The following is a 57,170-nucleotide window of genomic DNA, read 5'->3' on the forward strand; positions in this document are numbered from 1 at the left end:
CCCCTCACCTCACGCCCCTCGCCTCACGCCCCTCCGCGCACCTTTCCCGCGCGCAACGTGCAACGCGCACTATTCATGGTACACTACCGATTGTCACGCACCCGGCTCACATTGCAGGAGAGAAAGCACATTATGCGTGCCGTTCGTTTCGCCTCTTTTGGGGAACCCACCGATGTTCTGACGGTCGAAACCATTCCCGCCCCGCAACCGGGTCCTGGTCAGGTGCTGGTGCGGGTGCAGGCTCGCCCGATCAATCCCTCCGACCTGTTTGTCATTCGCGGGTTGTACGGTACGTTACCGCGACTGCCCGCCGTTCCCGGCTTCGAAGGCGTCGGCGTGATCGTCGGCGTCGGCGAAGGGGTGACCGACCGCACCATCGGGGAACGGGTCATTCCGATGGGCGCGGCGGGACTCTGGCAGGAGTATGTGGTCGTTCCCGCCGCCAGAACCATTCCGGTTCCCGCTTCAATCGGCGACCAGCAGGCTGCGACAGCGCTGGTCAATCCGGCGACCGCCTGGCTGATGCTCACTGAGACGCTACGGGTTGAACCCGGTGAGTGGGTGCTGCAAAACGCCGCCAATTCCGTCGTCGGGCGGCACGTCATCCGGCTGGGGCGACGCCTTGGCTTCCGCACGATCAACGTCGTGCGACGGCGTGAGGTTATCGATGACCTGCGCGCCCTGGGAGCAGATGAACTGATCTGCGAGCAAGACGAGAATGTGGTTGCACGGGTGCATGCTCTCACAGGCGGAAAAGGGGTGCGCTACGCGCTCGACTCGGTCGGCGGCGCAAGCGGGTCGCGTCTGGCAGCATCGCTCGGCGCCGGTGGGACGATGCTCGTCTATGGCGCCATTGCCGGCGAGCCGCTTACCCTCCATCCGGGAATGCTGCTGTTCCGCAGCGCCTCGATCCGCGGTTGGTGGCTGTCGCACTGGTTTCAGACCGCCACGCCAGACCAGGTGCAGACCCTCTTCACTACGCTGTTCGGGTTGATCGCCGATAGCACGCTGGAAACGCTCATTGCAGCCGAGTATGACCTCGCCGATGTGCGAGAAGCGGTCATTGCCGCTGAACAAAGGACCCGTCCTGGAAAAGTGCTGCTGGTGGGGTAGTTCGCAGGCGACGGCAGTGCATACAAAATGGCCGTTTGATCGTATAATGTCGGGGAATACAGCGCACAGAGGCGCAGGAGGGATGCGGCAACCGCATCCCTCTTGATGTCTGACGGTATTTGCCTGCGGAGAAGCGCCAGGTACGCGCTTCCGTACATATCACAGGTTTCAGGAGAACAATTGCATGCGCATCGCAACACTCAGCGTTCATAGCAGCCCCCTCGCACGCCTGGGAGGCAAGGAGGCGGGAGGAATGAACGTCTATGTTCGTGAATTGAGCCGCGAGTTTGGACGGCGTGGCATCCTGGTCGACATCTTCACCCGCGCTCAGGAACGCAACACGCCGCCGGTTGTCCAGATCGACCGGGGGGTGCGGTTGATCTCTGTGCGCGCCGGTCCTCCCGCGCCATACGATAAGAATCGTCTGCTGGACTATCTTCCGGAGTTCGTTGGCCGGGTGCGCTGTTTTGCCGATAGCGAGGACCTGCATTACGACATCATCCACAGCCACTACTGGGTCTCCGGCGAAGCGGCGCTGGCGCTGCGTCGCAGTTGGGGCGCACCCATTGTTCACATGTTCCACACCCTTGGCGCAGTGAAGAATCAGGTGGCGCGCGGCACAGAGGAACATGAGACCGGACGACGGGTTGCCGTCGAGGGACGCATTCTGCGCGAGGCCGACGCGATCGTGGCGGCGACGCCGCTCGACCGGGCGCAGATAGTCTGGCACTATAGCGCCGATATGGCGAAGATCAGGGTGGCGCCGGCTGGGGTCGATCTACGCCGCTTTCAGCCACGCGATCTGTCGGCGGCGCGTGCAGCGCTCGATCTGCCGCCGCCGCCGCACTGTGTCATCCTGCTGGTGGCGCGCATCGAGCCGCTCAAAGGCATCGACACGCTGATCGAAGCCAGCGCGCTCTTGCTGCAACGCCGCCCTGAATGGCGCGGCGCACTGACGACGCTGATCGTCGGCGGTGGGAGTGAAGAGGAACGCGCGTCCTGGAATGTCGAGCAACGCCGCCTCGACACGATCCGTCGGCGGCTCGGCGTGGCTGATGTCGTCCACTTCGCCGGAGCGCAACCGCAGGATCGTCTGCCACTGTACTACGCCGCCGCCGATGTCGTCACCATGCCATCGCACTATGAGTCGTTCGGGATGGCGGCGCTCGAAGCGCTGGCGTGCGGCACACCGGTTATCGCTACGAATGCAGGAGGTCCGGCATTCATTGTCGAAGATGGCGTTAGCGGGTTGTTGACCTCGCCGGGCAACCCGACGATGCTGGCAAACCATCTCGAGCGCCTGTTGCAGAACAACGCGGAACGCGCCGCGATGGGCGCAGCCGCGCGCGAACGCGCATTGCAGTTCGACTGGGAACACGTCGCCTGCGATATTCTTAGCATCTACCGCGATCTCCTCCAGCCGTGCAGCGTCCGGGCGCGGGTCGGGTAAGGCGGGAACTCGCCTCTCGCGCGCGCTCGGCGGCAACGCGCACCAGTGCAGCGTCCGGGCGCGGGTCGGGTAAGGCGGGAACGTTGCTGTTGAACATAGAACGTGGCACAGGGTGACAGATGGCAGGTGCGAAGGTTAAGGCAACTCCTGACCCCTGGCCTGCTTCTCGGTTCTCAGTTCTCGGTTCTCAGTTCTCGGTTCTCAGTTCTCAGTTCTCAGTTCTCAGTTCTCAGTTCTCAGTTCTCAGTTCTCAGTTCTCAGTTCTCGGTTCTCAGTTCTCGGTTCTCAGTTCTCACATCTGGTAGAATGCAACTCGTGTATTCTCAACCTCGTTCCCGCCGTCGGCGGCGTCATCACGCACAGCGCACCATAACACCGGTCGCGCGCATTGTGGCAATCGCGGCAGGTGCGCTGCTCATCGTGCTCGGCACATGCAGCGCGCCGCTCGTGACCCGCAGGTTTCAGCAGGCAGCCGCACCGTCGCCAACCACGCTTGCTGCAGCGGTCGTCGCACCCGAGTCTACGACTGCCGCTCCTGCAACGCCGCGGCCGACGCCGACACCACAGCCATCGGCGTCTCCGGCGCCTCCGCCAACGCCGACGCTGATGCCGGGGGAGGGTCCTGGCGCACCGCCGCTCAGTCCGCTGGGGCGCGAGATCGATGCGTACCTGACCGGCCTTGCGAACAGTGGGCAATTCCAGGGAGCGGCGCTCGTCGCGCAGAATGGCGAGGTGGTGATTGCAAAGGGGTACGGCAATGCTGATGACAACGCGCCCAATACGGTGCGGACGCGCTTCCGTCTGGCGTCGATCACCAAACAGTTCACTGCTGCCGCTATTCTTGCCTTGCAGCAGGACGGCAAACTGAGCGTTGACGACGCCATCTGCGCCTACCTCGAACCCTGCCCCGACGCCTGGAAGCCGCTGACGATCCGCCACCTGCTGACCCACACCTCCGGCCTGGTCGACTACACCGCTTTCGCCGATTTCGAGCCAACCGAAATGAACCCGACAACGCCGCAGGAACTGGTCGAGCGATTCCGTGGCTTTCCGCTCAGTTTCGCGCCCGGCACGCTCTACCACTACTGCAACTCGAATTATGTGCTGCTCGGATTGATCATCGAGCGTGTGTCGGGCATGGAGTACGCCGATTATCTGGAGGAACGCTTCTTCGCCCCACTTGGAATGACCGACACGGGATACGATACCAACCGCAGCGCGATCGTCGGCGGCGCGCAGGGATATGTCGTGCCCGGCAAGAAATCCGGTTTCCTCGACGCTTCGACGCTCTACGCAGCCGGCGGACTGTACTCAACGGTCAGTGATCTCTTCCGCTGGGATCGGGCGCTCGCCACCGAAGAGGCGCTATCGCGCGCTCAACTGGATCAGATGTTCCTCCCGGCATTGCGCAATTATGGTTTTGGCTGGAAGATCGAAACCATCGACGGGCGGCGGCGTATCAGCCATCCCGGCAACATGACCGGCGTCGCCACATTCTTTGCCCGCTACCCCGATGACCACACGACGATTATTGTGCTGGCGAATATGGAATATGCCAACGTCGAGGGAATCGCCAACTACATCGCATCACGCATGTTTGCTGCGCCGACAACCGCAACCCCGACACCCGCCCGGTGACTGTCACCCCTGGCTTGCCCACTCCGGCGGCGGCGATTGGATGACGAGCGTTGCGCCGCTACGCGGGTGCGGCAGTTCAAGCCTCCCGGCGTGCAGGTGATGGTGCTGCGTTGCATCGCCGTGCCAGGCGGATGGTCCGCCATATTTGACATCGCCGATCAGCGGATGCCCCAGAAAAGCGAGGTGCAGACGGATCTGATGAGAACGTCCCGTGAGGGGCATGGCGCACACCAGCGCCGCATCGTCCATTCGCCGCACGACCTTCAACCAGGTGCGCATGGCTTTGACCGTTCCGCCCTGCGGCAGCACGCGCCCGATCTCTTCGCGCGGAAAAACGCGGAAGAGGCCGCCACGTCCACGTCCGTGACCGGTTTCGATCTCGATCTTGTCGAAGGCGGGTCGCCCGGCGCAGAGCGCCAGATAGGTTTTCTGCACCGTTCCTTCGTGAAAGGCGCGTTGGAGCGCTGCATTGACATCGGGCGCCTTCGAGAGCAACAGGACGCCGGATGTGTCCCGGTCGAGACGATGCGCCAGGTGCAACGGCGGCGCCGACCCGTCGCGCGCCTCCAGGAAACGCGCCAGCGCCACGCGCAGATGCCCCTCCGCATCCCATGGCGTCGCCTCCACATACGTGTCCGTGGGCTTATCGAGTGCAATCAGGTCATCATCTTCGTACAGGATCATTCCTGGCGTCACGACCGGATCGCGGTAGACGCCATCGGGCGGGCGCTGCACAACGACCGTGGCATCGGCAGGCAGCGGCATCTCCGGATCGCGCACACGCCTGCCATTCACCCACACGCTGCCGCGCGCGATCAACCACGCCGCCTTCGCCGCATCGCCGAGTGCAGCAGTGAGTGCGTCGCGCAACGATGCTCCAGGAATTGCGGGTATGGTCTCGTGCATGCGTCGTATTGTAGCGCATGGACACAGCGTGTGGGCGCACCGACGCGGGCGTGGCGCCGTGGGCGCGGCGCTGCCGCGCCCCTACCTGTAACCTTCACACCTGTCACCTGCAACCCTCTTCCCCAACCGGCAAGAAAGTGTTATACTGACACCAAATCGGTTGACTCTACCGCGACATCGAAAGGGAAGTTCTATGCGCCCCTTCAACTCGATCTACACCCACGGCTTTATCCGTGCTGCCGTCTGCATTCCATCCCTGCGCGTCGCCGATCCGGTCTACAATGCCGGCCGCACGCTTGCCCTCGCAGAACGCGCCAGCGCCGCCAATGCCGCCATTGCCCTTTTTCCCGAACTCGGTCTTTCGGCGTATACCTGCGACGACCTGTTCCAGCAAGATGCGCTGCTCGAAGGTGTATTGAACGCTCTGACGCGCCTGATCGACGCCAGCCGCGCTCTGACGCCGGTGCTGCTAGTTGGTGCACCGTTGCGCGTTGACGGCGGGTTGTACAACTGTGCTGTCGTCATGTATCACGGGCGCGTCCTGGGAGTCGTGCCGAAGAGTTATATCCCCAACTACCGGGAATTTTACGAAAAACGACAGTTCAGCGCCGCGCGCGACGCGATCCGGCGCACGATGACGCTGGCAGGCGCTTCTGTTCCCTTTGGCAACGACCTGATCTTCACTGCGGAGAATGTCCCCGGTTTCGCGCTGCACGTCGAAATCTGCGAGGATGTATGGGTCCCCGCGCCGCCAAGCACGTTCGCCGCCCTGGCAGGCGCGACGATCCTTGCCAATCTTTCCGCCAGCAACATCACTATCGGCAAAGCCGACTACCGGCGCACGCTGTGCGCGGCTCAGTCCGGCGTCTGCCTGGCGGCCTACCTCTACTCTGCCGCAGGTCCCGGCGAGTCGACCACCGACCTGGCGTGGGATGGTCATGCGCTGATCTACGAACTTGGCGAACTGCTGGCGGAAAGTGAGCGCTTTGCCCAGGATGAGCAGATCATCACCGCCGATATCGATGTCGAGCGGATCGTGCAGGAACGGATGCGCACCACCAGTTTCGCCGACTCGGCCGGCGATCACCGCGAACGCCTGCACGCTATGCGGCATATTCCTTTCACATTTGAGGTTTCTACTGGCGATGTGCCACTCCGACGCGCCATCGCCCGCTTTCCCTACGTACCCGGCGATCCGGCGCGTCGTGACGAACGGTGCTACGAAGCGTACAACATCCAGGTCCACGGCCTGATGAAGCGTCTGGTCAGCGCCGGCATCGAAAAGGTCGTGATCGGCGTGTCCGGCGGACTGGACTCAACCCAGGCGTTGATCGTTGCGGCGCGCACCATGGACCGGCTCGACCTCCCGCGCACGAATATTCTCGCCTATACCATGCCGGGCTTTGCCACCAGCGACATCACGCTGACCAATGCGCGCAGATTGATGCATGCGCTCGGCGTCAGCGTCGGCGAAATCGACATTCGACCATCGTGCATGCAAATGCTGCACGACATTGGGCATCCCTTTGCGCGCGGCGAACCGGTGTACGACGTCACCTTCGAGAATGTGCAGGCAGGCGACCGCACATCGCATCTCTTCCGCCTGGCGAACCTGCACGGCGCGCTCGTTGTCGGCACCGGCGACCTGAGCGAACTGGCGCTCGGCTGGGCGACGTATGGCGTCGGCGATCACATGTCGCACTACAACGTCAACGCATCCGTGCCAAAGACCCTTATTCAGCACCTCATCCGCTGGGTCGCCGATTCGGGGCAGTTCGACGCTGCGACGAGCGCCATCCTCCGTTCGATCCTCAGCACCGAGATTTCACCCGAACTGGTGCCGCCCGACGGCGCTGATCGTTCGCGTCCTGCGCAGAGCACACAGGCGATCATTGGTCCCTATGAGTTGCAGGACTTCAACCTTTTTTACATCACACGCTACGGCTTTCGTCCGAGCAAGGTCGCTTTTCTTGCGTGGAACGCCTGGAGCGACGCAGCCTGCGGTGAATGGCCCACCGGACTTCCGGGCGACGAGCGTCGTCAGTACGATCTGGCAACGATCCGGCGCTGGCTCGAAGTTTTTCTCTGGCGTTTCTTCAAAACCAGTCAGTTCAAACGTTCAGCGCTGCCGAACGCTCCTAAAGTCGGCTCCGGCGGCTCGCTCTCGCCGCGCGGCGACTGGCGTGCGCCAAGCGATGCCGAGGCGGATGTGTGGCTCGCAGAGTTGCGCAGGAACGTTCCAGACCGCCTTCCTGCGGAAACGCATGGCATCGCACCTATCAGCGAGAACGAGCCATCATCAACGACTTCAGGATAGAGGAGAATCATCTATGACAGAAGAAGCCAGCCTCCCCGCCCTTCGTTTCGGCATCATCGGCAGTGCCGCAGGAATCGCTGAAACGCACGTGAAAGCGCTTACCCAACTTCCCGGCGCCACAATTGTCGGCATGGCAGATATTGCCATCGAGCGCGGCGAGGCGCGCGCTGCCGAAGCCGGTTGTCCCTTCTTCGCCAATCACCGCGCGATGCTCGACGCTATTCGCCCCGATGTCGCCGTGATCTGCACGCCACACCCGTTCCATGCCGCGCTGGCAATCGATTGTCTGGAAGCCGGCGCGCATGTACTGGTCGAGAAGCCGCTAGCGGTCAGCGTCTCCGAAGCAGACGCCATGATCGCCGCCGCTGATCGCGCCGGGCGAATCCTCGCGGTCTGTTTTCAGCAACGATTTCGCCCGGTCGTTGAGTATTCCCGCGCGCTGATCGAGGCTGGCGACATCGGCGACATCATGCGCGTTCTGTGCGTCGAACCCTGGTTTCGCACACAGTTCTACTATGACTCGGCAGCCTGGCGCGGCACATGGCGCGGCGAAGGCGGCGGCGTGCTTATGAACCAGGGTCCGCATCCGCTTGATCTCCTCTGCCATCTGACCGGACTGCCGGCAAAGGTCTGGGGATGGGTGCGCACGCTGGGGCACGCCATCGAGTGCGAAGATGTCGCACAGGCGTTGCTGGAATATTCCAACGGCGCACTCGGCTACATCTACTTCAGCACGGTCGAAGCCGGCGCGCCGCAGCGCACCGAAATAGTCGGCGACCACGGCGCGCTGGAACTGACCACGGATTACCTGACCATCCGCCGTTTCGCCACGCCATTGAGCGAGTACCGCGCAACCGTGCGGGAGATGTGGAGTCAGCCGCAGGTTCGAACCGAAACGCTTCACCTCCCCGGCCATGGCGGCGGTCATCTGGCGGTTTACCACGATCTGGCGGCTGCCATCGCGGAAGGTCGTCGCCCGCGTTGCGATGCGCGCGAGGCGCGTATGTCGCTCGAACTCGCCAATGCAGTGATCTACTCAGGCATCACCGGGCAGGCGGTCACGCTGCCGCTCGACCGCCAGGCGTATGATGCGCTGCTCGATGACCTGCGATCGGAAAGGAAAAGACTGTGAGCGATGCCGAGGTTCGTTTTGGCATCATCGGCGCCGGAGTTGCCGGACGCTATCACGCGCAGGCGATTGCGCAGACGCCCGGCGCCCGGCTGGTCGCCGTCTGCGCGAGTCGGACTGAACGCGCCATACCACTGGCAGAAGCCTTCGGCGCCGGTGTCGAACCCGATGTTGATGCACTGCTGGCGCGCAATGACATTGATGCGGTCTGCATCTGCACGCCAAGCGGGCAGCATGCTGCGCAGGGCATTGCCGCAGCGCAGGCAGGCAAACATGTGCTGGTCGAGAAGCCAATCGCCACCACGCTGGCTGACGCCGATGCGCTCATCGACGCCTGCCGCGCGGCTGGCGTCCATCTCGGCGTTGCGCTTCAGCGCCGCACCGACCCGGATTTCTGCGCGGTGCGCGATGCAATCGCGGCAGGCGCGTTGGGTCGGCTGGCGCTTGGCATCATTACCGTCCCCTACCTGCGCACCCAGGAATACTACGATTCGGCGGATTGGCGCGGCACATGGGCGCTCGACGGCGGCGGCGTCCTGATGAACCAGGGCATTCATCTGGTCGATCTCCTTCTCTGGCTCATGGGCAATGATGTTGTTGAGGCGCAGGCATACACCACAACGCTGGCGCGCGCTATCGAAGTCGAAGATTGCGTCAGCGCCGCGTTGCGCTTTGCCAGCGGCGCGTTGGGCGCTATCGCCGCTACGACAGTGGTTGCGCCAGGCTTCCCCCATCGCGTCGAGGTCTATGGCACACACGGCGGGGTGCAGATTGAGGGCGAGGCGATTGTGCGGTGGGACACAACAATCGAAACGACCGCTGTTGCACCACGAGCAGGCGGCGGCGCAGGACGTCAGGCAGCCGGCGCGGGCGCGCATCCGACCGGTATCAGCGCCATCGGGCATACCCGCATCATGCACGACTTCGCCGCAGCAATCCGCGACCGGCGCGCGCCGCTGGTCGCCGGCGAGGAAGCGCGCCGCGCGCTGGCCGTCGTGCTGGCGATCTACGAGTCGGCGCGCACCGGACGACCGGCGCGCCCGTCGTAGCAGAGGAGCGCCCCCCTGTGGGCGCCCGCGCAGGGCAGAAGGTAGGAGCGCCCCCCTGTGAACCCCCGCAACAGTGTAGATTTCAAGGAGCCAACCCATGCGTTTTGGTGTCTGTACTACGCCCGATCAGATCGAAATTGTCGCTGCAGCCGGGTTCGATTTCTGCGAACTGCCGGCGCACGCTGTGATGCCGTTCGATGGCGATGCTACGGCAGCGCCAGCACTGCGCGCCATCGCCGCCGCACCCATTCATCCCGAATCCTTCAATGTTCTGGTACCCGGCGACATACCGCTCTGTGGACCGCACGCAGACCTGGAGGTTCTACGTTCCTACCTGCGTCGCGCCTTCGGTCGAATGGCGTCGCTCAGCGCCGCTGTCGCCGTGCTCGGAAGCGGCGCCGCTCGCCGCATCCCCGATGGATGGCCGCGCGATCGGGCGCTCGATCAGATTGCCACTGCGGTGGCGCTTGCCGGTGAAGAAGCCGGACGCTGCGGCATCACCCTGGCGCTCGAACATCTGAACCAGCAGGACTGCAATGTGCTCAACACCGTTGACGAGTGCGCCGCCTTTATCCGCGAACGCGGTCTGCACGATGTGCGACTGCTGGCGGACCTCTACCACATCGAGAGCGAACACGAACCACTCGACGCCGTAGCAAACGCTATGCCACAGGTGGCGCATGTCCATGTGGCTGGCGGCGGGCGACAATCGCCCGATACGCTGGGGTGCGACTATGCCGGATTCATGCGCGTCCTGCGCGCCGCCGGGTACGACGCACGCATTTCAGCGGAGTGCAACTGGCAAAACCTGGCAGCGCAGGCGCCAGTCGCGCTGGCATTCATGAAAGCACAGTGGCAGGGAGAAATACAATGACTTTCGAACGTTTTCTTCTGAGCGCCTTTGGCGACGAAATCGCCGATGATCTTGCCGTGCAACTCGATCTTCTCCGATCCGAAGGCGTTCTGGCGATTGAACTGCGCGGCGTCTGGGGCAGGAACGTACTCGATCTAGATACTGAGGATCTGCGCCGCGTTCGTGAACTGCTCGATGCGAACGGCTTCGTTGTTTCGGCAATCGGCAGCCCCATCGGGAAATCGCCCGTCGCAGCGCCGCGTTCTTTCGAACTGGAGCGGCTCGAACGCGCCATTGTCACTGCCAAAGCGCTTGGTACGCACCTCATCCGGATATTCTCTTTCTACCTACCTGCTGGTGAAGCGCATATCCATCGCAATGAGGTGATAGAGCGCGTGACAGCGTTGACGCATCGCGCAGATGCGTCTGGAATAACGCTGATCCACGAAAACGAAAAAGGCATCTATGGTGATACGGCAGAACGCTGTCACGACCTGCTTACCACGATCAAATCGCCTGCACTGCGTGCCGCTTTCGATCCAGCCAATTTCATTCAGTGCGGCGTCCATCCCATGCGCGACGCCTGGCCGCTCCTCGCCGATTTCGTCGCTCATATCCACGTCAAAGACGCCGTTTTCACCGATGGAAGCGTGCGTCCTGCAGGCGAGGGAGATGGCGATATTCGGGCGCTGCTGGAAGCCCTGCAGTTGCGCGAGTATCGGGGGTATCTGACAATCGAACCGCACATTCAGGCCATTGATGCGTTGGGCAGACTGAGCGGAGCGGAAGGCATGCGCGTCGCTATCCGCGCCCTGCGCAGATTGATGGAAGATGACCCTCGCTCTGACCCCCTTCCAACGCCTCTACAATCAACCCCTGGCCCGTGAGATACGTCAGCCAGATGGCATCGCCAATGTGAGGAAAGAACAGATCACGGAAGAGTTCACCCGCCAGAATGAGGTCGGAGAGAAAGAAGAGCGCGCTGCCGAGTGCAAGTGAGAGATAGCGTGGATCACGCATCGCCAGCGCCGCGCTCATACCGCTCATCGAGGCGAGGAGCAGCGCATAAGCCAGCGCCGCATAGTTCAACACGCCCGCTTTTGCCGGGTTGCGCGCCGCGCCATACCAGCCAATCGCCCCGATGAGCCAGCTCGCCAGCAACGGAATAGCCGCCGATGTCAGCGCACCCCGTCGCGCCAGATGTGCTGCGGTTGCGCCGATATAGCACCCGTGCCCGGCGCCAAACGCGAGCATGCCGAATATGACGTACTCCGGCAGCGGGATGACCCGTGCCATGATCAGATCTCCCAGGAACCCGCATCCCATCCCGGCTGCTGTCAGAGCCGCAGGCCGGCGCAGCGCAGGATCGGCGTTGCGCCACAACAACAGCGCGGCAGACCACACCAGCAACGACGAGAGCATCCGCAACGGCAGCGGAATACGGTTGCGCGCGTCGCCGCGGTTGCCAATCGCCAGGCCCGCCAGCATCACCAGCGCCGCCAGCGCCAGGAGCGCGTATGCCAGTGTGCGAAATTGGGGCGGTTTCATGCTGTCATCCTTCAGACCTTCACACCTGTGGATTCACCACAGAGACACAGAGGACGCAGAGGAACCTGCCTGCAATCTGCGCTTCCCTACCAAGATCCTCGATCCTGTCTGGGCGCGCCCCTACCATTTGCCCGCGTTCAACGTTCAACGGCGCCCGCGCGCGGGCGCGGCACCGCCGCTTGTGGGCGCGGTACGCCGCGCCCCTACTGTTCAACGCGACACGACGTTGCGGTGCAACGTCGCTACTGGCAACGTGAAACGTTTCACCTTCAACCTGCAACCTTCGCACATGATATGATACCATTGAAATCGTTCCCTCCCTATCAGAAGGACACAACCATGCCAGACGTCATCATTCCCGCGCCCGATGGCGCGTTGAACGCCTATCTCGCCACGCCGGACGGCGCGGGTCCCTGGCCCGGCGTCGTTGTCATTCACGACGCGCTTGGCATGCGCAGCGACACGCGCCGCCAGGCGGAGTGGCTGGCGAGCGAAGGGTTCCTCGCAGCGGCCCCCGATCTCTTCGATGGCGGTACGGTGATCACCTGTTTGCGCTCGATCATCCGCGACTATCTGACGTGGCAGGGGATGATGTTCCGCCACATCGCCGCAACCCGCGATTGGCTGGCGCAGCGCAGCGATTGCATCGGCAAGATTGGGGTGATCGGCTTCTGCATGGGCGGCGGATTTGCGTTACTGCTGGCGCCAGGCGACGGATTTGCCGCATCGAGCGTCAACTACGGCGTCTTGCCGAATGATCTCGAACGGGTTCTTGCCGGCGCCTGCCCGATTGTCGCCAGCTACGGCGCAAAGGACGTGACGCTGCGCGGCGCGGCTGGACGCCTCGAGCGCGCCCTGACGTCACTCGGCGTGGATCACGACGTGAAAGAGTATCCTGATGCCGGGCACGCCTTCCTCAACAACCACGATCCGCGCGAGGCGCCTGCGCTGCTGCGCGTGGCGTGGCGCGTGACGCAGATGGGCTACCACGAACCCTCAGCGCGCGACGCGCAGCAACGGATCGTCGCCTTCTTCAACCGGCATCTGCGGTGAATGGCCCTGCCGCCGATCCCGCCCCACCATGCATGATGTGGGCGGGTCTCAGACCCGCCCCGACGCGCATGTGGACGATTGCCCCACGGCGCGGCCTGGACGGGCGGGTCTGAGACCCGCCCCGACGTGCATGCGGATGATTGCCCCACGGCGGGTCTCTGACCGCCCCTTGGACGGACGGGTCTGAGACCCGCCCCGACGCGCATGCGGATGATCGATTCTGCGATCATCTCGAAACCATTTTGTTACGTTCTGGTTATGCCCGCTGCATATACTCTCAGATAAAAATAACACATTATCAGGTACCACGTTGTTACCTTTCACACAAACATCGGTCACATCTTCGAGAAAGGGTTAAGGACCATGCGCCGTCATCCAATTCTGCGGCTCACGCCGCTTCTCACCGTGCTTGTGAGCGCTATTACCATCGGTCGTTTTCTGCTTGGAACGATCGCCTTTGCCGCCGGTGATCCCTTGCCGGTCGCTACAGTCGCCGGCGCGAGCGGTCTGATCGGCGAACCGGTGACTCTGACCGTCACCTTCGATAATGCCAGCACCGGAAGCGGCGATCAGACCGGTTACGGTCCGTATATCGACCTGTTTCTCGACACCACCGGTCCCGACGGCGCCCCGTCGTTCGACGGACTGGTTACGACCGGCATGAGCGCGACCTACCTGGGGCAGCCGCTGCCGGGACTGGAGTTGATCACGATTAGCGGACCAACCTACGTCCATCCGCTGACCGGGCAGACGCTGAGTGTGCCGGGCTATGGCACGCGCTTCCAGAACGGTGATACGATTGCGGTCCTGACCCTGCCGTTCGGCAGTTTCACGAATACGCAGCCGCCCGCACCCGTCACTGTAACGCTGCGCACCAGCAACCTGGCAGACCTTGGCACGCCGCTGCCGGTCACCGCTATTGCCGGGTTCCGCTACGGCGCCGACCCGCTCGACAACCCCGGCGCCGACCCGCCGATCCGCCAGACGACCCCTTCGGACGGTGATGTCACGCCGATTCTCTGGCAACTGACCAAGACCTACCTCGGACCGGAGAACGAAACTGCGACCGGGCGCAACTATCCGCGCCGCTACCGCCTGGATGTCGATATTGCCGACGGTCAGCCGGTCACCGGTTTGCAGATCACCGATATTCTGGCGAACAGCATGCGCATCACCGGCAATACCGCCGCACAGATGAGCGCGCGTCTTTACAACTCGCCCGGCGTGCCAACTGAAGTCTTCAGCCCGGCGAACCTTTCCGGCACCGCCACGCCTGCGGCGCCGGGCGGAACGCTGACCTACACGTTCGGCAACAAGACCGGCGTGCGCGGCGTCGATGCGTCGTTCGAGTTCGAGTTCTACATCCCGCGCGACACCAGCGCCGCCACACCGACCGTGCCGCAGGGAACCGACTCGACGTTTGCCAACAACACCGGCAGTTCATCCGCAGCATGGACGCCAATCGATACACGCGATACGCCAACGCCGATAACGATCACCCTGCCGCCGGATGCGCATACCCTTCAACAGCACTCGCTCGCAACCCAGAAGTCGGTCACGCCGGTGGATCGCACCACCCTTGCGCCCACCGGCGGTTCGATCATTCCTGGACAGACACTGCTGCGCTACAACATCGATTTTCAGGTCTCCGATTATTTTGCGGTTCAGAACGTCTACCTCGAAGATATTCTTTCTGACGGGCAGCGACTCTTTGTGCGCACCACCGGCAGTTCGACCGTTCCGACCCTTCAGGTCGAGAATGCATATGTTACTGGCGCGTCGCCTGGTCGCACCAACATCGCAACTGCGCCATTCAGCGGTAGTGGCACAATTGTGTACGAGCAGCGCTTCACGACCCGCGGCACGCCCCTCTCCGACCCGACCAGCCCGCCGTCCGGTCCGGTGTTTGTGATCAACCCGCCGGCGCCGTCGATCAGCGGCACAACCTATGTACGCTTCAACATTTCGCAGGAACTGATCGCACGCGGCGTCAGCGGGCGACTCGTCGGCGGCGATATTCCGAATGCCGGCGGCGCGCCGCAGAATAACAATCCGCCCCTCTTCGGTCCAACCCGCGGGCGCATCACATTCTACACCGAGGTCAAGGACGAGTTCAGCGATGATTTCCCCTCCGGCGACCGCTCGGTCGACCAGCTCGACATTCTGCGCAACCGCGTGCCGTTGATCCGCGGCGAACAGATCAATACCACCACGATCAACAGCCCGACTCCCACCGTAATCGGGCAGGCGACCGACGATACCAGCGCCAGCGTTGCATTGCCGATCGGCGACCGCAGCAAGACGCTCTATGCGCTCAATGGGCAGACGACCGACCTCGGCGATCCGGTGACGGTGCAGCCAGGCGACCTGGTGACCTACCGGCTGACCTACCACCTGCCGATCAGCAGTTTCGAGAATGTTCAATTTATCGACTTCCCGCCGCTGCCGGTCTTCCCCGTGCCGGATCGTCTGTTCTTCGATGCGGCTGCCGCGCCTGGCACGATCCCCGGCGCCAATACGGTGACACGCGGACCGTCCGACACCTACCTGACGACGATCAACCCGCCAACAACGGTACGCGTGGCGACGACCGCGAATATTTCCGGCTACAATCCTGCCGGCATTGGCTCATTCAGTGGCGCACCCACGACCATCGACGGCGTCGCGCTGACGAATGGCGACCGCGTTCTGGTGAAAGATCAGACCGACGCGCGGCAGAATGGCGTCTATGTAGTTGTAAACGCTGCAACCGGCGCCTGGGACCGCGCCGCCGATTTCGACACCGCGCGCGAACTCACGAATGGCCCGCTCGTCGGCGTGACGGCGGGCGCCACCAACGCCAACCAGCACTTCCGCCAGTCGAATTCGACATTCAATGCCTTCAATACCGACCCGATCACCTGGGCGCCGTTCATTACTACCGACGCAGCCGGGAACAGTTTTGCCCTCAACTTTGGCTGGCACGACGATGTGGACGGCGGACGGCGCTCATCGCTCATCGACATCCTGGTGACCATGCGCGTCGCTGATGCCGCCTTTGCCAACGACCTGTTCCTGACCAATCAGTTGCGGGTGAATGAGTTCTCCACCAACGCCGGGTCGCAATACTTCGATGAGATTGTCATGTTCGAGGTCATCCGCCCGAATGTGACGATCAACAAGGGCATCGTCGGCTATAACACCACCGGTCTGACCCTCGGCGGCGTGACGTTCAACCCGCCCAACGGTCCGACATCGTTCAGCGGCACGCCGGTCTACACGCGCACGCAGGCGCTGGCAATCGGCGCGTCCGATTCACTGGAACTCTCTGATGCCGGCGACCGGGTGCGTTATGCGATTGTGCTCCAGAACGAAGGACGCGGCGACGCCTACGACGTCACTGTGACCGACGCCATCCCCGCCGCCTATGTGCGCCCGGCGACGCTGGCAGCCGCCAATTTTGCCGTCCGCCGCGGCGATGGCACGCTGCTCACCGGTGATGTCGTCAGCGGCACGGTACGGGTTGCCACCACCGGACCGCTGACCAGCGCGACGTTTGCCACGTCGCCGAACAACGGTCAGTTCACGAATGCGCCACGCAACATCGACGGTGTGACGCTGAACGTGGGGGATCGGGTGCTGGTGAAGGATCAGCCCGGCGCAACGCAGAACGGCATCTATGTTGTGACAGCCGTCTTCGTCGGCACTAATCAGGCGACCCTGACCCGCGCCGGCGATTTCGACAATGACGCGGAATTGACGGGCGGCTATCGCGTCGCGGTGCTCGGCGGGTTGAGCAGCAACGCCAACCGCGCCTTCAGCACGACCGGTCCCATCACCCTCAACACGACGCCAGTCGCCTGGACGAATGCCGGCGTCAGCGACTACTACGCGACTTACGACCCGGCAACCGGCGCTTTCAGCGTTGTGCTGGCGGATAATTACACGACAGGCAACACTACGGCGCCCACTCGCGACGACCGGCCCGGCGGTCTCAGCCGCGGCGCCTCCGGTCCGCGCAGCAATATCGTCGAAGTGACGAATGGCTCGAATACGGTGATCATCACCTATGACGTGACCCTTGGCGACAATGTTGAGCCAAACCAGGAGATCATCAACACTGCGACGCTGACGAACGTCGCCACGACCGACGGCGGCATCGACGATCAGCCCGCGTCGGATACGGCGCTTGTGATCATTCGCCGTCCGGCGATTGCCAAGGTCCTGACCGCTACAGAAATCGAGAGTGCCACGAACACGCGCCAGCGGGTCGTGATTGGCGAAATGGTCACCTACACGCTGACAATCACCATTCCCGAAGGCGTGACCACGAACGCGATCCTGACCGACACCCTCGACGCCGGGCTGGCGTTCGTCGATGTGACCGGCGTTACGGCATCCCCGGCGCTCAGTTTTGCCGGCGGCGGATTGCCGACCATCGGCGCAACTCCCGCCAACACCACGATTGGCGCAGGCGGGCAGACGATTGTGTTCAATTTCGGGACGATCACCAACACCGACCGGGTCAATACCGTTGACGAAACGATCGTCATTACCTACCGCGCTGTGGTGCTGAATACTGCCGCCAATCAGAGCGACGCGCAGCGCAACAACCGCGCCGATTTTTCGTGGAACGTTCCAGGGCAGGGATTATACACGCTGCTGCCGGTCGAAGCCGAAAACGTTACGATCATCGAGCCGACCCTGGCAGTGGGCAAGACTCTGCCGCCTGGCATCTACGACGCTGGCGATATCATCGACTACACTATCACGATCAGCCACATGGCGGGCAGCCAGACCGACGCCTACGATGCGGTGATCACCGACGCGCTGCCCATCGATCCGTTTGGCAGCGGCTCGCTCATTCTCACGCCAGCAGTGCTGAGCGTCACCGACAGCGCCGGTCTGCTGACGACCGCCGATTTCACGCTGACCGGCAGCAATGCCACGTCCTGGACGCTCAGCAACCCGACGCCGATTGACCTTGCGCAGGGGCGCACGATCAGCATCGTCGTGCGCGGCACGCTCTCCAACGCCGCCATGCCCGGCGCAACCATCACAAATACGGCATTCCTGCGCTGGACGTCGCTCGACGGCGATCCGGGGCAGCGCTCGACATACACCACTGCCTCGACCGAACGCACCGGCGCCGATGGACCCGGCGGCGCGCTGAACGACTACGCCGCCACCGGTTCCGTCGCGTTCACCATCCCGGTCGTGACGCCGGGCAAGGCGCTGGTCGCTACGTCTGAGTCGCACACTACCGGCAGCAACGTGACTATCGGCGAGATCGTGCGCTTCCGCATTGCGATTGGCGGACCGGAAGCCTCGGTCTACGCCTTCTCGCTGGTGGATCGGCTGCCGCCGGGGTTGACCTTCCTCAACGATGGATCGGCGCGCTTCGCGTTCATCGCCAACAACAACATCACGACAACAGGCGTCTATGACGTTGCGCCGGTCTCCTGCCCGGCAATCAGTCCGTCTGGCGTGACGACGCTGGCGAATGTGCTGAACCCGACAACTCTGCCCTCGTCGAGCATCACCTGCATCTTTGGGGATAGCAACATCTCCAGCGACGAAACGACCAACCAGGATGCCTACAGCAGCGGAACCGATGTCTTCTTCCGCTTTGGCAACCTGTCGAACAACGACAACGACCCAGGCGAAGAGTTCATTGTCGTTGAGTTCAACGCGATCGTCGATAATAACACCTTTGATCCAAACGATGCCGGCGACGTCCGCGACAATACCATGGTGGCGCGCATGAATCCCTCCGGCTTCGGCGCGTTCGAGACTTACCCCTCGGCGCCGGTGAGCGTTACGGTCGTTGAGCCGAATATCGCGTTCAACGCGACGACCAACAACAAGACTGCCAGCCCGACGAGCGGCGATGCGTTCGACGTGATCACCTACACGGTCACCTTCACGAACGCGACCGGCGCGACGGTGAGCGACGCTTTCGACGCGCGCATCCTCGATACGTTGCCGTCTGATACAACCCTTATTACCACGAGCGTCTCGGCGACGTCCGCAGGCGGCTGCGCCACCGGCGTCACCAACGCCAGCGCGGGGAACACAGTGGACGTGACGATCGGGCGTGTGCCGCCGGGATGTAACGTGACCATCACCTACCGGGCGACCCTGAATGTCACGGTTGTTCCGGGGCAGACGATCACGAACACCGCGAATCTGACCTACACCAGCCTGCCGGGGAATACCGGCACGGGCGGGTTCTTCGGCTCGACCGCAGGAGCGAGCGGCAGCGCCACCGGCGAGCGCAACGGCTCTGGCGGCATCAACGACTACTCCGGCAGCGAATCCGCAACCGTTACAATCGTCTCGCCAACCCTGGCGAAGCGGATCGTCGCCACGTCCGAGGCGCATACCGCCGACCCGCTGGTGCTGGCGGATTTCACCAACACCGGGTTCGATGGCTTCCTGGGCGGAACCAATACCTGGAATACGCCGGGCAATGTCATCACATCCTCGACATTCATCCGCGTTTCAGGAAGCGCAACCGAGCAGGGCGGCGGCTTCATCGCCTTCGCCACGCCGGTCGATCTGTCGAACCACGCCGCGCTGGCGCTCTCTGCGCGCCTGGTTGCCGGAAATGGTGCGGATTCCATTGACGTGCACCTCCAGGACGCCGACGGCACCAAATGGCGCTGGCGCTTCGCCACAAGCAACTTCAACGCTTCGACATTCGCGCTCGCGCCGCAAAGCCTGCTCGGTCCGAACAGCACAACCGTCGCAGCAGGTACGGCGCCGGGTCTCGACCTGCGCAACATCACGCGGCTCGAAATCCGCGGCGATGGTGACACGACACAGTTCGACATCGACATCGACGCGGTGATCGCCTTCGGCAACATCGCGGCGCCCGGCGAGATCGTGCGCTACCGGTTGGTGACGACGATCCCAGAGGGCACGTCGCCAAACCTGCAACTGCTGGATCGCATTCCCACCGGCATGCGCTTCGTCAACGACAACACCGTGCGGGTTGCGTTCGTCAGCAACAGCGGCGGCATCACCTCGACGAGCGCCGGTGCACAGGTTCCTGCGTTGAGCGGCGCCGGTTTGAATATCACCGGTAACCAGGACACGGTCATTGGGTTGAGCCTGGCGGTCGGCAGCGGCAATGGGCTGGCAATCGGCGAGGAGACTGCGTTCGACGGCAATGTGTCGTCGAGCAACGTCGTCTCCAGTAGTGCAGACACCTACGATAATGGGGATGATGTCTACTTCCGTCTGGGAAACGTTGTCAACAACGATAATGATGATGACCTGGAGTTCATCGTCATCGAGTTCAACGCTCAGGTGCTGAACACGTTCAATACCGGCAATCAGAGCGGCGTGCTGTTGAACAACGACTTTCAATATTTCCGCAGCGGGTCGCAGGTTGGATCGACTTCTGCACAGAACGATGCCAACCGCATCACGGTCGTCGAGCCGCAGATCAACAACCTGAGCAAGACACTCGCCAGCGCGCCGCCGGTTGATGCCGGGGATGTCTTCACCTACACGCTGCGCTTCGCTAATGGCGTCGCCTGGCCCACCAGCCCGGCAGTTCCGGTGCGCGTCGCCACGACGGGGAATGTCGCCGGCTTCAACGCTACCGGCGGCTTTGGCGGAACCGGGCAGTTCGCCAATGCGCCAGTCACGGTCGATGGCGTGACGCTCAACGTCGGCGACCGCATTCTGGTGCGCAGCCAGACGGACGCAACGCAGAACGGCGTCTACACGCTGGTCTTCATCGATCCATTCACCGGCGCGCGCGTCTGGGACCGCGCGACCGACCTCGACAGCACGGCGGAACTGGCGCTCGGCTACCGTGTGATCGTCCAGGAAGGCGCCACGCTGGTGGGCAGAACCTACTACCTGGACGGGCCGGTTCCGGCGCTCAACGCGGGCAATCTCAACTGGCGCGAGGTGGCGCCAGCAATGACCGTGGCTGTGGCGACGACTGGAAATCTGGGAGGCGGAATATTCAACTCCAGCGGCGGGACATTCGGGCGCGGAACGCTGACCATAACAGCGACATCCATCGACGGTGTTGCGGTCAACGCGATCAACTTCCCGGTCGGCACGCGCATTCTGGTGAAGAACCAGAGTACTGTCGGTCAGAACGGCGTCTACCGTGTCACCAATCTGAGCGGCACGACCCTGACCCTCGAGCGTGTGCCGGAGTTCGACTCGCACCTGGAAGCGGTGATCGGCGCGCAGGTCTACGTCACTGGCGGCGCGATCAACGCCGGACGCACATTCGCGGTGCAAACAGCGCCGACCGGCACGCCGATTACAACGAATGTCGGCTTTGCGCTGGTTGATCAGATCGCTGCCTTTGATGTGACGGTTTTCGACCAGCTCCCGCCGTCGCTCGAACTCCTCAGCGTGCAGATCGCCGCGCCCACGGGAACAACCGCGACCAACGGCTCGATCCTTGGCGTCGGCAGTGTGATCAGTTATACGCTGGATCGCCTCGACTCGGTGCAGGACATCACCTCCGGCAGGAATGATGTCGTCATCACGGCAACGGTGCGCGTGGTTTCGGGCACAGTCGCGGGCACGCAGATCACGAACACAGCGCGGGTGCAGTACACCAGCCTGCCGGGAGCGCGCGGCACCCTCGGCAACCCGACCGGCTCGGACGTCGGCGCGGGGACAGCAGGCGAGCAGAACGGCGAGCGCACCGGGCAGGGTGTGCCCAACCCGACCAACAACACGCCGCCGTCGAACAACGGAATCCGCAACAACTACAGCATCGGCGCAATTGCGCTGAACCACCTGGCGGCGCCGACGTTCGACAAGCAATTCCAGGGTGGCGGCATTTCCGACGACGACAGCAGCGTGCCGGGAACCTCCGGCGACAGCGTCACCATCGGCGAGGCGGTGCTCTACGACCTGCTCGTGACCCTGCCCGAAGGGACGACGAACAACCTGCGCGTTGTCGATGCCGTGCCCGACGGGATGCGTTTCGACACCTCGTTCAACGGCGGTCTTGGCTACCAGATTGTGACGGCTGCCGGCGGATTGCTCACCCAACCCTTCAGCGATCCGGCGGCGGTCGCATCGCCGACGTTGACGGTCTCCGGCACGGGAACGCTCGGTCAGGATGGCGTTGATGCGCTCTTCTCCTTTGGCAACGTCACCATCGCCGATGACAACAACCCGAACAACAACGCCTTCATCATCCGCGTCCGCCTGATCGTCACCAACACAACGGCGAACCAGAGCGGCGCCACCCGCGACAACGGCGGCGCGCTGCGCTACACGAACGGCTACAGCGGCGTTGACCGCGAACTGCGCGATCCGACCGAGCCGCGCGTGATGATCGTCGAGCCAACGCCATCGATCCTGAAGTCGGTCAGCGGCGCAGCAGCCGACGCCGGCGATCCGATCACCTACACGCTGCGCATCGAGAACAGCGCGCCGCGCAGCGACATGACCGCCTACGACGTCGTGATCAGCGACACGATTGCGCCCGAAATCTTCAACCCGACCATCGTCGCGGTCAGTGAAACCGGTGCGCCGGGCATCAGCGCCGCCGACTTCGAGATCGCCACCGTCGGACCGGATCGCATCCTGCGCACCACTGCACCCATCACCCTGCCGCTCAATGCGACGGTGATCATCACCTTCACCGGCAACCTGACGAGCACCGTGACGACTGACCAGATTATCACCAACCGCGCGTCGATGTTCTGGAGCAGCACACCCGGAACCAACTCGGATGAACGCACCGGCGCCGATGTGCCCAACCCGCCGGAGTGCAGCGGTCTGCCTGGCAACTGCAATCTGGACAATACGCAACTCAACAATTATGGTCTCATATCATCGGTGACGACCACTGCCATTGCTCCGGTCGTGGCATCGAAGTCGGTGATCGAAGGGGCTGCGCCTTCGACCACCGGCACAGACGTGACTATTGGCGAGATCGTCACCTACCGCATTGCCGTCAGTCTGCCGGAAGGCGTGACGGGTGGATTGGTGATCACCGACACCGTGCCCTCTGGCATGGCATACCTGCCGGGCAGCGCGACGCTGATCACCGGCGCGCTCGCCGCCGGCGACCCGCCGCTCAACAGCGGGCACCCGGCTGGCGCGGGCAGCCTGGCGTTCAACGGGGTCTTCAGCGATACGACCGATCCTTCGGTGACGCCAATCGGCAGCGCACAGTTCCTGAACGGAACCGGCATCCGCTTCGAGTTCGACCAGATTACGTTGCCGGGCGATAACAACCTGCGCAACAACACCTTCTTTATCCGCTACCAGGCGGTTGTGCTTGATGTGACAGGCAACACCGGCCTCAGCAGCAGCCAGACGACACTGACCAACAGCGGGCAGTTCGATGTGCCGACAACGCCGCAGCCGCCGGTCAGTCTGTTGATCGATCCAAACGGCGCAACGGTCACAGTCGTCGAGCCGGAACTGGCGATTGCCAAGTCGGTAGCCCCGTTGACCGGCGATGCCGGCGATACCGTGACCTACACCATTACCCTGAGCCATACGGCGCGCAGCCTGGCGGACGCCTTCGACGTGGCGATGACCGACGCGCTGCCGGCAACAATCGGTTCATCGCTCACCGCGCCAATCACGATTGCAAATGTGAATGCCACCCACTCGGTTGACGGCGACATCACCGGCAACTTTGGCGTGGCGATCAACACGCTCACGACCACGACGCCGTTCACGCTCACCCGTGGCGCGACCGTGACGCTGACGATCACCGGCGTGCTGCGGCAGAGCGTCCAGCCTGGCGAGGTTATCACCAACACCGCTGCGCTGACCTACACCAGCCTGCCCGGTCCGAACCAGAACCTCAGCCCGGATGCCACCGGCGTCAGCGATGGAACCGACCGTGAGCGCAGCCGCAGCGCCAGCAGCAGCGCCACGCACTCTGTCGGGCAGGGCGCCTTCAGCAAAGCGATCCTGAGCACCAGCGCGGCGCACACGAGCGGCACAGACGTCACGATCGGCGAGGTCATCAGTTACACCCTGATCATCGATCTGCCGGAAGGCGCGACCCGCAACCTGGTGTTGACCGATGATCTCCCTGCGGGACTCGACTATGAAGGGTTCACGGTCATCACCGACGCGGCGCAGAGCGGCGGGCTGCTGGTGCAGGACTTCGCCGGAACTGTGCCGTCGATCACCGTCACCGGCGGCGCAGGCAGCGGCGATGATGTCACCTTCACATTCGACGGCGACGTCGTGGTGACGGGCGACAACAACGCGGCGAACAACCGCTTCCTGGTGGTGGCGCGGGTGCGGGCGCTCAACGAACCGGGAATGGTCGGGCTGATCCCGCCGGGACAGACCGTTCTGACCAACACCGCAACCATGCGCTACACCGACGGCTCGAATGTCACCCGCACGTTCACCGACACCGAAACGGTGCGCGTCGTCGAGCCGCGGCTGACGATCAACAAGAATATCGTGCAGACGGTAGCGAATGCGGGCGATCCGATCACGATCACGCTGACGGTGACGAACACTGGCACAGCGGATGCCTTCGACGTGGTCATCACCGACACGCTGCCGCCGGAGTTCGACGCAGCCACCACGATCTTCGGCATGGCGGGGAGCGACTACCCGGCGACGTTCACCCCGTCGCGCACCGGCAGCAACGTGCGCTACGAGGGCGGACCGATACCGGCTGGCGCCACGGTGACCTTCACCTTCCGCGTCAACCTGAGCGGCACGGTGACGCCGGGCACGACCATCACCAACACCGCGCGCGTGGCGGAGTCGAGCAGTCTGCCGGGCAATGATCCGACCGAACGGGTGCAGACGCCGGTCGAGTCGTCCGACACGCTCACCATCCGCAGCAACAGTCTGAGCGGCTTCGTCTATGTCGATACCAACAACAACGGCATCTTCGAAGGGAGCGAAAGTGGCATCGGCGGCGTGACGATCACGCTGTCGGGAACCGACCACCTGGGCAACAGCGTCCTGCTGACGACCACCACGACGATCACCGGCTTCTACCGCTTCGACAATCTCTATCCGGGCGTCTACAGCCTGATCGAAACGCAGCCGTCCGGCTACCTGGACGGAATCGACTCCATCGGCACGCAGGGCGGCACAACCGGCAATGACGTGTTGAGCGCCATTGTGCTGCCGGTCAACACCTCGACCAACGGCGAGAACAACAACTTCGGCGAACTGTTGCCCGCCCGCATCGCTGGCTTCGTGTACGAGGACGACGATAACGACGGCGTCTTCGACGCGGGCGAGAACGGCATCGGCGGCGTGACCATCACCCTGAGCGGAACCGACGACCTGGGCAATCCGGTGACCCTGACGACCACGACGACGATCACCGGCGCCTACACCTTCGACAACCTGCGTCCGGGAACGTATACCGTCAGCGAGACGCAGCCGTCCGGCTACCTCGACGGGCGCGACACGGCAGGGACGCTCGGCGGCGACACGACGGTCAACGACCGGATCGCCAGCATCACCCTGCCATCAGGCGGCGCGAGCCTGAACAACAACTTCGGCGAACTGCGCCCGGCGAGCCTGTCGGGGTTGGTCTACCGCGACGACAACAACAACGGCAGCCGCGACGGGAGCGAGCCGGGCATTAGCGGCGTGACTATCACCCTGAGCGGAACCGACGACCTGGGCAACCCGGTAATCCTGACGACCACGACCACGATCACCGGTTTCTACGCCTTCGACAACCTGCGTCCGGGAACCTACACCGTCAGCGAGACGCAGCCGTCCGGCTACTTCGACGGCGCCGAGACTGTCGGCAGCGCAGGCGGGAGCATTCTCAGCAACGACGTGATCGGCAATATCACCCTGAATGCGGGCGTTGCTGCGACGGGGTATGACTTCGGTGAGGTGCCGGCAGCCCGCATCGCCGGGTTCGTGTACGAGGACGACGACAACGACGGAGTCTTCGACGCGGGCGAGAACGGCATTGGCGGCGTGACCGTCACCCTGAGCGGAACCGACGACCTGGGCAACCCGGTGAACTTGACGACCACCACGACGATCACCGGCTTCTACACCTTCGACAACCTGCGTCCGGGAACCTATACCGTGATCGAGACGCAGCCGTCCGGCTACCTCGACGGGCGCGACACGGCAGGGACGCTCGGCGGCGACACAACGGTCAACGACCGGATCGCCAGCATCACCCTGCTGCCAGGCGGCGCGAGCCTGAACAACAACTTCGGCGAACTGCGTCCGGCAAGCCTGTCGGGGTTGGTCTACCGCGACGACAACGACAACGGCGTGCCTGACGCCAGTGAACCGGGCATCGGCGGCGTCACCCTCACCTTGACGGGAACCGACGACCTCGGCAACCCGGTGACCCTGACGACCACCACCACGATCACCGGCTTCTACATCTTCGACAATCTGCGTCCAGGGACGTACACCGTCAGCGAGACGCAACCGGCGGCGTACAACGATGGACGCGACCGCGTTGGCACGGCAGGCGGCGACCTGAGCAACGATCAGGTCAGCACCATCGTGCTTGGCGCAGGGGTCGATGCGGCCAACTACGACTTCGGCGAATTGGGAACCTTCGTCAGCGGCGTCGTCTGGATCGACACCGACCGCGACGGAACGCTCGACGGCAGCGAGAGCGGGCGTCTCGGCGGCGTGACGATTACGCTGCGCGACAGCCTAGGGAATGTCGTCTCCACAACGACCACCCTGGCAGACGGCAGCTACCGCTTCGAGAACCTGCCGGCGGGCAACTACACCATCGAGCAGACGCAGCCGACCGGCTACGGCAGCTCGACGCCAAACACGCTGAGCGTCACGGTTCCGCTCACCGGCCTGACCGGCCAGAACTTCGGCGAAACCCTCAGCACCCTGAGCGGCTTCGTCTACGTGGACAGCGACAACGACGGCGTGTTCGACACAGGTGAAAGCGGTATCGGCGGCGTGACCGTCACCCTGCTCGACAGCCTGGGGAATGTCGTGTCTACGACGCTGACCCTGGCGGATGGCAGTTACCGCTTCGAGAACCTGCTGGCGGGCACATACACCATCAACGAGACGCAGCCGCTGATCTACAGCGACGGGCTGGACAGCGTCGGCACAATCGGCGGCATACCCGTCGGCGCGCTCGTCAGCAACGACGTGATCGGCGCCATCGTCCTGCCCGCCGGAACCGACGGCATCAACTACAACTTCGGCGAACTGGCGGACGCCGGGCTTGGCGACCGTGTGTGGCTCGACCGCAACGGCGATGGCGTGCAGGACGCCGGTGAGCCGGGGATTGGCGGCGTGACGGTCTATCTCGACCTGAACAACAACGGCGTCCTCGACGCTGGCGAACCCACAGCGACGACCAACGCGGACGGCTTCTACTTCTTCGGCGGTCTGGCGGGCGGAACGTACACCGTGCGCGTGGATACGACCACGCTGCCGGCAGGGGTCAGCCAGACCTACGACCTGGACGGCGCCGCTGCAACGCCGCACGCGGCAACTGCATCGCTGGCAGCAGGCGCGACGCGCACCGACGTGGACTTCGGCTACCGTGGCACTGCCAGCATCGGCGACCGCGTGTGGCTCGACCTCGACGGCGACGAGGCGCAGGACACCGGTGAACCGGGGATCAGCGGCGTGATTGTCTACCTCGACCTGAACAACAACGGCGTGCGTGATCCGAACGAACCGTTCGATACCACCGGCGCCAGCGGCAACTATCTGATCGATGGGTTGCTGGCTGGAACGTACACCGTGCGGGTCGATGCCTCGACCCTACCCGGCGGCGTGAGCGCCACCTACGACCTGGACAGCGCCGACACGCCTGACGTGGTCACTGGTGTGACGTTGAGCACCGGACAGGCGCGCACTGACGTGGACTTCGGCTACCAGGGACTCGCCAGCATCGGCGACCGCGTCTGGAACGACGCCAACGCCAATGGCATCCAGGACGCCGGAGAAACGGGGGTCAGCGGCATTGTCGTGGCGCTCTACGACTCGACCGGTACGCTGCTGATCACCACCACGACCGACATGAACGGCAACTACCTGTTCGACGGCCTGCCCGCAGGCACGTACACCGTGGGAGTCGGCGCGACGCCGGGGCGTAGTATCAGCCCGCGCGGAGCAGGAAGCGACCAGGCGCTCGACTCCGACGTTTACCGCACCACGCGGCGCAGCAACCCGATTACCCTGAGCACCGGCGAGGCGCGCCGCGACATCGACATCGGTTTGTATCAACTGGCATCGGTCGGTAGCCTGGTGTGGCTCGACCGCGACGTGGACGGCATCTGTGAGGCGGGTGAACCGGGGATCGGCGGCGTTGAGGTGCGGCTGCTGCGCAGCGACGGAACGCTCGTCGCCACGCAGATCACCGATGCGAACGGGTACTACATGTTCACCGACGTTGAACCGGGCGATTACCGGATCGAGTTTGTCATCCCGTCCGGCTACTACGTCAGCCCGCCGCACCAGGGGAGCGATCCGGGCAACGACAGCGACGCCGACCCAGTGACCGGCCGGACGCCGATCTTTACCCTGACGCCAGGGCAGATCGACCCGACGTGGTACCTGGGGTTGTCGCCGATCTCGCCGACCGCCATCCAGTTGACGCGCTTCAGCGCCGAGCGCGACGCAAACGCCGTGGTCATTCGCTGGGAGACGGCTGCGGAGTACGGGACGCGCGGCTTCCACATCGAGCGCAGCGCTAGCGGCAGCCGCAGCGATGCGGTGCGCATTACCGATCGCCTCATTCCGGCGACGGGAAGCGCGAGCAGCGGCGCGGCATACGTCTGGAACGACACAACCGCAGCGCCGGGCGTGCGCTACACCTACTGGCTGGTTGAGGAGACCACTGACGGCTCAACGCACATCTACGGACCGGCGACATCCGAGGCGCCGACCAGAGGGACGTATACGGTCGTCCTGCCGCTCGTGGTGCGGTAGGAACGAATGCGACGGCGCAGAGACGTTGTGGTACAACGTCTCTGCGCCGTCGTCGTTTATGTATCTGCGTCCGGGTCGATGCCCAGGGCGCGCAGGCGCGCTGCCAGGCGCTCGGCGCGCTGCCGTTCCGCCTCGGCGCGCTGCCGTTCCGCTTCCGCACGTTGCTGCTCCGCCTCGGCGCGCTGCCGCTCGCGTTCGAGTTGGTCTTGCAGTTCCACAAAACTCAGGAACGGGCGCCCGTCCGGCAGGTACATCCGCACTGCATCCCCCTCACACCGGAAGATCACCCCCAACCGCGGGCTGACCCAGCCGTCGATCTCCTCGATCACGCGCAGCCACTCCCCCTCGCGCCGCCACCCGCTCAGGTCTTCCCGCGCCGGGTCGTACAGGTAGTACTCCTCCACCCCGTACCGGTCGTAGAACTCGAACTTCGCCGCTATCTCGGTCAGCGTGTTCCCCGGCGACAGCACCTCGAACACCACCTGCGGCGCAATCCCGTCTTCCTCCCACTGGCGGTACGAGCCGCGGTCCCCCTTCGGTCGGCCAAACACCACCATTGCGTCCGGCGCACGCCGGATGTCGGGCCGCCCCTCCACCGGGTACCAGAGCAGGTCGCCCGCCACGAACACATCGGCGCGGTCGCGGAACAGCGCCTCCAGGTTCCCCTGAATGGTCACGATTGCGCGAAACTGCTGCGTGTTATCGGCCATCGGCATCCCGTCGCTGTCAGGGTAGACAATCGGCGCTGCTTCGACTGTTGTGCTGCTCATTGCCCACCTCGCTTTTTTCAACAATTGTTCGGTGATATGATACCACGCGCCTGTTGGTCCTGCGTTCGTGGCGCAGTGGATGTGGAACACGGATTTGCACTGATTGAGACCATCTCAGGCAGATCGGGAGTGAAAACCAGAAAGCCCCGGCAGCAACCGGGGCCTCCTGGCGAAGGAGGGGAAGAAAGGGTTATCTAAAGTATATGCGATGTGCTAGAGTTATACGCTATCTCACTTTGGTCCTATTCTGCCATAGCGCTTGCGGCTGTCCCAGAGGGGGACAGAAAAATGGAGGAAGTCGATGTCTTTGCCACGCATTTGTGTCAGCACAAACCGACGTTTTCTCATGACCGAGGGCGGCGAGCCGTTCTTCTGGCTGGGCGACACCGCCTGGGAACTCTTTCATCGTTTGAGTCTGCCTGAAGCCGAACACTACCTGGACGTGCGGCGTCAGCAGGGGTTTAATCTGATTCAGGCAGTGACGCTGGCGGAACTGGATGGACTGCACACACCTAACGCACAGGGGCATACGCCGCTTCTTGGTGACGATCCCACCCGACCAAATGAGTTCTATTTCCGCCACGTGGACGCGATCATTCGCCTGGCTGCCGAAAAAGGACTGTACGTTGGTCTATTGCCGACGTGGGGCGATAAAGTGCATGCACGTCTGTGGGGTATTGGACCAGCTATCTTCAATGCTGAGAATGCACGTATCTATGGAAGATTCCTTGGTGAGCGCTATCGGGATGATACGAACATCATCTGGATCCTTGGCGGGGATCGTCCGGCGGCTGGCTATGAACCGATATGGTCGGCGATGGCGGCGGGAATTGCCGAAGGATTGGGGTTCACGCCGTTTATCACATATCATCCGGCTGGCGGAATGAGTTCCTCGACCACACTCCACGATGCCGAATGGCTCTCGATGAATATGCTTCAATCCGGTCATAGCCTGATGGACGCGCCCAACTGGGAGATGATCCGCGCCGACTATGCACGTGCGCCGATTAAGCCAGTGCTGGACAGCGAACCGAACTATGAGCATCATCCGGTGGACCCCTACCTGCGCACATGGAAACCGGAGTATGGCCGCTTTACCGATTACGATGTGCGCAAGCAGGCATACCGTGCAGTGTTCGCAGGCGCTTGTGGACACACGTATGGCAGCCACTCCGTCTGGCAAATGTGGTCGCCCAAATATGCACCGATGAACTTCCCGTCGCCTGCATGGGACGAGGCCATCTACGGACCGGGGGCGCAGCAACTGGTTCACCTGAAGAATCTGCTGCTCTCACGACCATACTTTAGCCGCATTCCTGCGCCAGACCTGTTGCCGGATGCAACTCACATCGTGCTGCCTGTGGAACAGGAGGATCGGATGAATCCTGTTCGCGCCGCACACCCCATCGCCACCCGCGACAGTGAAGGAACGTATGGGCTGGTCTACTTTCCGCTGGCGGGTCAGTCGTTGAGAGTGGATCTGCGTCTTTTGCAGGGAGATGTTCGCTCGACATGGTTCGATCCACGCAATGGAGCGACCTATCCCATTGGGACACACCCTCGAAAGATTGTGACTTTCGTCTCGCCAATTGGCGGACCGGACTGGGTGCTGATCCTGGAGGCGGCGTAACCGTCGCCTGAAGGCTAGCGGCGACGATTTCGGAGGTACTTCAAGACCATCTCCCGATAGACATGAGGTTGGTCTATCCGGGCTTGCACGAAATTCTGGTCTATCAGCAGACTGTGCCGCTTCCTTACCCACTCGAGGTAGTTGCTGTATAACCACTGACCCGGATCGGACACCAGGCCATCTTTAACAGGATTGGCGTGAATGTAACAGCAGAGGTGAAGAAGATACGTTTCATCCATGACAGGTTTCGCCTTGAAACGATGCTCAAACAGTGTGCCGCTACAGCGGTATCGTTTGTTGAAGGCTTTCGTATAGCTATTGAAGACGCGTTGAGGAAGCAGACCAGCGGGCGAGCCGCCGTCCTGACGCACCAGCAAATGGTAGTGATTGGGCATCAGGCAGTAGGCGATGACGGCGATTTGCAACTCCTGAGCGTATTGCCCGATTCGCTGCAAGACGAAGGCGTAGTTTTCTGGTTCGCGGAAGATGGGCATCTTGTGGGCGCCACGGTTGTAGATGTGGTAGTACATGCCGGGTTGCCAGGTGATCGTATCTCGACGAGCATAAGGCATTTGAGTTTCTCCTTTTTCGCAGAGCGGTTTTCAGATCCGCAACCGCTAGTATTGCTACCGCATGACCATCGCAGCGGTGACGCGGGTGACCGTCACCTCCTGGTGGCTGCTGCGGTGTGCTGCCCTTCCCCTCGGCTGCGGGCGCGTCTCGCGCTGCCGCCCACACCGGCGCGGTGACGGTCACCTCCTCCTGGTGGCTGCGGTGCGCTGCCCTTCCCCTCGGCTGCGGGCGCGTCTCGCGCTGCCGCCCACACCGGCGCGGTGACAGTCGCCTCTGCCGGGCGGCTACCGCAGGGCGCTCCCCTCCCCAGGTGACCGTCACCTCCTGGTGGCTGCTGCGGTGTGCTGCCCTTCCCCTCGGCTGCGGGCGCGTCGCGCGCTGCCGCCCACACCGGCGCGGTGACCGTCACCTCCTGGTGGCTGCGGGGCAGTGCTTTTCCCCTCGGCTGCGGGCGCGTCTCACGCTGCCGTCCAAATCGGCGCGGTGACAGTCGCCTCTGCCGGGCGGCTACCGCAGGGCGCTCCCCTCCCCAGGTGACCGTCACCTCCTGGTGGCTGCTGCGGTGCGCTGCCCTTCCCTTCGGCTGCGGGCGCGTCGCGCGCTGCCGCCCACACCAGCGCGGTGACGGTCGCCTCTGCCGGGCGGCTGCGGGGCAGTGCTTTTCCCCTCGGCTGCGGGCGCGTCGCGCGCTGCCGCCCACACCGGCGCAGGGCGCCTCGATAACCTGTGCTATACTTTTCGCACCATCAAATGCCCCCGTTGTGTCTGCTGCCCCGTGCAACGTGCAGACACGACATATCAGGAGGAATGCTATGAAAAAACAGATGCTGATCATCCTGGCGCTGATCGTTGCCGTGCTGGCGATCAGCGCCTGTGGCGGAGCACCCGCCGCACAACCGACCCAACCCCCGGCGCAACCGACCCAACCCGCCGCACAAACGGCGGGGAAACTGGCGCAGATCCGGGCAGCCGGCAAACTCATCGTCGGCACCTCGGCAGATTACCCGCCCTACGAGTCGATTGACGCCAGCGGCAACTTCGTCGGCTTCGACATGGACCTCATCCGCGCCGTCGGCGAACAACTCGGCGTTGAGGTTGAAATCCGCGACATGCCGTTCGACTCGTTGATCGCATCGCTTCAGGAGGGCAAGATCGATGCCGTGATCGCCGCCATGCAGGCGACTGCCGAGCGCGAAGAGAAGGTCGATTTCACCATTCCCTACCGCATGACGAAAGATGCCTTCATCGGCGCGAGCGACACAACCATCGTCATGACCAAACCGGAAGATGCCGCGGGACTGGCTATCGGCGCCCAGACCGGCACGGTTCAGGAGGGCTGGATCCAGAAAAATCTGGTTGCAACGGGCCTGACGCCTGCGGATAAGGTCTTCAGTTACGAACGCGCCGATCAGGCGGCGCTCGACCTTGCCAGTGGGCGTCTCCAGTTGGTGCTGATGGACGCTGAACCGGCGCTGGAACTTGCCAGGCAGAATGGACTGAAGGTGCTGCTCGTCACTGAGACAACCGCCGAGGGCGGCAAAAGCGTTGCCATTCCTGAAGGCGCTGCCGATCTCAAGGCAGAACTTGATCGGATTATTCAGGGATTGATCGACGACGGCACAGTGAAGGCGCTCGAAGAAAAGCACGGTCTGCCATAATCGAATGATGGGACTGTTTCAGGACCTGCTGACGACCTTCAATTTTATTGTGCAGGGATTGTGGGTGACCATCAGCGTTACGGCAGTTGCGCTGACCGTCGGGTTCACCATTGGCGTTGTTATGGCAATTGCGCGCGTCTATGGTCACCCCGCCCTTCAGACGGCGGTCTCCGCCTACAGCGTGGTTATTCGCGCTGTGCCGGTGATCGTCATCATCTTTATTCTGTTCTTCGTCATCTCGCGTTATGTCAATCTTTCGCCTTTCTGGGCTGGCGCGCTGGCGCTGGGGTTCGCCTCGGGAGCGTATCAGACCGAGATCTTTCGTGGTGCGATTCAAGCGGTGCAGTCGGGGCAGATGATCGCAGCGCGGGCAATCGGTATGAGCCGCTTGCAGGCGATCCAGAGCATCGTGCTGCCGCAGGCGCTGCGGCTGGCGCTGCCTGCCTGGGGGAATGAGGCGACGCTCGTGCTGAAAGACTCAACACTGGTGTTTGCCGTCGGCGTGCCGGAGATCCTGCGGCGCGCGCAACAGGTCAGTGCGCGCACCTTCGAGCCGTTTCTCGCTTTCGGTGTTGCGCTCCTGCTCTATCTGGCATTGACGCTGATAACAACCCAGGCGCTCCAATGGATCGAGCGCCGGTATCGGTTGCAGGTGTAGCCCCTCATGACATCTCCTATTCTCCGCATCGAAGACGTGCATAAATCATATGACTCGCTGCACGTGCTCAAAGGTGTTTCGCTGACAGTGCAACCACGCGAGGTCGTGGTCCTGGTCGGCCCAAGCGGATCGGGCAAGAGTACGTTGCTGCGCTGTATCAACCTGCTCAACCCGCCGACGAAAGGGCGCATCTGGCTGGAAGATCAGGAAATCACCGCACCCGGCGTCAATCAGGACCGTGTACGCCAGCGTATCGGGATGGTGTTCCAGGAGTTCAATCTCTTCACGCACCTGACGGCGCTTGGCAACGTGATGATCGGGCTGATCAAGGTGCGCAAGATGCGCAAAAACGAAGCGCGCGACCTCGCCATGTTCGAACTGGAGCGCGTGGGGCTGGCGGATCGCGCCCACTATTATCCAGCGCAGTTGTCTGGCGGGCAGAAACAGCGAGTGGCAATTGCCCGCGCATTGGGGATGGATCCGCATGTCATGCTGTTCGACGAACCAACATCGGCGCTCGATCCCGAATTGACCGGCGAAGTGCTCGCTGTGATGCAAAAACTTGCTGGTGAAGGCATGACCATGATCGTCGTGTCGCACGAGATGGGATTCGCCCGGCAGGTTGCCAACCGGGTGGTGTTTATGGAGGGTGGCGTGGTGGTGGAAGAGGGAACGCCGCAGCACATGTTCGAGCAGCCGACCCATGAACGGACACGTGCGTTTTTACGGAATATCATGCAGTAGACTGGCACGTGGACATGCAAGACTTTATCGACCTTCTGAACAAAGTGACTCCGGACCTGTTGCGAGGAACCGTCGTAACCCTGCAGATCGCAACTATCTCGCTGGTCCTTGGGATGATCGTCGGGCTGCCGGTCGGCATCGGGCGTGTCTACGGACCGGTGTGGCTGCAACGTGTGCTTGGCGCGTATGTGACCCTCTTTCAGGGAACACCGTTACTGATCCAGTTGTTCATGGTGTATTACGGGCTTCCCGACATTGGCATCACGCTGGGCCGTTTGCAGGCGGCATTTCTTACGCTTGGACTCAATAGCGCCGCTTATCAGGCGGAATACCTGCGCAGCGCACTGCAAGCGGTGAGCGAAGGTCAGATGACGGCTGCACGCGCCATCGGGATGAGTACATGGCAGGCGATCCAGAGCGTCATTCTGCCGCAGGCGGTGCGCCTGGCGCTGCCTGCCTGGTCGAACGAAGCCGTTGCCATGCTGAAGTACACATCAGTCGTGTTTCTCATCGCTGTGCCCGATCTTATGGGACAGGCGAAGATTCTTGCAAGCCGGTACTTTGCCCCCATTCAGATTTATCTGATCGTCGCTGTGTTCTACATTGCGCTAGTCGGCGTCGCCTACCTGATCCTTACCCTGATCGAGCGCCGCGCGCGCATTCCTGGATTGACAGGCGACACCACCTGACAACCCCACATCATGGCGCAGCGAAGGGCTGATTCGATGCTTGCGTCGAAGAAAGTCATCGAATCAGCGCGCATATGGGAATGAGGAACTGATTCGCGCCTGCGTTATAATAAGAATGGGTCCACTGCAAAAAGGCTTAACCACCAAGGACACGAAGCGCACGAAGGTGAAGAAACATGAAGCGCATGTCCTTTGTGTCCCTTTGTGACTTTCGTGGTTTCGTGGTTACATCTTTTTGCAGTGAATTCAAGAATTAAATCCGGGCGCAGAGCTTTGTAAAATGTTCATCACGTTCGCTTGCATCGGCAAATGAGACGTGGTAGAGTCGTAGCCGGTTCAGGTATCGCCTTCGCCCCATTCACCCAGCCTCACTCCCCCAACCACTCATCAGGAATGATCACACAAAGACGCCGACATCGTCCGCAGCGCTGCCGCGACCGCGTCAGCACGTCTACGTATCCTACCTACCAGGCAGGACGTTGGAGCGCCAGATGGCATGCTCGGAGCGCCGATTCCGCTGACCCACAAAACCAACAGGAGGATTGCGATGGATGGGAAACCGCGCATCACACGCCGCCAGTTTCTGATAGGAGCGGGAGTAGCCACTTCAGGGTTGTTGCTCGGACATATCCAGCGCGCGGTCGGGTATGCAACCCGCCTCGCTGTCGATACGCCGGTCGTTGCTGCACGGGTGTACTGTCCACTGATCATCGTTGATACGCGGGCGACCTCAATGGCAACACCATCTCCCTCGGCGACAGCGACCCCTTCCCCCACGGCGACCCCTCCCCCAACAGCGACTCCCTCCCCCACGGCGACCCCTTCCCCCACGGCCACATCGGTTCCATTGCTGCGCGGACACGTTGTGCACACCCACCACCCACGCGCAACATCGTGGAACTTTTCGAGCGGCTGGTACGGCGATACCGTCGATTCCCGAATTGTCGCCGACATGGTCGACGAAGGCGTCACGCGACTGACGCACACGTCCACCCGCGCCGACGCCTGGGCGACCCTCCTGCCGGACTACCAGCCGGGACAGATGATCGGCATCAAAGTCAGTCTGAACAATGCTGCGCGCAACGACGACGACAATGAAATTGATGCGCTTATGGACCCGATCAATGCCGTTATCCGCGGTCTGCTGGCAATTGGCGCGTCTGAGCAGAACATCTGGATCTTCGATGTCACTCACGGCAACCATCCGGGTATTATTCCGCTGCGCTTCAAACGCCGCTGCGCCTACACGCAGGTCAATTTCGCATCCTATCAGGACGAACATCCCGAATTGGGCTTCAGCACGGTTGAGAAGGTTCGCTTCAATACACCGCCAGGCATCCCCGCTCCTCCAGACCTGCCGTTCTGCAACGCGCTGGTCAACGTGCACTATCTGATCAATATGCCGCTGATGAAACGTCACGTTGGCACCGGCATCAGCCTGGGCTTCAAGAACCATTTCGGCTCGATTGATCGTTGCAACCGGCTGCACCGGTATACCGACATCGGCGCCGATTATTTTTCCGACAGGTACAGCCCGCTGGTGGACATCAACGCGCATCCGCAGGTCCGACAGAAGACCGTGCTCATTATCGGCGATAGATTGTTCGGCAACCCTGTGAACAATATCAGCGAACCGCGCCGCTGGCGCACCTTCGGCAATGCCGCCCCCAACAGCCTGTTCTTCTCCCGCGATCCGGTCGCTATCGACTGTGTGATGGCGGACTACCTGCGCGCCGAAAACAACGGTGAGATCGCCGGGTCCGATTACTATTTGCGTCTGGCAGAGACCGCCGGACTTGGAGTGTATGAACGGGGCAATCCCTGGGGAGACGGGTATGACCGAATTGTGTATGAGCGTATCAATCTTTCCTGATGGGAGGGATTCGGATATGAATGGCCAGATGGCATCCTGACGGGCGAGGATTTTGTCAGCGAAAGCGGCGGCAGATTGGTCAGCAGGTGATGGCATCCTGACGGGCGAGGATTTTGTCGGAACCATCTCTTGAGTCCACGGCACAAAGGCTTCACCACCAGGGACCCGAAGCGCACGAAGGGGCAGAACCATGAAGCGCATGTCCTTCGTGTCCCTTGGTGACCTTCGTGGTTGCTTGTTGCAGTGAAGCAACCACCAGGGACCCGAAGCACACGAAGGGGCAGAACCATGAAGCGCATGTCCTTCGTGTCCCTTGGTGACCTTCGTGGTTTCGTGGTTAGCTTTTTGCAGTGAAGTCATCTCTTCTCAAGCCTATCCGGAAAAACTCATTGGGTAGGCGAAGGCAATGCCTTCGCCTACCCGGTCGCACTTCAGTCAGCGATTTTTCGGATAGGCTCTGAGAGCGATCAACTAAAACCCGGACAATCAAGGACGTGGAGTGGCTGACGTTGGCTTCGACAGGCTCAGCCAACGTCAGCCGCAAGACGGTCAAGACGAGCAATGGTTGTGCAACATTTAGTTGGTCGCTCTATTAGCCGACGCTTGTACATCCCCAGCGAGGACGTCAGTGCGCAGCGATACTTGACACAAAGTACACGTTCGGGTATATTCTCTACACTTATTTATTGCATAAGTATTTGCGTTATGAGCAGCATTCGGCACCCGCTGACTATCGAATTTGCGCTGCTGGGGCTGGTGTGGCAACGGCCCATGCACCCTTACGAGGTCCACCAGCATCTGCGCAACAACTCTGCGCTAGGTGAAGTCTGGCGTGTCAAACAGGCGCACCTCTACGCACTGTTGCGCCGCTTCGAGAACGAAGGGTTTCTGACCGGAGTCATTCAAACCCAGGAGAGTCGTCCGCCGCGTCGGGTGTTGCGCCTCACGACACGAGGGCGCGAAGCGTTTGCCGAATGGATGCGCACGCCGGTGACTCATGGGCGTGATTTTCGGCTCGAGTTCCTGGCAAAACTCTACTTTGCCCACCAGGATGGCATCGATACCGTACAGTCGCTGATTACGCGACAGCAGCATGCCTGTCAGCAGTTGCTCGACCATCTCGATACGAAAGCGGCGACGGTTTCGCCCGATCAGCCATATCGCCGCCTGGTCATCCAGTTCCGACGCGGGCAGATCCGGGCAGCGCTGGCATGGCTGGAAACGTGTCGCACCGAGTTGATACCCGGCGTTTCCACCCACTGGTGAAAGGGGAAGGAATGGCGCTCCGATACTGCACACTGCTTCTGATGATCGTGCCGCTTATTGTCAGCGCCTGTGGCGCCGCGCCCGCTCCCCTGACGCCTTCGGGCGCTTCCGGCAATGAACTGGTCGTCGCCGCCGCCGCCGATCTGACGCCAGCCTTGCAAGAGATTGGCAAGCTGTTCGAGGAACAAACCGGCGTCAGGGTAGTGTTCAACTTCGGTTCAACCGGTCAACTCGCCCAGCAGATCGAACGCGGCGCGCCGTTCGACCTGTTCTACGCGGCGAGTAAGTCGTTCATCGAGGAATTGCACGAGAAGGGATTGGTCATTCCCGATACGATGGAAATCTACGCCCAGGGGCGCATTACGCTCTGGACACGCCCCAACAGTGCGCTGAAACCAGAGCGGGTGGAAGACCTGGCTGACGCGGTTTACCAGCGCATCGCCATTGCCAATCCTGAACACGCTCCCTACGGTCAGGCAGCGAAAGAGGCGCTCGAACGCGCTGGCGTCTGGGAGACGGTGCAGCCACGGTTGGTATTCGGCGAAAATGTGGCACAAACGTTAACCCTGGCAGACGCCGGTAATGTCGATGTGGCGATTGTGGCGCTCTCACTCAGCATTCAGAGCAATGGCAACTGGACGCTCATTCCCGCCGAATTGCATCCCGATCATCCGCTGCTGCAAATGGTGGCAGCAATTGCCGGAACCCAACGGGAGCAGGAAGCGCGCCAGTTCATTGCGTTCGTGAACGGTCCCGAAGGACACGCCATTATGAAGAAATATGGTTTCATCCTGCCGGGAGAGATGGTCAGCCGATGAACTGGCCCGCTTTCTGGTTATCGGTACAGGTCACCGCAATTGCGAGTGTCATGATTCTGATTGTGGGGCTTGCATGCGCATTCCTGCTTGCCCGCGTCCAGTTTCCGCTCAAGATTCTGGTCGAAACGCTGATCATGCTCCCGCTCGTGCTACCGCCGAGCGTCATCGGCTACTATCTGCTGCTGGCGTTTGGTCGGGGCAGCCCGCTGTTTGAGTGGTTCCACATCAGGATTCTGTTCACCTGGCAGGCGGCGGTTGCTGCATCGGTCGTGGTGGGGTTACCGTTGATGGTGCAGAGCAGCCGCGCCGCGCTGGCAAACGTCGATCCGCTGCTGGAAAACGCGGCGCGCACGCTCGGTGCGGGTGAAGTGCGCATCTTCTGGCGGATCACGCTGCCGCTAGCACGGCGCGGCATTCTGGCGGGCATGATCCTCGGCTCGGCGCGCGCCCTCGGCGAATTTGGCGCAACGCTGATGGTCACCGGGAATATTCCCGGACGCACCCAAACCCTGCCGGTTGCCATCTACGATGCAGTACAGGCGCAGCGCTACGCCGATGCGCACCTAATGGTGCTGGTGATGACGGCGCTGGCGTTTGCCGGGTTGATCCTGGCGCGCCGGCTGGAGCCGCCGACGTCAGGAAAACGTATCGGGCAATCTGCGGAGGCTTCGGCATGAGTCCGCGATTGCACGTTGACTTCATCAGGCGCCTGGGGAATGTCACCCTGCAGATGCGCTTCACCCTCAACACGGAAATCCTGGTGCTCTTTGGGCCGTCCGGCGCCGGAAAAACCCAGACGCTCCAGGCGATCGCCGGTCTGTCCACACCGGATAGCGGCGTGATTACGCTCGACGATACAACCTTCTTTCAGCGTATCCCGGGAAAACCGCTCATCAACCTTCCCGCGCGCAAGCGACGCATTGGTTATGTCTTCCAGCAGTATGCGCTGTTCCCCCATATGAGCGCACTCGAGAACGTGATGTTTCCGCTGGCAGGCCGGCGCGATGCGCGTGAACGCGCGATGGAGTTGCTGGAACGGATGCACCTGGCGCATCTGGCGCAGCGCATGCCGCACGAGTTGTCGGGAGGGCAGCAACAGCGCGTCGCCATCGCCCGCGCACTGGCAACCGAACCGCGCGTGTTGCTGTTTGACGAGTCCTTTTCGGCGCTTGATCGTCCCATTCGCGAACAGTTGCACGAGGAGATCCGCGCGCTTCAGGCAGAACGTCGGCTGATTGTCATCTATGTCACCCACAATCTCGACGATGCCTTTGCCGTCGGTCATCGTCTGGCAGTGGTGCGTGACGGTCGGCTCGAGCAGATCGGGCGTATCGACGAAGTGTTCATGCGCCCGGCAAATCAGTGGGTGCTCAACATCCTTGGCATTCCCAATGCGATCAGTGCATGCGTTGTGGAGACCGGACCATCTGGCGCATTCCTCGACTGGAACGGGATCACGCTCGAAGCGCCGCCGATCAATGCGCCTCCTGGCACACAGGTGGTAGCGTACATTCGCCCGGAGGATATTCGCCTGATCTATCCTGACCGTCCGCTCAGTCGTACTATTGGCAATAATCACCTGGAAGGCATTGTGGTCGAACATCGCCTGGGACGCCATATGCATCACCTGAAGGTAGCGCTGCCCGATAGCCGACAGATCGAGGCCGTCTACCCGGCGTCGTCATACACGACAATGAACCTGACGCCGGGTGAACCAGTGCGCCTGGCGCTGCGGAAAGAGAGCATTGTCATCATCACCGGGCATCAGGGAGCAGTCCGTTCAGATGCATCAAGGCTCGATGGGCATCCTGAGCGCAATCCCGCGTCAGCCCCCTTATTTCCGTTGTAGCACGTCACACAAAGGCACAGAGGCGCAAAAACTCACTTCTTACTCTTTCTGATACTAACTCGCGGTTAGTCAGACAAGATGTTCGAACGTTCGTTGTGCAAGGCGCAACGGTCAACGCGCACCGGCAGTCATATCGTGGACGCATGACTGCGCAGTGGCGTCAGCAGCCCCAAAGGGGCTTTCACTTGCAGTGAGCGCCGTCGAACCGCCTGCAGTGAGCGTGGTCGAACTGCGTCCTCAGCGAGGGCTTTAGCCCGCAGCGCCCCGGCGCTCTGCCACGCGCATCGGCGGTACTGTATAGTCGGAAATCAGAACGATGACGCCATGCAACCGCGGCTTCTGCATGGCAGCGCGCCAGGCAGGGTATACTATGGCTGCGACAGGCTCAGCCAACGTCTGCGGCGACAGGCTCAGCTACTGTCCGCAGCGACAGGCCCGGCAGACGGTGGCTGCGACAGGCTCCGCCACCGTCTGCGACGACAGGCCCGGCAGACGGTGGCTGCGACAGGCTCCGCCACCGTCTGCGACGACAGGCCCGGCGGACGGTGGCTGCGACAGGCTCCGCCACCGTCTGCGGCGACAGGCCCGGCGGACGGTGGCTGCGACAGGCTCTGCCACCGTCTGCGACGACAGGCTCTGCCAACGTCTGCCGTGAGATGGTCAACACGGGCAATGATCGGGCAACATCTGGGTGATCGCTCTATAAAAAGGACGCCGTTTCGTGACTCTTCAGCGCTATTTCATCGACGACGACGTCTGGACAGCGGAAGCTGAACCGACGACGCCGGTGTTCATCAGCGGGAAACGCATCTACGCCATTACCACCATCGGCGGCGTGGCGCATCCGTTCGGTGAATGGCACGTGCGCGGCAAGATGGGCGGGGTGTGGGCGCATCCGCTGCGGGTGCTGGATGGATGGACACTGACCCTCGAGGCATATGGCGCAACGACGCCGCTGGATCACGCAACACACTGCGATCTGTTCGGCGCGTACCTGACCCGACACTTTACCGTCGGCGATCTGGCGCTGGAATGGACCGAGTTCGCCGCCGAGGATCAGCCGCACTACTACGCTACGCTGCTGGTGCGCAACGACGGCGCTGCGCCAATAGACGCCGCTGTGGTGCTGCGCGCCGAAGCCGACCTGCGCTTCTGCTGGTTTGGCGGCGTCGCTCCCGCCGAACCGGAACTGTACACCCTCCCAAACGGCGTTGCCTGGCGCGCGCCAGGCGCGTATGCCGGCGTCACTGTAACGCTGACAGGCGCAACGTCGGCGAGGTGGGATGTCGCCGAACGAACGGCGCAGGCGCGCTTCCCGTTGATGCTTCAGCCGGGTGAGGCGCTGGCGCTGCAATGGCGACTTGCCCTGCAACGCGATGATGCCCCGCCGCCGGGCAATGTGTTGCGCGCGGCAGTCGATACCCTGTCGGCGAAGATCGCGCTCTACCGCTCGATGGCCAGTGAGATGCGCCTGGAAACGCCAGATAACGATCTGAACCGCTTCTGGCAGGCAGCGCGACAGAATGTGCGCATGCTCATGGCGGATTATCGTCCGGCGCTGGCGCCATACCTGCTGGCAGGGTTGCCGGAATACCCGCAACTCTTCGGCTGCGATACGGCATACAGCGTGCCGGGCGTCGTCGCCGGCGGATTCGCCGATGTCGCCCGCAGTGCGCTCGAGGAACTCGGCAGGTACGCCTGGCGCGCCTGTAGCCGCGTTCCTCACGAAATCACGACAAATGGGCGCGTTTATCATCCGGGCAACATCCAGGAAACCCCGCAGTTTGCCGTCGCCTGCTGGGACTATGTGCGCTGGAGCGGCGACCTGGCATTCCTGGAGCGGATGTATCCGGTGTGCGTCGAAGGATTAGAGCATTTCGGCGCAACGCTCGAAGGGCGCGGCTACCCGATCGGTGATGGCGTGGTCGAGGTTCCCGGCATGGGCGCATGCAAACTCGATACGGTCTGCTACCTTTACCAGGCGCTGACGTCGCTACGCGAGATGGCGCTGGCACTGGGGCGACCACACGACGCCATCCGGTTCGCCGGGGATGCTGGCGCGCTGGCGACGCGCTTCGAGAACGACTGGTGGATCGAGCAGGAAGGGATGTATGCCGACTCACTGCACCTTGATGGCCGGCAGCAGTTCGATGGTCACTGGACGGTTGTGCTGCCGGTGATGACCGGCATCGCCTCCCCTGAACACGCTCGGCGCTCGCTGGATCGAATCATGCGCGAGTGGATCAACGAATGGGGCATGGTCCATACCCGCAGCGCCGATCCACGGGTGTGGACGCTACCGACGGGCCTGCTGGCGCTGGCGGCGTTCCGCAATGGACAGGCGGATACCGGTTTCAGACTGCTGCGGTGCATCGGCGAAACAGCGCGCCACGGAACACTCGGAACGCTGAAAGAACTGATCCCGCAGGGGTTGTGTTTTATACAACTCTGGTCAGCAGGACTGCTGTTGCAGGGTATCACCGAAGGACTCCTCGGTCTCAACCCACAGGCGCATCGTCACGAACTGACCATCGAACCGCACCTGCCATCGACCTGGAAAGGCGCGACGCTGCACGGCTTGCGCATTGGCGAACACGTCCTCGACCTTCATATAGCGCCGGAAACAGTCGAGATCCGCTACCTGAAGGGGGACGTTCCGCTATTGGTGCGCTACCGCAGCACGCCCGACCGACCATGGAGCGAAGCGCAGGTCATGCCGGGAAGTCGGGCACGGCTGACACACGAGGATTGAAGCATTCCATACTAACGTTTTGTTAGAGTTTGCTCCATGACCGCCTGGAAGCCTTGACTGTCACTGCGCAGCGCATCATAATACCTCATACGCGGGGTCTCTCTCCGCCAGACTTCCAGAGGTAAAGGCTATGGACCATAAGCCCGTATTCGAACCAATCCAACCGATTCAGACATTACCACTGATCCCGCTCGAGGGCGTGGTCGTTTTTCCCTACACCGTCGTGACCGTGCCGCTTAACGAGGAGGTTGAGGCGGCAGCGCACGCCGGGATGAAAGAGGGACAATTGGCGCTGCTGGTTGCATACCGGCGTGACGCACCGGCGAACGCGCCGCTCGCGCTGCGACTTCACCGTGTCGGCGTGGTTGCGCGCATCGAGCAGATCGGGCGCCTGCCAAACGGCGCGAATGGCATGGTTGTGCGCGGTCTGGTACGGGCGGAACTGCTCGAACAGACCCAGGATCAGCCCTACCCGCGTTTCAGTTATGTCGAGCGTCATGACCATGCCGAGCGCACCCAGGAACTCGAGCAGTTGATGACCGAGGTGCATGCCGCGATTGACGCTGTGCTGGAGCAGCGCCCCGGCATTCCCCAGGAGATCCGCAACTTCGTGCGCAGCATCGATGATCCCGGTCATCTTGCCGATAACACCGGCTATTCGCCGGACTACACCTTCGAGGAGCGGCAGGACCTCCTCGAAACCTTTGATGTCGTCGAGCGTTTGCGCAAGGTGCTGGCGTTCTATCGCAAGCAACTGGCGCTGCTGGATGTTCAGGCGCGCCTCCGGCAGGAAGTGCAGGATGCAGCAGCGCGGCAGCAACGCGAATTCTACCTGCGCCAGCAACTGCGCGCTATTCAAAAGGAACTGGGTGAAGACGACACGGAGGCGGACGAACTGGCGGAACTGCGCGAGAAACTCGAAGCGGCCAACCTTACGCCTGTAGCGCGCAAAGAGGCCGACCGCGAACTCAACCGCCTCAGCCGGATGAACAATGCTTCGCCCGAGTATCAGATGGTGCGCACCTATCTGGAATGGATGGCAGAACTACCGTGGAACAAGACGACCGGCGCGCCTATCGATATCGCCTACGCCCGCCAGGTGCTCGATGAGGATCACTATGGTCTGCATACGATCAAAGAGCGCATTCTCGAATATCTGGCGGTCCGGCAGCGCCGTCAAACACTGACCGGGGAGCACGAACGGGTGCGCGAGCCAATCCTGGCGTTCGTCGGTCCGCCCGGCGTCGGGAAAACGAGCCTGGGACAGAGCATTGCGCGGGCGCTGGGGCGGCAATTCGCGCGCATGAGCCTTGGGGGCGTGCGCGATGAAGCCGAGTTGCGCGGGTTCCGCCGCACGTACATCGGATCACAGCCAGGGCGGCTGATCCAGGAACTGCGTCGCGCCGGCGCGTCCGATCCGGTCATCCTGCTCGATGAGATCGACAAACTGGGGCACGACTACCGTGGCGACCCGGCGGCGGCGCTGCTGGAAGTGCTCGACCCGGAGCAGAACGACACGTTCACCGATCACTACCTGAACGTGCCGTTCGACCTGAGCAAGGTGCTGTTCATTGCAACCGCCAATACGATGGAGACGGTGCCGCCAGCGTTGCGCGACCGGATGGAAGTCATTGAACTGAGCGGCTACACCGGGGACGAAAAAGTGCACATTGCGCAACGGCACCTGATTCCGAAGCAACTGCGCGCCAATGGATTGCGCGCGGACGAAGTCATCTTCACCGAAGAGGCGCTGCACACGATCATCCACGACTACACCCGCGAAGCGGGAGTGCGCAATCTGGAACGGCAGATTGGCGCCGTGTTGCGCAAAGTGACGCGCCGTATGGTCGAGGAGCGCTCAGAAGCGGAATCTGCGCCTGTTCTGATCGATGGCGCATTTGTCCGCAATGCGCTCGGACGTCCCCGGTTCTTCAACGAAGCCAGGGAGCGTATCGATCAGCCCGGCGTAGCGACAGGACTGGTCTGGACGCCAGCCGGCGGTGACATTGTCTTCGTCGAGGCATCGGTCGTCGAGGGGAGCCGCGAACTGCGCCTGACCGGGCAGTTGGGGGATGTGATGCGTGAAAGCGCCGAAGCAGCCCTGACCTATGTCCGTTCACGGGCGCATACCCTGGGCATCGATCCGCGCTTCTTCGATACGCATGCTATCCACATTCACGTTCCAGGAGGCGCTATTCCCAAGGACGGACCCTCGGCAGGGATCACAATGGCGACAGCCCTTGCCTCGGCGGCAACCGGTCGCCTGGTGCGTGACGATGTGGCCATGACCGGTGAGATCACCCTGCGTGGGCGGGTGCTGCCGGTCGGCGGGGTGAAGGAAAAGGCGCTCGGCGCCCACCGCGCTGGCATCAGCACCATTATCCTGCCGCGCCGCAACGAGGTTGACCTCGATGACCTGCCGGCGGAGGTGCGCGAGGCGTTGACCTTCGTGCCTGTCGAAACGCTCGATGAGGTGCTGGCGGCGGCGTTGCTGCCGCATCCGGCAGCGACTATCAGCAACCTGTTTGGCACAACGCCGCAGGAAGAATCCTCGTCCGAAGAAGCGCCGTGCAACGGCATTGCGACGCCTGGCCGGGTGTAGGCGTCAAAAACCTGTGTTGGGGAGGCGAAGGCATTGCCTGCGCCCACCCTATTGCCTGCGCCCACCCCATTGCCTGCGCCCACCCAACGGCAGACGTTGGCTTCGACAAGCTCAGCCAACGTCCGCCGCTCCACGTCCTTGAGCGTCCTGGTTTTGGGTGATCGCGCTATTAGCGCACAGCGACCGGGCTGCCGTACAGCGACGCCATCGCTTCCACAGTTTCACGGAGCGTGTCAATAAGTTCAGGCGGTTCGATCACCCGGCAGCGATCGCCATAGCGCAACAGCACATCACGCGCAACAGCAAGATTAGAAATCGTTGCCGTCACCATGGCGCTGCCATCGTTGCCGTACTCGACCCGCATATTGGGAAAGAACGACACCCCATCGGCACTCTGAGCAATCTCAGGATGCAGCCAGTACCGCAGGGTATATGTTTGCGCCTGCGGACGCTCTGGCGGCAGCGGGGTCGGAAGAACCTGCACCGTGCCAGGCACGATGCGATCAAGCCGGTAGTCTACTGTTGTGAACAACTGCTCAGACCCTGCCGGTTGCACTTCGAGCAGCGTGGCATCGAGCAATGTATGTCCGCTGTTACGGAAGAAGATGCCGTAGGGAGCGACACGATGGCGGCGCGGCGCCTCACCGTTGTTCAGCCCCCAATACCGAAAGACGAGTTCGTGCTTCTCTTCGATCGCCTGACGCACAGTTGCCAGCACATTAGAGTCAATGCGACCGATTGGCATCTTCTGGCGGGTTGTGCAGCGACGCGCGTGCACCTGAAGTTGCAACCGGTTGGGAAGCATGTGCATGACCTGATCGAGCAGAGCGCGAATGTGTGATTGCATTGGATTACCCGTGCCAGGCGGGTAACTCGCATCGAGCAGCGCCAGCGCTTCCAGACAGTGCTGCGGCGGATCGAGCAACGCAAGTTCACCCAGATCGATAATCACGTACTTTCCCTGGTCGCGCCGATAGACAATCTGGCAATCATACTCTCCTTTGAGCGAGTCCAGATCGTGTTTGAGGGCTGCCGCTGCATTTGCGGGATATCCATTCTCACCGAGTTCTGTCTGGACTCTGGAGATCAACTCTGCTGCGCTTGCAGGCGCGCGCAGCAACTGACGCACCAGAAACAAACGTCTGCGAAAAGTCACCCAGGAACTGCGCTTGATGCCACCACTCCGGCGTGCCATGCCGTCCTCCATTGCGGGTATGTAACGTCATACATTGTGAAGCAGAATACCATGAATCATACAGGCAACCCCTGCACAAAATCGCCACAAACCGTCCATAAAAGTTTAGATATTTGAACTTTGAGTCCACTGCACAAAGGCTTCGCCACCAAGGGCACGAAGCGCGCGAGGGTGAATAAAAACGAAGCGCATTTCCTTTGTGTCCCTTGGCGACCTTCGTGGTTACCGCTTGTCGCAGTGACGTCAACTTTATAATCCGGCGCGCGCTGCGCCCGGCGGCTGACGCCGCAGGCGACGGGGGCGAAGCCTGCCGGCGCAGGCGAGACGATCCGTCACCTGCGTGATATGAGATTCCCTTCCCCCAAGTCTGATACTCATGCACGGTCATTCGTACCATACTGCCGGAGCGCTGCGGGCTGAAGCCCTCGCTGAGGAGGCGGTTCGACTGCGCTCACCGCACGCGGTTCGACTGCGCTCACCGCAAGTGGAAGCCCCGCTGGGGCTGCTGACATCAATGCGTAGTCGTGTATCCACGACACGATTGCCGGTGCGCGTTGACCGTTGCGCAAGGCGCAACGAACACGCGAACATCTTGTCCGACTGACTGCAAGTTGGTATGAGAAGTTACCACAGTGCCGGGAGTTGCGCGTTCAGACGCTCCGTGGTATACTTTTGGGTGTCGGGCGATTAGCTCAGTTGGCTAGAGCGCATCGTTCACACCGATGAGGTCACTGGTTCGAGTCCAGTATCGCCCACCAGAAATGGAAAAGACGCCTTTCATGGCGTCTTTTGCGTTTTCTGCTCACTGCCAGATTGCACCATCTTGCAAATATGATAGAATAAGGTACACTCTATATCATGAACAAAGTACGTCTGGCCCTGCTTGCTGTGAGAACTGACCGTCTGCGACGGCCAGATTGTATGTCCTGACCAGGGCGTTTGTTCTCCAGGGAGGCGGTATGGACTACGATGATCTGCCGGAAGACGCGCCCGGCGGCGATGATGAAAACACCGGGCCCTACGCCGATGAGTGCGGCGGCGAGATGTTTTGAGCACTCTGACCATCAGGCTTCGCCTTCGAGAAAGCACATGGAACCTGCACTGGCAGCGCGCCATTGCTCACCCAACTCCCGTAAAGCCTCATCGGCCAGCACTGCTTGCAGACGCTGAAACAGTGCACGCTCCTCACGACGCACATGGGTCTCGATCAGTATTCCCAGAGCATTGAGGCGCTCCTCGAGCGTCGCTGCATCGACTTCGTCATCGTGCAGGGTCGCAATATCTATCTGCCGTGATCCTGCGATGCTCGGTGATCAGGACGGCGATGAGGGCATCGACGACATCGTCTCTGCCTCTCACTGCGGGAAAGAGAATATCTTCTTCGCGCTGCATGTGCGGTAGTGCCAGCGCCGTCAGCGACTGACGCGCATACGTTAGCTTCTCGGCTGTTGTGGCGGGAGCGCCACGGTAGCGCGCCGCACCGCGCCGAATGACCTGGGCAATGAACAGTACCTGGCGATGCTCGTGCGACAGGGGCACAAGTCCGGGATGGCGTTTCATCGTTGCTTCCTCATTCCCGCTGTCGGTCCGCGTTTTGCCGACCGGATCATTGCTGCACAACACGAGTTGCGCCTGCGCGATCTGCATAACTCGCCTGGCCCGGCGTCGCCACCGCACAGACAGAATCTTATGCTCATGTGCGGTCATTTGTACCATACTGCCAGGACGCTGCGGGCGAAAGCCCTGGCTGAGGACGCGGTTCGACGGTGCTCACCGCAAGTGAAAGCCCCGCCAAGGCTGCTGATGCCACTGCGCAGTCATGCGTCCACGACACGCCTGCCGGTGCGCGTTGACCGTTGCGCCTTGAACAATGAACACGTGACTATCTTGTCTGACTGACCGCAAGTTAGTATTATGTGCCACCCGACGAACAGCGTCCACCGGAACAGGCTCATTTGTGACACATCTTCATGGTGTCGCCGGGACCAGGTAATCCGCAGCAGCCCAACCTTCAGCGCCTTCTGCGTCGCGCACCCGTTTCCACACCCGATCCGGCTGCACCGAGTCCTCGCCGACGACCGTCACGATCGTGCCTTCGGGCAGGGTTTTGATCGGCGTGTTGTTGAGGTTCGGCTCTGGACGCAGGAACAGACCGAGCGCGCCGGTGCCCTGAACGCGCAACTGTGCATTGAGCGGCGTCGTCGGCGTTAAAGTGAGGGTCGAGGTGAGCGGATCGGGGGTGACGGTCGGCTGTTCAGGCAGCGGCGTCAACACAATTGGCGGTTGCGACTGCGGTTCAGTTGCACTCCTGCCCGAAGGCAGAGGTTCGGGTGACCCTGCCTGGCTCAGCATGAAGAGGACAATGCCCGCCAGGATAATTGCCATCGCTGTCAGGACAAACTTCCACCCATCGTGCTGGAGCCAGAGGATCAGTTCCTGAGTAAAAGGGGCGCCGCCGCGTGATGGACGCGCCGCACTCCTGGTGCGCCGCCACGCCGGATTGACCGGCTCTGCGTGGTCATCGGGATTCAGTCGTTCAGTATCACGTGGATCCCGGCGCGGTGATCGGGGCGCACGCGGATCGAAGGGGTCGCCACTTTCACGTTCCATACCTCGCTCCTCACTCCTGAGAGTTCTTTTTCAATCATAGCACAGGTGTGCATGCGGTTCAACTCATAGAGCGATGACCCACAACCCGGACGCTCAAGGACGGGGAGCGGCTCACGGCGGCTTCGACCGGCTTGACCAACGTCCGTCGCAAGGGCGAAAGCCATGCCTTCTCCTCTCCAAGGAGATTTGCCGGATAGGCTCAGTTGCTCATTGATTCGCACGCCAGGAAGACCTATAATAGCAGCCGGAAGGCATAGATCTGTCAGAGATGCCGACTCGCGCATTCTTGTATCCGTCCTGTATAATAACAAGAGATTAACCGGTCGAGCACGCATTTGCTCTGCCAGGCGCGCCCGTTCGAATTGCAATATCGCAGTATGGCTCGCTGCGGAGGATTGGTATGGCGTTGATCAAGAAACCCGGCACGACCAAGGGCATCGACCTGAACTCGTCATCGTCGGGCGCGGAGGCGGACCCGCAAGGAACAGCAGCCCCTGGCGCCGGAGGGCGCGTCGTCGCGCCGGTGATGCAGCCTGGCGTCGTCTTGCAGGGGCGGTACGTGATCGAAGGCACACTGGGCATCGGCGGGATGAGCGTCGTCTATCGCGGGCGCGACCTGCGCTTCAAGGATGTCGTGCGTCCATGCGCCATCAAAGAGATGTATCAGAGCGCGCCGGATTCGAATACGCGGTTGCTGAACCTCAAGAACTTCGAGCGTGAAGCCGGGCTGCTGGCCACCCTGCAACATCCGGCTATTCCCAAGGTGTTCGACTTTTTCGAGGAGAATGGTCGGGTCTACCTGATCCTGGAACTGATCCAGGGGAAAGACCTGGAAACGGTGCTCGACGAAGCGAAAGGTCCGTTGCCTGAAGAACGGGTGGCGCGTTGGGCGGTGCAGCTGTGCGAGGTGTTGTCGTATCTGCACAACCAGAAACCGGAACCGATCGTCTTCCGTGACATGAAGCCGTCGAATGTCATGGTGACAGCCGATGATCGGATCATCCTGATCGACTTTGGCATCGCTCGCAGCCTGGTGCGCACCCGCGGCACCGTCATCGGCACCGAAGGATATTCGCCGCCGGAACAGTACAAGGGCATCGCCGAACCGCAGAGCGACCTTTATGCGCTTGGCGCCACGCTCCACCATCTGTTGACCGCCAGCGACCCGCGCACCGAAACGCCGTTTACGTTTCACGAACGCCCGCTGCGCCAGTTGAACCCGCAGATCTCGCCGGAATTCGCCGCAGTCGTTGAAAAGGCGCTCTCCTACGATATGAAAACGCGCTGGGCGTCGGCGGAAGAAATGCGCCTGGCACTGTTGCAGACGCCGACGCTGCGCAGCAAGCAGGGCGGAGGCACGGCAACCGCAGGGAAAGTCGCGCTGTCGCGCGCGAGCGGCGCGGCGACCACCAAACTGGTCTGGCGCTTTGTCTGTGAAGATGAAGTGCGCTCCTCACCATGCGTCAGCAATGGCATGGTCTTCGTCGGAAGCTACGACACGAACCTGTATGCGGTCGATGCCGGTCGCGGCGAGTTTCGCTGGAAATATGCCACCGAAGGGGGCATTTCATCATCGCCCGCCGTATGGAATGATATCGTCATCGTGGGATCGGAAGATGGCGCAGTCTACGCCTGCGACATCCGTCGCGGCGTTCTGCGCTGGACATTTCGCACCAGTAAGCCGGTGCGCTCGTCGCCGCGGGTGCTGGATCGCGTGATCTTCATCGGGTCGGACGACCAGCATTTCTATGCGATCGACGGGCTGCGCGGCGCCCAGATCTGGAAATACCGCACCTGGATGCCAATCCGTTCCTCGGCGTGCATTGCAGGAGAGTCGGTCTACTTCGGCGGCGGCGATGGGTTCGTCTATGCGCTCAGTATCAAAAATGGCGGGGTGCGCTGGAAGCAGCGCACCCAACAACCGGTGATTTCATCGCCAGCGTTCGCCGAGAATATGGTGATCGTCGGCTCGATGGATAACACCCTTTATGCGCTCGACAGCGAAGGCGGGTGGCCCGTCTGGAAGTACCGCACCAACCATTATGTCAACTCGTCGCCATTCGTCCTGGGAACGCGCGTGTTCGTCGGCAGCGTCGATGGCAACCTGTATGCGATTGAACTGAAGAACAGCAAGCTGGCCTGGAAGTACGATACCGGCAGCCAGATCACCTCGTCTCCACGGGTCGAGCAGGGGCGCGTTTACTTCGGCGCTGCCGACGGGTGCGTGTACTGCCTCGATGCAGCCAACGGCACGCTGATCTGGCGCTACGAAACGCAGGGTCCGGTGGTGTCGTCGCCGGCGATCAGTGAGGGCGTGGTCTACATTGGATCACTCGATCACGCACTGTATGCGTTGCGCGCATAGCGCACAGCCGCTGCGCCATTGACGGAGCTGACATGACGCGGCACGGTTCTCGACGAAAGACAGGCGACCTATGAGCGAAAATCCGTCACCCGAACCCCCTTCCGCACCGGCGCCCGATCCGTCCGATACGGCGTGGTGGTCCGACGAGAGCGATGGCACGCGCCCACTCGATACGCACGCAGTCATGACGCAGGGAGATGTTCTCGACCGCAGACGCGGTGAAACGGAACCGCTCGCCGATGATGCGCTCCCGCGCGAAACCCCGCCGCCGCCGCCGGCGATCGCCGCTGCCGCAATGCGGCACATCGGCCAGGTGCGTGAAACCAACCAGGACGCCATCTACACGCTGATCAGCAGCATCCCGCGCGAAACGGGCGATGCCACGCTTGGGTTGTTCGTCATCGCCGATGGAATGGGCGGGCACGAAGGGGGCGAGATCGCCAGCCGCATGGCGGTGGCAGCCGTCGCGCGGCGCGTTATCGCCGACCTCCTCGTGCCGGCCATTGAGGGAAGTATCAATGTTTCCCTCCAGGCATTGATAGTCGATGCCGTTCAGGAAGCCAACCGCACCATCTGGGAACATGCCCGAATGACCGGATCGGACATGGGCACTACCTGCACTGCGGCGCTGCTGCTCGGTCGTTCACTGTACATCGGTCACGTGGGCGATACGCGCGCATACCTGATCGATGCCAGCGGCATCCATCAGTTGACCACCGATCACTCGGCGGTCGGACGGTTGATCGAGATGGGGCAGCTTGACCCGGCTGAGGCGCGGGAACATCCGCTGCGTTCCCAGTTGTACCGCACTATCGGGCAGCACCCGGAGGTTGCGGTCGATCTGGTGTTTCAGCCGATCGGCGGCGCGACGCACCTGCTCCTCGCCAGCGATGGGTTGTGGGGGTGCGTCGAAGAGGCGACTATGCTGCGCATTGTCCAGAGCATCGATAGCCTACAGCGCGCCGCGCGCGCCCTGGTCGACGCCGCCAATCGCGCCGGCGGGCCGGATAACATTTCTGTCGTCCTTGTCAGGCTCGTCTAGTTCTGCGAGAAGGACGCACTTTTTTCCTATTGCTAACATCATCGTATTTATGGTAGTGTATCTGCATATCCGCCCGTAAGATTTGGTGGCGCTCCGATGACACCAGGCATTCATCTGCAACAGACCCTGAGCCGAACGACACTGGCAGTCGGCGATGAACCGCAGTTGATCTACGTCCTTCTGGAAGCGCATGCCGAAGGGGTGGCGCAGCAACTGCCCAAATTGCCGTTGAACCTGTGCCTGGTAATTGACCGCAGTTCGTCGATGCGCGGCGAGCGCCTGATGCAAGTCAAGGACGCTGCGGCGCGGATTGTTGATCAACTGGGGCAGGACGATTATTTTTCGCTGGTGGTTTTCAATGACCGGGCGGATGTGGTGATTCCGGCGCAACGCGCGATTAAGAGGGCGGACCTGAAAGCGGCGATTGCGCAGATCGAAGCGGCAGGCGGCACCGAAATGGCGCAGGGGATGGCGCTTGCGCTTCAGGAAGTGCAGCGCCCGCTTCTGGCGCGCGGCATCAGCCGGATCATTCTGCTGACCGACGGCCGCACCTATGGCGACGAGAGCCGGTGCGTCGAGATCGCCCGTCGCGGGCAGTCGCGCGGCATCGGGTTGACGGCGCTCGGCATTGGGACGGAGTGGAACGAGGACCTGCTCGAGACGATGACCGCCAGCGAAAACAGCCGGGCGCAGTACATCGCCACGGCGCAGGATGTCGTCAAAGTTTTCGCCGATGAAGTGAAGCGCCTCCATGCCATCTTCGCCCAGCAGGTGCACCTGTCGGTCGAGGCGCGCCCCGGTGCGCTGTTGCGATCCCTCGATCAGGTGCGCCCGTTCATCGCGCCGATTACGATCGTCGAAGAAGCAGAGCGCCGCTGGGTCGCCAATCTGGGGGACTGGCCCGATACCGGGGTGCAGGGGTTTCTGCTCGAAGTCGTTGTGCCGCCCCTGCCGGTCGGCGATCATCCGGCGCTGAAACTGACGCTGCGGTACCATCTTTCAGGAGCGAATCTGCGCGATCAGGCGCGCGAACTCCTGGTTCGCGTCAGCCTGCGTCCGGCGGAAGAGGTCGCCTATCACGTTGATGCCACGGTCAAACACTGGTTGGAGCGCCTGGTGGCATACCGGTTGCAGGCAAACGCCTGGAAGTGCGCTGCAGAAGGACGCATCGAGGAAGCAAGTGAGCGCCTGCAAATGGCAGGCACGCGCATGCTTAGCGTTGGTGACACAGCGCTGGCGCATACATTACAACACGAAGCGACTCGTCTTTTGCGCAATGGCGCCGTGAGTGAAGAAGGGCGCAAACGCATCCGCTTTGGCACCCGCGGACTGATAGGACCGATTGCGGGCGATGAACGTGAGACGACAACGTGAGACGGCGGAAGTGCAGGCTCTCCCGTCTCCAATAACGGCGACTGCGTATGATTATTTGCCAGAACTGTTCAGCCCGACAACTCGATGGCACGATCTTCTGCACTGAGTGCGGCGCCAGCCTGATCGACGCCGGTCCGCCCGAATCAACGCGCGAACTCGATGTCGGCGTTATCGAGAGTCACGATCCTGTGGTAGTCTCCGGTCCGCCGTCGGGAGACGATCCGCAGTCCGCTCATACGGTCACGCTGGTCGTGGTAAGCAGTCGTCGCCGGATCGAGGTCAATCTCAGTGATGAGGCGCTCATCGGACGGGCAGACCCGACACGCGGCATTATGCCCGATATCGATCTCAGTCCGTTTGGGGGATATGATGCCGGCGTCTCGCGTCGCCATGCCATCCTGTCGTACCGCGATGGGGCATACCGCGTCGAGGACCTTGGCAGCGCGAATGGGACCTTTGTCAACGGTCGTCAGATCGATCCGATGTGCGCGACGCCGGTGAAGCATGGCGATGAGATCATGTGCGGCACCCTGTTGTTGCGTCTGGAAATCCGAAACCGACAGCGCTGAAAGGAGCCAAACGTGGCAAGAACCGTCATTTTGCACATTGCAGGCGAAGATCCGGTTCTGGCAGATATTGAGCAGGAACCGCAACCGGGCGATATGTTCATCAAGGTCACGAATATGCGCAAACGTGACGGCAAAGACGTGCCCTACCTGGCGCCCGGCGTTCAGAGTGTCATCTTCCCCTGGTGGCGCATCACGTTCGTTGAGGTCATGCCAAGCGAAGAGGAGCGCGGGTCGGTCATTGATTTCTTCCGCACCTGATAGGCTGCGGTGTTTTCCCCTCACCCCCCTGCCCCTCCCCCAGCGGGGGAGGGCAAGGGTGGGGGCCTTGCCCCCTCACCTCCCTGCCCCTTCGCGTCCTGGCGTCCTGGCGTTGATCCAACAACACGAAGGCGCAAAGGCGCAGCGGGGACGGGGCATATCACATCCCGCATCGTCGCCAACGCCGCACAGTCCCCTCCCCCAGCGGGGGAGGGCAAGGGTGGGGGCCTTGCCCCCTCACCTCCCTGCCCCTTTGCGTCCTGGCGTCTTGGCGTTGATCCAACAACACGAAGGCGCAAAGGCGCAGTGGGAGGCAGGATGCGCGTATTTCGTGGGAAGTGCCGGGCATCGCGGCGCCTGCACCGCCGACGGCGGACGGCGCGGCGAGCGAGGGGCGCGACGCCGTTCTCCTCCCTCGGTTGACCTGCCGTCTCCTAGGGCCACCACCGACCCACATCGGCGATGGCGCGGGCTGCTTCTGCCACTGCCTTCTCACCGCCCAGCGCCGCGATTACCGGCGTCAGTGCGCGCAGATCGACAAGCAGATTGCGGCGGCGATGCTGCGCCAGGATCGGCAGCGTCTCAGCCCAGCTCTCATAGAGCTGGGCACGGGGCAGTTCGGTGAGGTGCGGCGCCAGCGCCCCCAGCGCCTCGGCGCGCCACTCCTCATCCTCAATCGCCCGCGCCGCCGCCAGCGCCTCCTGCCACACCGTCACCTGCTCCGCCGCCGGCAGGTGCGGCGCCAGCGCCCCCAGCGCCTCGGCGCGCCACTCCTCATCCTCAATCGCCCGCGCCGCCGCCAGCGCCTTCCCCAGCAATCCCGCCGGCAGGTGCGGCGCCAGCGCCCCCAGCGCCTCGGCGCGCTCCGCAGCATCCTCAATCGCCCGCGCCGCCGCCAGCGCCTCCTGCCACACCGTCACCTGCTCCGCCGCCGGCAGGTGCGGCG

Annotated in this window: 34 protein-coding genes, 1 tRNA gene and 1 pseudogene; 28 read left to right on the forward strand and 8 right to left on the reverse strand. The window is 62.3% G+C overall.

Annotated elements, in window-relative coordinates; all coding sequences use genetic code 11:
* The first annotated feature begins 132 nt into the window (after positions 1–132).
* The 3 genes from AC3EA7_RS03705 to AC3EA7_RS03715 all read left to right on the forward strand — a co-directional run bounded on the left by AC3EA7_RS03705 (position 133) and on the right by AC3EA7_RS03715 (position 4,201).
* Entirely contained in the window at positions 133–1,113 is a 981-nt protein-coding gene (locus AC3EA7_RS03705; RefSeq protein ID WP_488612683.1) for a zinc-dependent alcohol dehydrogenase family protein, read from the forward strand.
* Positions 1,114–1,297: 184 nt separating this feature from the next.
* Complete coding sequence (locus AC3EA7_RS03710) at positions 1,298–2,563, forward strand: glycosyltransferase (protein WP_488612684.1); 1,266 nt, start codon at positions 1,298–1,300, stop codon at positions 2,561–2,563.
* 306 nt (positions 2,564–2,869) lie between these two features.
* Entirely contained in the window at positions 2,870–4,201 is a 1,332-nt protein-coding gene (locus tag AC3EA7_RS03715) for a serine hydrolase domain-containing protein (protein ID WP_488612685.1), read from the forward strand.
* Between the two features lie 3 nt (positions 4,202–4,204).
* Here AC3EA7_RS03715 and AC3EA7_RS03720 read toward each other — a convergent pair whose 3' ends face one another.
* The gene (locus tag AC3EA7_RS03720) at positions 4,205–5,071 is read right to left on the reverse strand and encodes an RluA family pseudouridine synthase (protein ID WP_488612686.1); all 867 of its coding nucleotides are present in this window, start codon (positions 5,069–5,071) and stop codon (positions 4,205–4,207) included.
* A gap of 229 nt (positions 5,072–5,300) precedes the next feature.
* Between AC3EA7_RS03720 and AC3EA7_RS03725 the strand changes: the two genes are divergently transcribed.
* The 5 genes from AC3EA7_RS03725 (at position 5,301) to AC3EA7_RS03745 (ending at position 11,342) form a co-directional block, all read left to right on the forward strand.
* Complete coding sequence (locus AC3EA7_RS03725; RefSeq protein ID WP_488612687.1) at positions 5,301–7,424, forward strand: NAD(+) synthase; 2,124 nt, start codon at positions 5,301–5,303, stop codon at positions 7,422–7,424.
* A 13-nt stretch (positions 7,425–7,437) separates the two neighbouring features.
* Positions 7,438–8,556: a Gfo/Idh/MocA family protein gene (locus tag AC3EA7_RS03730; protein WP_488612688.1), complete on the forward strand. Its 1,119-nt coding sequence runs from the start codon at positions 7,438–7,440 to the stop codon at positions 8,554–8,556.
* Positions 8,553–9,602 (forward strand): Gfo/Idh/MocA family protein, encoded by a 1,050-nt coding sequence (locus AC3EA7_RS03735; RefSeq protein WP_488612689.1) that lies wholly within the window; start codon positions 8,553–8,555, stop codon positions 9,600–9,602. The genes AC3EA7_RS03730 and AC3EA7_RS03735 overlap by 4 nt, the downstream gene beginning before the upstream one ends.
* A 97-nt stretch (positions 9,603–9,699) precedes the next feature.
* Positions 9,700–10,476 carry a sugar phosphate isomerase/epimerase family protein gene (locus tag AC3EA7_RS03740; protein ID WP_488612690.1) on the forward strand — a complete coding sequence of 259 codons (777 nt, stop codon included), beginning with the start codon at positions 9,700–9,702 and terminating at the stop codon, positions 10,474–10,476.
* Positions 10,473–11,342: a sugar phosphate isomerase/epimerase family protein gene (locus AC3EA7_RS03745; RefSeq protein ID WP_488612691.1), complete on the forward strand. Its 870-nt coding sequence runs from the start codon at positions 10,473–10,475 to the stop codon at positions 11,340–11,342. The genes AC3EA7_RS03740 and AC3EA7_RS03745 overlap by 4 nt, the downstream gene beginning before the upstream one ends.
* Here AC3EA7_RS03745 and AC3EA7_RS03750 read toward each other — a convergent pair.
* Positions 11,257–12,003: a lysoplasmalogenase gene (locus tag AC3EA7_RS03750; protein ID WP_488612692.1), complete on the reverse strand. Its 747-nt coding sequence runs from the start codon at positions 12,001–12,003 to the stop codon at positions 11,257–11,259. The two genes, AC3EA7_RS03745 and AC3EA7_RS03750, sit on opposite strands and share 86 nt — an antisense overlap.
* Positions 12,004–12,342: 339 nt before the next feature.
* Here AC3EA7_RS03750 and AC3EA7_RS03755 point away from each other — a divergent pair, with 339 nt between their 5' ends.
* A complete protein-coding gene (locus AC3EA7_RS03755) occupies positions 12,343–13,056 on the forward strand; it encodes a dienelactone hydrolase family protein (RefSeq protein WP_488612693.1) in 714 nt (237 codons plus the stop codon).
* 363 nt (positions 13,057–13,419) lie between these two features.
* Positions 13,420–28,929 carry an SdrD B-like domain-containing protein gene (locus AC3EA7_RS03760; protein ID WP_488612694.1) on the forward strand — a complete coding sequence of 5,170 codons (15,510 nt, stop codon included), beginning with the start codon at positions 13,420–13,422 and terminating at the stop codon, positions 28,927–28,929.
* A gap of 56 nt (positions 28,930–28,985) precedes the next feature.
* Here the strand turns inward: AC3EA7_RS03760 and AC3EA7_RS03765 are convergent, their stop codons facing one another.
* Positions 28,986–29,699 (reverse strand): Uma2 family endonuclease, encoded by a 714-nt coding sequence (locus AC3EA7_RS03765; RefSeq protein ID WP_488612695.1) that lies wholly within the window; start codon positions 29,697–29,699, stop codon positions 28,986–28,988.
* A 301-nt stretch (positions 29,700–30,000) separates the two neighbouring features.
* Here AC3EA7_RS03765 and AC3EA7_RS03770 point away from each other — a divergent pair, with 301 nt between their 5' ends.
* Positions 30,001–31,329: a glycoside hydrolase family 140 protein gene (locus AC3EA7_RS03770; protein WP_488612696.1), complete on the forward strand. Its 1,329-nt coding sequence runs from the start codon at positions 30,001–30,003 to the stop codon at positions 31,327–31,329.
* Positions 31,330–31,343: 14 nt separating this feature from the next.
* Here AC3EA7_RS03770 and AC3EA7_RS03775 read toward each other — a convergent pair whose 3' ends face one another.
* Positions 31,344–31,901: a transposase gene (locus AC3EA7_RS03775; protein WP_488612697.1), complete on the reverse strand. Its 558-nt coding sequence runs from the start codon at positions 31,899–31,901 to the stop codon at positions 31,344–31,346.
* A gap of 813 nt (positions 31,902–32,714) precedes the next feature.
* On the opposite strand from AC3EA7_RS03775, the gene AC3EA7_RS03780 reads away from it, so the two are divergent.
* From AC3EA7_RS03780 to lon, 11 genes are all read left to right on the forward strand, one after another.
* Positions 32,715–33,560 carry an ABC transporter substrate-binding protein gene (locus AC3EA7_RS03780; protein ID WP_488612698.1) on the forward strand — a complete coding sequence of 282 codons (846 nt, stop codon included), beginning with the start codon at positions 32,715–32,717 and terminating at the stop codon, positions 33,558–33,560.
* A gap of 4 nt (positions 33,561–33,564) precedes the next feature.
* Positions 33,565–34,218: an amino acid ABC transporter permease gene (locus AC3EA7_RS03785; protein WP_488612699.1), complete on the forward strand. Its 654-nt coding sequence runs from the start codon at positions 33,565–33,567 to the stop codon at positions 34,216–34,218.
* Between the two features lie 6 nt (positions 34,219–34,224).
* Complete coding sequence (locus AC3EA7_RS03790; protein ID WP_488612700.1) at positions 34,225–34,962, forward strand: amino acid ABC transporter ATP-binding protein; 738 nt, start codon at positions 34,225–34,227, stop codon at positions 34,960–34,962.
* Between the two features lie 14 nt (positions 34,963–34,976).
* Positions 34,977–35,651 (forward strand): amino acid ABC transporter permease, encoded by a 675-nt coding sequence (locus tag AC3EA7_RS03795; protein ID WP_488612716.1) that lies wholly within the window; start codon positions 34,977–34,979, stop codon positions 35,649–35,651.
* Positions 35,652–36,198: 547 nt separating this feature from the next.
* The gene (locus AC3EA7_RS03800; protein ID WP_488612701.1) at positions 36,199–37,524 is read left to right on the forward strand and encodes a DUF362 domain-containing protein; all 1,326 of its coding nucleotides are present in this window, start codon (positions 36,199–36,201) and stop codon (positions 37,522–37,524) included.
* Between the two features lie 705 nt (positions 37,525–38,229).
* Positions 38,230–38,790 (forward strand): PadR family transcriptional regulator, encoded by a 561-nt coding sequence (locus AC3EA7_RS03805; RefSeq protein WP_488612702.1) that lies wholly within the window; start codon positions 38,230–38,232, stop codon positions 38,788–38,790.
* 11 nt (positions 38,791–38,801) lie between these two features.
* Positions 38,802–39,608: a molybdate ABC transporter substrate-binding protein gene (gene modA, locus AC3EA7_RS03810; RefSeq protein WP_488612703.1), complete on the forward strand. Its 807-nt coding sequence runs from the start codon at positions 38,802–38,804 to the stop codon at positions 39,606–39,608.
* Entirely contained in the window at positions 39,605–40,285 is a 681-nt protein-coding gene (gene modB / locus AC3EA7_RS03815) for a molybdate ABC transporter permease subunit (protein ID WP_488612704.1), read from the forward strand. Before modA ends, modB begins: the two co-directional genes overlap by 4 nt.
* Entirely contained in the window at positions 40,282–41,457 is a 1,176-nt protein-coding gene (locus AC3EA7_RS03820) for an ABC transporter ATP-binding protein (protein WP_488612705.1), read from the forward strand. Before modB ends, AC3EA7_RS03820 begins: the two co-directional genes overlap by 4 nt.
* A 721-nt stretch (positions 41,458–42,178) precedes the next feature.
* On the forward strand, positions 42,179–44,209 hold the full coding sequence (locus AC3EA7_RS03825; RefSeq protein ID WP_488612706.1) for an amylo-alpha-1,6-glucosidase: 2,031 nt from the start codon (positions 42,179–42,181) through the stop codon (positions 44,207–44,209).
* A gap of 130 nt (positions 44,210–44,339) precedes the next feature.
* Positions 44,340–46,811: an endopeptidase La gene (gene lon / locus AC3EA7_RS03830; protein ID WP_488612707.1), complete on the forward strand. Its 2,472-nt coding sequence runs from the start codon at positions 44,340–44,342 to the stop codon at positions 46,809–46,811.
* Positions 46,812–46,980: 169 nt separating this feature from the next.
* On the opposite strand, the gene AC3EA7_RS03835 is transcribed toward lon, so the two are convergent.
* Positions 46,981–48,006 (reverse strand): helix-turn-helix transcriptional regulator, encoded by a 1,026-nt coding sequence (locus tag AC3EA7_RS03835; RefSeq protein WP_488612708.1) that lies wholly within the window; start codon positions 48,004–48,006, stop codon positions 46,981–46,983.
* A gap of 681 nt (positions 48,007–48,687) precedes the next feature.
* On the opposite strand from AC3EA7_RS03835, the gene AC3EA7_RS03840 reads away from it, so the two are divergent.
* A tRNA-Val gene (locus tag AC3EA7_RS03840) sits at positions 48,688–48,764 on the forward strand.
* Positions 48,765–49,266: 502 nt separating this feature from the next.
* On the opposite strand, the gene AC3EA7_RS03845 is transcribed toward AC3EA7_RS03840, so the two are convergent.
* Positions 49,267–49,653 (reverse strand): hemerythrin domain-containing protein, encoded by a 387-nt coding sequence (locus AC3EA7_RS03845; RefSeq protein ID WP_488612709.1) that lies wholly within the window; start codon positions 49,651–49,653, stop codon positions 49,267–49,269.
* A gap of 321 nt (positions 49,654–49,974) precedes the next feature.
* On the reverse strand, positions 49,975–50,616 hold the full coding sequence (locus tag AC3EA7_RS03850) for an SH3 domain-containing protein (RefSeq protein WP_488612710.1): 642 nt from the start codon (positions 50,614–50,616) through the stop codon (positions 49,975–49,977).
* Positions 50,617–51,016: 400 nt separating this feature from the next.
* Between AC3EA7_RS03850 and AC3EA7_RS03855 the strand changes: the two genes are divergently transcribed.
* From AC3EA7_RS03855 to AC3EA7_RS03875, 5 genes are all read left to right on the forward strand, one after another.
* Entirely contained in the window at positions 51,017–52,981 is a 1,965-nt protein-coding gene (locus AC3EA7_RS03855; RefSeq protein ID WP_488612711.1) for an outer membrane protein assembly factor BamB family protein, read from the forward strand.
* A gap of 70 nt (positions 52,982–53,051) precedes the next feature.
* Positions 53,052–54,023 (forward strand): PP2C family protein-serine/threonine phosphatase, encoded by a 972-nt coding sequence (locus AC3EA7_RS03860; protein ID WP_488612712.1) that lies wholly within the window; start codon positions 53,052–53,054, stop codon positions 54,021–54,023.
* Positions 54,024–54,119: 96 nt separating this feature from the next.
* The gene (locus AC3EA7_RS03865) at positions 54,120–55,397 is read left to right on the forward strand and encodes a VWA domain-containing protein (protein WP_488612713.1); all 1,278 of its coding nucleotides are present in this window, start codon (positions 54,120–54,122) and stop codon (positions 55,395–55,397) included.
* Positions 55,398–55,444: 47 nt separating this feature from the next.
* The gene (locus tag AC3EA7_RS03870) at positions 55,445–55,966 is read left to right on the forward strand and encodes an FHA domain-containing protein (RefSeq protein ID WP_488612714.1); all 522 of its coding nucleotides are present in this window, start codon (positions 55,445–55,447) and stop codon (positions 55,964–55,966) included.
* Between the two features lie 12 nt (positions 55,967–55,978).
* On the forward strand, positions 55,979–56,224 hold the full coding sequence (locus AC3EA7_RS03875; protein ID WP_488612715.1) for a hypothetical protein: 246 nt from the start codon (positions 55,979–55,981) through the stop codon (positions 56,222–56,224).
* Between the two features lie 434 nt (positions 56,225–56,658).
* On the opposite strand, the pseudogene AC3EA7_RS03880 reads toward AC3EA7_RS03875, so the two are convergent.
* Positions 56,659–57,170 (reverse strand): annotated as a pseudogene (locus AC3EA7_RS03880) (hypothetical protein); the annotation flags it as partial.

The sequence above is a fragment of the Roseiflexus sp. genome (assembly GCF_057785375.1).

Bases quoted from the DNA above. Each gene is read 5' to 3' on its own strand.
- AC3EA7_RS03705 (WP_488612683.1), top strand. From the start codon at position 133: ATGCGTGCCGTTCGTTTCGCCTCTTTTGGGGAACCCACCGATGTTCTG.
- AC3EA7_RS03710 (WP_488612684.1), top strand. From the start codon at position 1,298: ATGCGCATCGCAACACTCAGCGTTCATAGCAGCCCCCTCGCACGCCTG.
- AC3EA7_RS03715 (WP_488612685.1), top strand. From the start codon at position 2,870: ATGCAACTCGTGTATTCTCAACCTCGTTCCCGCCGTCGGCGGCGTCAT.
- AC3EA7_RS03725 (WP_488612687.1), top strand. From the start codon at position 5,301: ATGCGCCCCTTCAACTCGATCTACACCCACGGCTTTATCCGTGCTGCC.
- AC3EA7_RS03730 (WP_488612688.1), top strand. From the start codon at position 7,438: ATGACAGAAGAAGCCAGCCTCCCCGCCCTTCGTTTCGGCATCATCGGC.
- AC3EA7_RS03740 (WP_488612690.1), top strand. From the start codon at position 9,700: ATGCGTTTTGGTGTCTGTACTACGCCCGATCAGATCGAAATTGTCGCT.
- AC3EA7_RS03745 (WP_488612691.1), top strand. From the start codon at position 10,473: ATGACTTTCGAACGTTTTCTTCTGAGCGCCTTTGGCGACGAAATCGCC.
- AC3EA7_RS03750 (WP_488612692.1), bottom strand. From the start codon at position 12,003: ATGAAACCGCCCCAATTTCGCACACTGGCATACGCGCTCCTGGCGCTG.
- AC3EA7_RS03755 (WP_488612693.1), top strand. From the start codon at position 12,343: ATGCCAGACGTCATCATTCCCGCGCCCGATGGCGCGTTGAACGCCTAT.
- AC3EA7_RS03760 (WP_488612694.1), top strand. From the start codon at position 13,420: ATGCGCCGTCATCCAATTCTGCGGCTCACGCCGCTTCTCACCGTGCTT.
- AC3EA7_RS03765 (WP_488612695.1), bottom strand. From the start codon at position 29,699: ATGAGCAGCACAACAGTCGAAGCAGCGCCGATTGTCTACCCTGACAGC.
- AC3EA7_RS03770 (WP_488612696.1), top strand. From the start codon at position 30,001: ATGTCTTTGCCACGCATTTGTGTCAGCACAAACCGACGTTTTCTCATG.
- AC3EA7_RS03775 (WP_488612697.1), bottom strand. From the start codon at position 31,901: ATGCCTTATGCTCGTCGAGATACGATCACCTGGCAACCCGGCATGTAC.
- AC3EA7_RS03780 (WP_488612698.1), top strand. From the start codon at position 32,715: ATGAAAAAACAGATGCTGATCATCCTGGCGCTGATCGTTGCCGTGCTG.
- AC3EA7_RS03785 (WP_488612699.1), top strand. From the start codon at position 33,565: ATGATGGGACTGTTTCAGGACCTGCTGACGACCTTCAATTTTATTGTG.
- AC3EA7_RS03790 (WP_488612700.1), top strand. From the start codon at position 34,225: ATGACATCTCCTATTCTCCGCATCGAAGACGTGCATAAATCATATGAC.
- AC3EA7_RS03795 (WP_488612716.1), top strand. From the start codon at position 34,977: ATGCAAGACTTTATCGACCTTCTGAACAAAGTGACTCCGGACCTGTTG.
- AC3EA7_RS03800 (WP_488612701.1), top strand. From the start codon at position 36,199: ATGGATGGGAAACCGCGCATCACACGCCGCCAGTTTCTGATAGGAGCG.
- AC3EA7_RS03805 (WP_488612702.1), top strand. From the start codon at position 38,230: ATGAGCAGCATTCGGCACCCGCTGACTATCGAATTTGCGCTGCTGGGG.
- modA (WP_488612703.1), top strand. From the start codon at position 38,802: ATGGCGCTCCGATACTGCACACTGCTTCTGATGATCGTGCCGCTTATT.
- modB (WP_488612704.1), top strand. From the start codon at position 39,605: ATGAACTGGCCCGCTTTCTGGTTATCGGTACAGGTCACCGCAATTGCG.
- AC3EA7_RS03820 (WP_488612705.1), top strand. From the start codon at position 40,282: ATGAGTCCGCGATTGCACGTTGACTTCATCAGGCGCCTGGGGAATGTC.
- lon (WP_488612707.1), top strand. From the start codon at position 44,340: ATGGACCATAAGCCCGTATTCGAACCAATCCAACCGATTCAGACATTA.
- AC3EA7_RS03835 (WP_488612708.1), bottom strand. From the start codon at position 48,006: ATGGCACGCCGGAGTGGTGGCATCAAGCGCAGTTCCTGGGTGACTTTT.
- AC3EA7_RS03845 (WP_488612709.1), bottom strand. From the start codon at position 49,653: ATGCAGATCGCGCAGGCGCAACTCGTGTTGTGCAGCAATGATCCGGTC.
- AC3EA7_RS03850 (WP_488612710.1), bottom strand. From the start codon at position 50,616: ATGGAACGTGAAAGTGGCGACCCCTTCGATCCGCGTGCGCCCCGATCA.
- AC3EA7_RS03855 (WP_488612711.1), top strand. From the start codon at position 51,017: ATGGCGTTGATCAAGAAACCCGGCACGACCAAGGGCATCGACCTGAAC.
- AC3EA7_RS03860 (WP_488612712.1), top strand. From the start codon at position 53,052: ATGAGCGAAAATCCGTCACCCGAACCCCCTTCCGCACCGGCGCCCGAT.
- AC3EA7_RS03865 (WP_488612713.1), top strand. From the start codon at position 54,120: ATGACACCAGGCATTCATCTGCAACAGACCCTGAGCCGAACGACACTG.
- AC3EA7_RS03870 (WP_488612714.1), top strand. From the start codon at position 55,445: ATGATTATTTGCCAGAACTGTTCAGCCCGACAACTCGATGGCACGATC.